Raw genomic sequence first — 57,671 nt, 5'->3', positions numbered from 1 at the left:
CACGGTCACCGGGCTCGACTGCAGCAGAAACTGGTCTGGAAAGCTCGACACAAGCTTACAAACCTGGCTCAGGAAGGTTCGGAATGGCGACTGCATTTTGATAACGACTCAAGCTATGTCGTCAAACAAGTCGTCTTGTCTATGGGTTTCGGCGATGAAAAGAAGACCGGGGATGCCGATGTCTATGACTATTGGAAGCAGCGGGGCGTTGGCACAGCGGCGATAGAGCCAAATGCACCTGCCACCTATCTCGTGAGTGGCAATGGCGATGGAGCACTGACGGACATCCTCAATCTGATGATAAGTGGGTTCGAGCATGTGCCATTCACCGAGACTTTCCTCAGCTATTTTGGTCAGGACGTGTTGAGAACGACCGTTTTGGCAGCCCATGAGGGTAGGAATACGGAAGCTGACCTTGAGCCCGTGTTCGAAGGAGACCTTCATAAGGTGTTGCTTGAGCGTGGTATTCTCGACAGTCTGACCCCTCTCCTTCGCAAGGACCGATTGCTGACTATCAACACGAGCGGACCACTCCTCTCTCTCGGCCGTGCCGCGCAACTCAATCAATGCATGGTTTACGCAGTACTGGCGGCTGCTCGACAGGCGGGTATCGGCGTGCGCCGTAGCAACGGAATGATTTCCGATGTCAAGAAGCATGCGGACGGGTTGGAGGCGTTTGGGATATCGCTTGGAGGCGTACCTCTTTCAGAGCGTTTCAATCATGTCATCCTGCGCCATGGCCCGGAGAAGAAGGTTCGGTATTTTCCAGTGGCGAATTTCTTCGAAGCCTTCAGGGTGGCGTCGTTGGAGCGGCTCAACGCGCATCCTAAACTCTTCGCCCCTCCGTCGCTAGACGCCGAGACTTACACGTTCTTCTACGAGAGACGGCTGGACAAGCTGGCAGATGCTGCACTCAAGCTGCAGCTTGCGGGCCAGACCGCCCGTGAGGCGTGCACCATCATTATCGGCTGGGACAAGGCGACACAGAGCTTGGTGGAGCGTGGGAAGGTGGAGCTTCGGGAGCTTGCCCAGCAGTGCGAAACCGCTCCGGCAACGTTCACGATCCAGATGGACGCGCCGATGAACCGGGTCACCGCCGATGACTTTGTCAGATTGGCCAATGCGAGCGGCGGAAAGATCCTGTTGAGCGTCGCTTCAGCCGTGCAAAAGTCCTGGCAGACAACGCTGCCAAACGCGTCAGTCGCGAATTCCAGCTCATCACGATATCCGTATCGGGCGATCGGAGACCTTTCCATTGACGAGTACGTTGATGCATCGCTCGTCCGGCAATTGGACGCCATGCTTTCGAAAATCGAGGTAAGCGGAAAATGTTTCGGGCTTGGGCACATCGCTCGGGATATCCTGGAAGCAACGCTCGCCACGTGGGACGACTGGCGCGCAACTCTTCACGCTTCGCCATCTCTTCGCCGCGACTTTTTGGCCTGGCTGGGCAGCATCGGTATCATCAAAGCCGATCCTTGGGACGGTGACAATAAAGCCGTGGAGCGAATGACAAGCGCTTTACTGCTCATCCTTGCCACACATCTTGGCGAGCCTCTCAAGCCAGCGGAAGTCCCAAGAGGAAACCTGACATTTGACGTCCATGGACTCGCGCTCGGATCGGCAGCCGAAGAAATCCACGGCGGAGATCTGCTGACGGATTGGAGCCGACCCGAGCACTGGGACGTCGACGCGCTGATTTTGTCGGGAAGCGCCGAGGTGCAGGTCAACGGGCCGGATGATACGGTGCTCACTGCAGGTGAACCCGGCATGAGCCTTAGCGTTGCCCGCCGGACCAAGCCGGCCATTGTGCGCAACGATTCTACTTGGCGATCTGCATTGAAGACAGATCTCGCTACCTGGCGAAAAGCTGTCGAGGAAGAGTTCGGCCAATGGCGCAAGCGCCAGGACGACGACCGCGAAAGGGTGCTTGCATGACACCTGAGACAATGAAATCATTTCTGGTAGAGGCTGCCGAAAAGCTTCACTGGCCTGCCGACGAGGTCGCGGAGTTCACCTCACCGAACTTCCGCAGCCGTCCAGCTCAGCCCGACATTAAGCAGCTTGATGGACTGTTCGGACTTCGGCTCGGTGATTATCCTGTCGTAATCGCACCGATAGTGCTCGAGTCTGCTGAGCAGGTTAAACTGGCGCTGAAGAAACTCCATGCGCAAATGGTCGTAGCACGCTCCTTCATGCTGGAACGTGAGGTCATCAACGCCCATCTTTTTCTGTGTGCAACATCCCCCACGCCATCAGGCGACTGGAAGCGATTGGCGGATCTTCTCGAACGAGATGAGACTGTCTGCAGAAAGGTCGTCTGGATTCCGCAAAAGACCGATGTTCCGGGATCCTTCGACACCTTCCTCGGCCGAACTTTCCTTGCAATGCCATGGGCGAATGCAGATTCCGTCAGTGGCGCTCCGCTTGATGAAACCTATGAGCTGGCGGAACGCATCCTCGAAAAGCATGGGCTTGACAAGAAGGTTGCTCGACAATGGGTGATCAAGGCGGATCTGTTGAAGGATGACGCCAAAAGCCTAATCACCGAGCTCGTTCAAGCCGGGGAGGCATAGAAATGAGCAACGTCTATCTCAACCGCATTCGGCTTGAACAATATCGGACTTTCAAGACCCTGGATATCGGGCTCCCGGACGGACCTGGCGTGCTCGTCGTCCACGGCAGCAACGGTATCGGAAAGTCGTCCATGTTCGATGGGCTCGAATGGGCATTGACGGACAAGATCGACCATTTCCGGGACGCCGACGGGGTTAAGAAAGTCGGCAGCTACCTTTGCCGCTGGCGCCAGGGAGCTCCAGGTCCCACCAGCGTTACGCTGGACTTCTCGGGCGGCAATAGCGTCAGTCGCACCTTGTCATCGTCCAGAGCAACGAAGTCCACCGTCGCCGGCACTATTCCGAACATCACGGAGTTTCTGCGCGACGACGGTTGGGATCGCGACATTTCCGAGCTGTCGAGTTATCTGCTGCTGACACACTTCCTCGGGCAGTCGACCAAGTCGCGTTTAACCAACCGAGAGCCTGGCGAACGTTTTGACATCCTCAAGGAGGCTGCTCAAAGCAAACAGGTCGAAGAGATCGCAAAGGCGCTGCACGGAAAGGGTAATACGAAAGCCAGCCGCGCCTTTACCGACCGCATCGACGATCTCAACAAGGAAGTTACCGCTCTGCGGAACCTCCTCGAGACGGAATCAAGCCTGTGGTCGGGGCTCACGAGCGTCGGCGCGCTCAATGACGATGCTTCAACCGAGCTCGCACGGGCAATATCAAAGTTGCTCGAGCAAGCTGCTGGAACCGGACAGACGGCACTCATCACGGCATTTGATGAGGGGACGATAGGAAACCTCGAGACCCGCCTTAATGGGCTGCGTGATGAAACGCGGAGTTTGACGACAAGGATAACCTCTGGAAACGAAACGCTGGCAGCCTGGGAAAATGCATCTCGACAGCTTTCGGTATTGGAGGGCGCGCAAACGGCTATCGACGCCCAGATCGCGTCCCTCGCGACCAAGCGCCAGGACCTGGAGGAGGCGTTATCCAGTTTGAAGAACGGCGAGGATGCGAGCCGGCTCGCTGCGAAGAATGCCCGCGACCTGCGTGACCGTTTTAAAGGGCTGAAAGACGCACTTCAGTCGGCCGCTCTCCTTGCACAGAAAAAGGATACGGCCGACGCAGACGTCGCGAATGCACGCTCCAAGCTGGAGGACGAATCCAGACGACTGACCTCGCTTGAACGCCGCTTGCAGATCGTGCGCCGCATCGAGGGTGACGTGGGTCGGCTGGATGAACGGATCAAACTTGCGCAAAGCGAGCGGGAGAATGTTCTCGCCTGGGTGACACGGGACGCCAGGATTGCCGAACTGCGGTCCTCCATCGACGCGCTGGAAGCATCTGCTCCCAATCTCGATGATGATATCGCGCGGGCCATCGAAGAGTTAGTATCGCTCGACGAGCTTGTCGAGGGGCAAGAGAGGATCCTCGCAGAACTGCGATCGACCGTGAGTGCGATGTCGAGTGCCGTTGCGAGCGTAGCGGCGAACCTGACACACGAGTCCTGTGATTGCCCCGTCTGCGCCACTCATTTCGACACCGAAGGAGAATTGCAGCGGCGCGCGGCCGGGGCCGCTGAACGGCTGGCACCACTCGTATTGGCACAGGAAACGCAGTTTACCAGTCTTATACGACAACGCGATGCGTCAAAAAATAGACTGGGCCAGCTTCGCATACTTGAGAAACAGCGCAATGATCTGCACGAGGCGCTTCGCTCGGAAGAGAAGGTAAACAGAGATCTCGGTGCCAGCGTATTTGGCGCAGATGTGACTGCTGACAACGAAAGGGCGAGGCTGCGCCATGCGCAGCTCGAAAAGAGCGCCGCGGATATGACGTGGTTGAGGCAGCGTAAGTGGTATTGGCGAAGCATATTGTCCGGTACGCTCTATGCACCAGGCGGAGAGCACGCGGCTGCCGTTCGGCGCCGCGACCAGGCGCAGATCGAGCTTTCGGCCGCAACGCAAGGACAGGATGTTGCAGCCAGGGAGCTCGCGTCGATCACAGCATCCGTCGCTCAATATGACCAAGCCTTTGAAGCGAGCCCGCCTCGAGGAGATCGGCTTGATGAGGCGCTTGGCTCCGCGGAAGATGATCTTTCAGCAAAGGAAGCGGCCAGCAAGCAAGCGGCATCTGACCGCGAGGCAGTGGAGCAGGACCTGGCTTCTTTGGACATCGCGGCGAGCGCGGCGGTTGTCCGAAAACAGCAAGGCGCCGGGCTGGTCGATGCGGCGATCCAACGAAGAAACGAAGCTGTCAAAGCATGGCACGAGTTGAAAATCGAAGGCTCCGGCGAGCCCGACGCTGACCGACTGAAGGCACTGACGGCACGCTCCACGGAGATGCGGGCGAAATTGAGTGAAGCAGAAGATCTTCTGAGACAATTGCGAGACGGAAGAACAGCCAAAACGCTTGTCGAAAATCACGTTGTAGCTCTGGAAAGCCTCCGTTCAGCGATCAACGGTGCGCCGAATTGCGATCGACTGCAGCTCCGCAGCGAGGCACAGGAGGCACTCGACGCGAAATCGAGGGCTGCAGACGCGACGCAGAAAGCGAAAGACATCGCTCAGGCCGCAAGTTCGGAAATCCTCGATGAAGTCGCCGAGTTCAACGCAAACTACATGAAGCCGCTCGCCTCGCTCATGAAATCGATCAGCCGGGCGATCCTTTGCGACCCGAGGGTCGGCATCGATCAGCATGTCCGAAATCGTCGTGTCGAACAAAGCGCCACAAAGGAAGGAGAGGTTCCTGCCGAAGTCGGACAGATCGACCCGATATTGGTCCACAGCGAGGGACAGATGGCGGCGCTTTCGGTCAGCATGCTTTGCGCAGCGAGCTTGACCTATCCCTGGTCGCGCTGGCGCGGGCTCGTTCTCGACGATCCGCTGCAGCACAATGATGCGATTCATGCCGCAGCATTCACAGATTTCGTCTGCAACCTCGTGGCCGACCGCAAATATCAGATCCTCCTGTCCACCCATGATCGTGCGCAGGCCGAATTCGTGCGCCGCAAGGTTGCGTCGCGAGGCTTGCCCTGCGGCATCCTGAGCCTGCAAGGTGTGGGGCAGGATGGCGTTGAATGGAGCTACAGTCCAGCGGTGGACGCCTCATCTTTGACCGCAGTTCAGGCTAGATAATGCTGATTTCTGTTCGCAACATCACGCCATACCCACGTCACTCGGCACCTGCCTCGCAGGGTGAGGACGGCCGCCGCGTTCGTTCCAAATTAAAGCACGCGGGATGCGAAAATTTCAGGTGATGGTTGCACGCAGTTGCGACAAGAATCCATGTCATGGCAGCGGTGCAGAGCTTGGCTCAGCCAGCCAGGAATCGATCATTTTTAGAGCCATGAGGTGGCGACCGTGGACGTCCGCCTTTCCGCAAGGGCATTGTTCCGGGTGGTGAACCCGGTTCCAGTTGCCAGAGGCATCTGGACGATAATACCAACCGGCATTCAGCCCTGCCCCAAGGAGTTCCAAGCCCTGATGCTCGACGAGTAGTGCGCCCACTTCAATCAGGCCCTCGGACTTCCTAGCAACACTCACACCTTTAGAGTACAGAAAGTGGCCTTGGTGCGGCGCGTGCTGTATCAAATCGTCGATCTCGAAGATGATGCAGTTATACCGCTCCAGAAGCTGGTCGACCGCTGGAAACGTTTTGTCGATCATATCCGAGTATCCAAGCATCGTAGACGATGGAACGCGCATTGACATGGTATTTTCTGGTGTCCCGTCGGGGGACTTTGCAAGATCCTCAATCGATGTCCCGTGAAAGAGCGCCACCTTATTGGGGAGGATTTTTTTCCAGCTGCTAGAATATTCTGGAAATTCAACAGCTCTACGAAAAAACTTCAGGCCGTTGAGGGAATGTTTGGTTGCTCCTATCTCGGCCCATGGGAGATCCATCAAAGCCGACAGAATTGGGTCCTGATCGTGCCCGGGAAACAGATCTGTCTGATCTTTGAATCCATGCTCCAGAGAATATTGCTGCAGGATCGCCCTGTCGACGGTCAGATGTGAATGGTAGCACTCACGCGGCAATTTGCGGGCCTGGAGAGGTCCAACAAGAACGGCCTTCTGAGCTGTAAACCGAGGAAGGTAAGTTTCGAGCGAAATGGTTTTGAGATCGATTGCTCCGACGGTTGCTTTGACGATATTGTGGTCAAGAATGTAAAGGTGCCCAACACCTGGCTCGAACTCGTACTTGGCGTAGCGCTTGCGCAGCATTACTCCGCGTTCGAAGCAATCCTCGCAAAGTTCAAGTGCAGTGCTCTCACTGAACCTCTGAGATGCGAACCATGCGGCGACACCGGCGTCCGTGGAAGCGTCCAGGAAAGACGACCGCCAACCATAATGCTGTAGAAGCGCCTGGACGAACGGAAAGCTTTGCCCGTTTTGACCGATGAATGACGAGAGAATGTCGGAGGTATAGTTCCACCATTTGAACATTTCCGGGGGTATACATCCGTGTCGATCGAATGAGGTCGTTGTGGATGGGAAATCTGAAGTGCCATAATGGCTGGTCTGGCCGCGGTAAAGAGGTCGTATGGAAAGCGAGCTCAGATAATCCTCCAGCTCGCCTTTCGATCCTATAGTTAGGGAGTTCATAAGTATACCTCCTAGATCCGAATATGCTTCACACCGACGAGTTCTAGCCAAGGACTAGTTCTCATAAACGGATCTTGCGGTGCGGCGTTCACAACATCGCCTTGGCCTGCAAAGAGAACGTAGTTTGTCCCCTTTTCGCCGGTCGCACTTCGATAACGAAGTCCGTCGACCTTGCCGCCTTCGAATTCAAAGTCGCGGATAAACTCCGTGAAGACCTGGGTCGGGATATAGTCGACGTTGACACGATCGTTCCGATCGACTGGTTGAATAATAATGTCCGCAAAGTCCGAGAGGAAGGCGAGGATCAGGCGATCGATTCGGTAGGCTGTCGAAAAGAAACCGGGTATGGCTGGGGTCGGAACAAGAGCAGTCCGAAATCGTACGCTAAGGTCGAACGAAACCGGAACGATGTTGTAGATCGGATGTGCAGCATCCGGATCTCTGTGGATTGCCGTCGACATGCGCCAATTTTGATTTCTCTGTCCGGCCCGACTCGACAACGCTTCACACAGGTTGGTCGTTAATGGAGTCGGGCGATGGCAAAGCGCAAACTTCTCAAAGATCAAGATCGCCGGAAGCTTTTCGATATCCCAGTCGACGAGGACAGCTTCATCCGCCACTATTTGTTGTCATCGGCGGATCGCCTGGAGATTGAACTGCGGAGACGTAATCACAATCGTCTCGGCTTTGCCATCCAGCTATGTCTGATGCGATACCCGGGTCGAGTGCTTGGAGCAGAAGAAACTCCGCCTCGCGCCATGCTGAAGTATGTTGCTGATCAGATCGGCGCCGCTCCAGGCGAATTTGCCCTCTATGCACGTCGTGAAGAAACCCGTCGGGATCATATGGCGCGGCTAATGGTCTATCTGAATACGAGAAGCGCGACTCTGCAAGATCGCCGCGTCGCGCTATTGGCGGCAGTTCAAGCGGCGACCATGTCCGACGACGGTGCTGCGATAGCCAGTTCGGCTGTCGCCGCGCTTCGCGAACGCGGAGCTCTTCTGCCGGCGATCGATACGATCGAACGCATCGGCCTTGCCGGCCGTGCCATTGCTCGCCGCCGGGCAGAAAAAACTCTGATTGAAAACATCCCGCTCGATAGGCTTCAATCACTGGATAGGCTGTTAGAGGTTGACCCGTCGATCGGCCAGACGCGCTTTCATTGGCTGCGCTCGGCGCCAGAAGCGCCGGCTGCGTCGAACCTCGTCGGGCTGACCGAGCGGATAACTTTTCTACGGCGGCTGGAGATCGATTCGGAACTGCAGGCGTGCGGATCATCTGGACGGTGGGACCAGATGATCCGGGAGGGCAACGCAACGCCGGCCTGGCTTGCCAACGACTTCAACACCAGCCGTCGCCACGCTCTGATCGTGGCTCAAGTCATCAAGCTTGGCCAGAAGCTCACGGACGATGCTGTGACGATGTTCATCAAACTGATGGGCAAGTTGTTCTCGCAAGCCAACAATCGGAAGAAGCAGCGGCAGATGGACTGCAGAGCGAACACCGCCAAAGCGCTGCGCATGTTTCTGGATACGATCACCGCCCTGCAGTCTGCCAACGACCATGGTCGGAATGCGTTAGATGTTCTCGACCAAAGGGTCGGCTGGGACCGGCTGCTTCGGATGAAGCCTGAGCTCGAGTCGATGGTCGACGACAACGAGGCACCGCCGTTGACCGTGGCAGCAGAACAATACGCGACCGTCCACAAATATGCTGGTGCGTTCCTTCTAGCCTTCACGTTTCGCTCGGCGCATCGCCACGACCCGCTTCTGGCGGCAGTTGCGCTGCTGAAACGGCTTTGTCCGCCATCAACGCCTATGAGACAGAACTGGTTTAATTGAGAAGAGAGGATTTTCGGCTCATCGTAGCTCATTCAAAGGAAGCGAAGATGAGACAGAAAACCGGGCCGCAGACATCGTCGGCCGAGAAGACGATCAAGGATATTCGCCGCGCGACGCGCAAGCTGCATTCGTCGGAGGAGAAAATTCGCATTGTGCTGGAAGGTCTGCGCGGTGAAGACAGTATTGCCGCGATCTGCCGCCGCGAAGGGATCGCCGAGAGCCTGTATTATAGCTGGTCGAAGGAATTCCTCGAAGCTGGCAAGAAGCGGCTTGCTGGTGACACCGCCCGTTCGGCCACCAGTGACGAGGTCAAGGCGCTGCGCCGTGAAAGCCGCGACCTGAAAGAGGCGCTGGCCGACCTCACCCTGGAAAACCGCCTGCTTAAAAAAAGCATGATCGCGGATGGGGGCGACGAAGAATGAGATATCCCGCCACCGAAAAGCTCGAGATCATCCGGCTTGTCGAGGGGTCTCATCTGCCAGCCAGGCAAACCCTCGACAAGCTCGGCATTCCAAGACCAACCTTCTATCGCTGGTATGATCGCTTCCAGACCCACGGTGTTGAGGGGTTGGAAGACCGGACATCCGCGCCGTCACGGGTGTGGAACCGTATCCCCGACGATATCAGGGATCGCATCATCACACTCGCGCTCGATCATGCCGATCTGTCGCCACGCGAGCTGGCGGTGAAGTTCACCGACATGGAAAGCTATTTCGTCTCAGAGGCTTCGGTCTACCGCCTACTCAAGGCCCATGACCTGGTCACCTCGCCAGCCTATATCGTCATCAAGGCCAACAACGAGTTCAAGGACAAGACCACGCGGCCGAACGAGATGTGGCAAACCGACTTCACCTACCTGAAGGTCATCGGCTGGGGCTGGTTTTACCTGTCGACCATCCTCGACGATTATTCCCGCTACATCATTGCGTGGAAGCTGTGCACCAGCATGAAAGTCGATGATGTCACCGACACGCTCGACCTGGCACTGGCCGCCTCAGGCTGCGACAAGGTCAAGGTCGAACATAGGCCGCGCCTGCTGTCCGACAACGGTCCGTGTTACGTCGCTTCCGATCTCGGTGAATGGCTTGAGAAATACAAGATTGACCAGGTCCATGGCGCTCCCGGCCATCCGCAAACACAGGGCAAGATCGAACGCTGGCATCAGACGCTGAAGAACCGCATCCTATTGGAAAACTACTTCTTCCGGGAAGACCTCGAAGCTGAGATCGCGGCTTTCGTCGAGCATTACAACCATCGCCGATACCACGAGAGCCTCGACAATCTCACGCCCGCCGACGTCTACTTCGGACGCGGCCAAACAATCCTGCTCGAACGTGAAAGGATCAAACGAGAAACCATCAGACAGCGCCGCTTGAACCACCAGGCCAAAGCGGCTTAAATTAACCAGCTAACCGAGCCCGAAACTCCATTCTTCCAAAGCCCAAAAAGTCTCAAATCATTCGACGACGGACACGTAAGGTGAACCTGATCCCGGCGATGACAGATATGGAGAGGTATGGTGTCGAAGAATACTGGACCTATCCGGTCGACGCAGCCGACTGCGAAGACTTCGTTCTTCAGAAGCGGAAGCTCCTGATGGAACGTGGGTTCTCGCCCTCCAACCTGCTGATCACAGTAGTGCTTCAACCGGACGGATCGGGTCACGCTGTGTTGGCGGTCCGGTCAGGACTGGGTGACTTCGTGCTCGACAATCTGCGTGCGGAGATCAGGAAATGGTCGGAAACCGAGTACACCTATCTGAAGCGTCAGGACTCGCGTGATCCCGGCAAGTGGGTGAAAATCAATGACGGTCGTGATACGATTGCCGTGGGCGGCATTCGGTGATCAGCGGCATGTTGTACTCTGACCGTCGTTGTTGACGATCACAATACTGCAAGCATGAACGTCGCCAGCACCAGCCCCCCAAGAAAGGCCGCAACCATCGTGGTCGTCCGCGCGTTCGGGCGTTCCGGTATCGTTGTCCGCGATGAGTTCTCGTCGGGTGACTGACCAGCGTTGGTAGTCCCGGCTAACGGCTCCTGATGCAGTGCCTGGCCTTCTGGAGATGATGAATCCATCTCCTCCAGTGCTCTGTCCAGCATTACGCAGGTGATCGTCGTTTCATCGAATTTCACTTCGAACTCGAGTTTCCGACTGCTTTCAATTTTATCGAGAGCTTTGACAGCAGCGGCCTGCTCGCTATCAGCTTCAACGAGTGATCGATGGGTGACAAGAAAAAATGGCATTCGCTCGCCAACAACTCTCGAGGTGAAAGAGAGCCGGAGACAGTCAGATCGCGCCCGGAGGCTTCCCCATGACTGCATCCAGACTTGTGATTTGGTCCGTGTGTTCGGTATGGACCAACGGTTTACCGAACACACGAATGAGCAATTAGCTTGATAAACTGGATGAAGTCAGCGCTCTTACGGCATATTTTTCATCATCTCCGGTGACATGGGCATCATGTTGGTGTTGAGGTGATACATAACCCAGATTGATCCGACGAGCACGATGACAAGGATCACGATCGTAAAAATCAGTGCCATCATGGTCCACCCTCCTTCAGAGCGGCTGTTCATGTGCAGGAAGTAGGTCATGTGGACAAGCATCTGGATGCCGCCAAGGATCATGATCGCCGCGATCGTTATCATCTTGCTCTCGATGACGTCGCCCATCACAAGCCAGAACGGGATGGCCGTCAGAATAAGCGACAGGATGAATCCCGTCATGTAGCTCTTGAGAGAACTACGCCCCGAGCGGTGACCGGAATGCCCTCCGTGTGCTCCATTATGAGAAGAATTCGACGTCATGCGACAACTCCCATAAGATAGACCACTGAGAAGACACCGATCCAGATGAGGTCGAGGAAGTGCCAGAACATTGACAGGCACATCAGTCGTCGATGGTTCTCCGGAGTGAGGCCAAACTTCGACACCTGTATCATAAGCACCACAAGCCAGATGACCCCAAACATGACATGGAGGCCATGCGTGCCGACGAGGGCGAAGAATGACGACAGGAAGGCGGACCGCTGGGGACCAGCACCCTCCGCGATCAGATGATAGAATTCGTATGCCTCCAGCCCCAGGAATGCGAGGCCGAGCAGGCCTGTGACACCAAGCCAGAAGATCGTCGCACCCTTTGCATTGCTCTCGGCACGGATCATCGCAACACCATAGGTAATCGATGACACCAGCAGGATTACCGTCGCAACCCCGATCAACCTGAGATCGAAAAGATCGCCAGGTGCAGGACCGGCCGCGTAATTACGACCGAGCACCGCATAGGTGGCGAAGAGAGCCGCGAAAATAAGCAGGTCACTCATCAGATAGAGCCAGAAGCCCAGGTTCGTGCTTCCTTCAGGATGATGTTCCTCATCGAGATGGAATTTCTTGTCAGCCCGGGGGGCGTGAATCGGGTTTGCCATGTCAGTTCCCCTGGGCGAGCAGCTTCGAACGTGCGTCTTCGACCTCGGCAACTGTTGCTGCCGGGATATAAAAGTCGCGGTTGTAGTTGAAGGTGTGGGCGATCGAGATGATAATGATCGCTGCGAATGATACGATGGCGAGCCACCAGATGTACCAGATGAGCGCAAAGGCGAGCGCGATGCTGATACCGGAAAGGATGACACCGGCACCAGTATTTCTGGGCATGTGAATCGCCTTGTATCCGGCCAGTGGTCTCGCGTATCCACATTCCTTCATGTCGTGCCATGCGTCCATCTCATGGACCACTGGAGTGAAAGCGAAGTTGTATTCTGGCGGCGGCGAGGAAGTAGCCCATTCCAGGGTTCGGCCACCCCATGGATCGCCCGTCGTGCAGCGGAGCTGGTCGCGTCTCCTCACGCTGACGACCATCTGGATAATGAAGAACAGGATACCGAGTGCAATCAGGCCCGCCCCGAATGCGGCGATGATGAACCAGATCTGTAACGAGGGATCATCAAACTGCGAAACTCTGCGCGTCACGCCCATTAGTCCGAGCACATAGAGCGGCATGAAGGCGACGAAGAAACCGATCTGCCAGAACCAGAAGCTCATCTTGCCCCAGAACGGATCGAGCTTGAAACCGAAGGCCTTCGGCCACCAATAGGTTACTCCTGCCATCAGGCCGAACAGCACGCCGCCGATGATGACGTTGTGGAAGTGGGCAATCAGGAAGAGCGAATTGTGCAGCACAAAGTCAGCAGGAGGTATAGCCAGCATGACGCCTGTCATACCGCCGATGACGAATGTCACCATAAAGCCGATCAACCAGTACATCGGCAGTTCGTAACGGATCCTTCCCTTGTACATCGTGAACAGCCAGTTGAACATCTTCGCACCCGTCGGGATCGAAATGATCATCGTTGCTATTCCAAAGAAGGCGTTGACGGACGCACCTGCTCCCATCGTGAAGAAATGATGCAGCCAGACCACATAAGAAAGAAGCATGATCGTACATGTCGCGTAGACCATCGACGCGTAGCCGAACAGCCGCTTGCCCGAGAACGTAGATGCAACTTCCGAAAAGATGCCAAAAGCCGGGAGGATCAGGATGTAAACTTCCGGATGACCCCACATCCAGATCAGGTTCACGTACATCATCGGGTTACCGCCGAGATCGTTCGTGAAGAAGTTGGTGTCCAGATAGCGGTCTGCGGTCAGCAGCGCAAGCGTTGCCGTCAATATCGGGAATGTCGCCACGATCAGGATGTTGGTGCAAAGCGAGGTCCAGGTGAAAACAGGCATTTTCATCAGAGACATCCCCGGTGCGCGCATCTTGACGATGGTCGCAACGAGGTTGATGCCCGACAGCGTTGTTCCGATGCCGGCTACCTGCAAACCCCAGATGTAGTAGTCCACACCGACGCCAGGGCTGTAATCGGCACCCGACAACGGCGGATAGGCCAACCAGCCGGTCTTTGCGAATTCTCCTACGAATAGCGAGATCATGATGATGATGATCGCACCCGCCGTCGTCATCCAGAATGAGAAATTGTTCAGGAACGGAAATGACACATCGCGAGCACCGATCTGGAGCGGCACAATGTAGTTCATGAACCCTGTTATGAACGGCATGGCGACAAAAAAGATCATGATCACGCCGTGGGCGGTGAATATCTGATCATAGTGGTCGGCGTTCAGGTATCCCTCGTTGCCGTTGAAGGCGATGGCCTGCTGAATACGCATCATGATCGCGTCGGCGAAGCCGCGCAGAAGCATGACGAGCGCCAGAACGATGTACATGATGCCGATCTTTTTGTGATCGACAGATGTGAACCATTCCCTCCAGAGATAACCCCACAGTTTGTATTTCGTAATCAATCCCACGATGGCCAGGCCACCGATAACCACGGCAACAAACGTGCTGCGGATGATTGGATCGTAAGGGATCGCTTCCCAGGTGAGCCGCCCGAAGACGAGTTGAGCGAGTGTTAGATTTTCGAACATCTTATCTGTCGAATCCTTCAGGGTTTTGCGGGCACTTCAGCGTCGAGCCGGTCGGGTGCCTGCCCGCTCTCATCGCTTTCGGGTGTGGTGGGATGCTGCATGTTCTTCATGCTATGGTTCATCGGCATCGACGGCTGGCTCACCTTGCTATCGATGACGTTCGCGGGGCTCTCGCCGCGGGTCGGGGTGCCTGTGACAGGGGCGGGTGCGACATCGTTGTCTTCGGCTGCGCCGGTCGTCCGGCGGTTGTCGTATTCCAGGCGCGCCCGGTTTTCCCGGCTCTCCACACCTGCCCCGCCCATCTTGTCGATGTGCATCATCTCATCCATGCACATCTGGCCTTCACGGGCGCACATGTTGAGCACCGAGCGGTAGAGACCTTCCTGCACCGTGGAGTAATAACGTACAGGTTCGGCCGTGCTCGGTTTCTCAAGCTTCAAGTAACTGTCCCGGTTGAGTGCCGTGCCGGTCCGTTTGACACGCGCGACCCATTGATCGAAATCACCCTGGTTCAATCCAAGGAACTTGAACCGCATCTGAGAGAAGCCGTCTCCACTATAGTTGGCAGAAAGACCATCGTAGGTGCCGGTCTCGTTGATGACGGCATGGAGTTTCGTCTGCATTCCGGGCATGGCATAGATCATCCCGGCGAGCGCCGGCACATAGAATGCATTCATGACCGATGATGCAGTTAGCTTGAAGTTGATCGGTACATCTACGGGCGCAGCAAGCTCATTAACCGTAGCAATTCCGTACTCCGGATAGAAGAACAGCCATTTCCAATCGAGTGCGACCACTTCTACGGTGATCGGCCTGATGTCGGGTGTAACAGGACGATTTGCATCGATCCTGTCGAGTGGGCGATATGGGTCAAGTCTGTGAGTGCTGATCCACGTGATAGTTCCCAGCGCAATGATGATGGCAAGCGGCGCTGACCAGATCACCATCTCGAGTTTTACGGAGTGATGCCACTCCGGGTCATATTTCGCCTTCTTGTTGGAATGGCGGTAATGCCAGGCAAAATAGAAGGTGAGAAACAGGACCGGTACGATGATGAGGAGCATCAGCACGGTTGCGATGACGATGAGATCCGCCTGCTGACGTGCAATATCGCCGGATGGCGACATTACGACCATCTTGCATCCACCGAGCGGGAGCAAAAAGGTGCCAACAGCGAGGAGAAAGAGCTTTTTTGACAAAGACACCTTCGACTCCCGATGTAAGGGATTATGAGTTCAGGATGGAATCCGGCTGCTCTTGAGAAGTCCCGATACGTAGCTCACACGCTCCGCCAGATATCGGCGAAGAATGGCTTGGGCGTAAGAGATCCATGGTCGAACTGATTCAGTAAGACGTACGTGCGCAGTGCCGAACAGATTGCCTTAGCTCAGGTATTTTGGCGGGCGCGAGATCAGATAGATCTGGCTTTCACGAAGGAGGTCCGCGGATACGGAATATCGCAGTCCTTCCGAGAATCTAAAATCATACAGCTCTGCTTGTAGAGACCGCTGCTCGCAGCGGACGTGATGGTCGGCCTCAGACAAGAGGAGTTTCCTGTTATCCACCGGTGAACCTCGTTCCTGCACGAAGGTAGCGACACCGGGCGGAACAAATGTGCGATTTTCCAACGGAGTCGAGCAGAGGCTTCCGGAGATGATCTGAATGAAGATCATCGTCAGGACAGCCACGGTCTTCCAACTGGTTAAAACGCTGCGGATCATTCGTTCCAGACAAGCAAAATGACATAAATCAACAGATGACTAGCAAAGGTCGAACTGAAACAAAAGCTGCGAATCTGGGACTGCGCCAATTTGTCCCTGATGATAAGGCGCACTCCATCACGAGCCTTACACAATTAGTTGAGACCCGACCTTAGCTGTCAGCAAGCGCTTGAACCTCAAGCTACTAGAGATCGTAGAATTGTACGGAATCAGTAATGTGGAGGATTCAAACGTGTCCTTCAAATGGGGATATGCATGCTCAAACCGCGTCTGATGAAACGTCGGTCACTCGTCGCTCTATCTGGTGGTGCATTGGCATCAGCCGTCTTTGGAAGCCCGGTTTCTACAGCGGCGGCTGTCGTCAGGCCCGCCAGTCAAATGGAACCGAGCGAACGTGAGCTTGAGGCCCGCTACGCTGCAAGGAGCGACGGCGGCTACCGGTTACCTAGAGTTCCCTTTCGAAAGATCGACCCGAGATACTATCGGCAGCGCGTTGAAAACCTCACCGGCGAGCCTGCGGGCGTTGTTTTCGTCGATGTTCGCAGCAGGTTCCTCTATCTCACTGAAGATGCTGGCACGGCAATGAGATACGGTATCGGTATCGGGCGCGTGGGCTTCACCTGGTCGGGTGAAGGAATAATCCAGTGGCGGCAGAAATGGCCCCGGTGGACACCGCCTCCGGAGATGATAGCGAGACAACCAGAGCTACAGAAATATTCATATGCGAACGGCGGCCAGGCACCCGGCCCCAATAATCCGCTTGGTGCTTGTGCTCTTTACATCTTCCAGCATGGCAAGGACACGCTTTACCGGCTTCACGGCACCACGGACTGGCGTTCAATCGGCCACGCCGTTTCGTCAGGCTGCGTTCGCCTCATCAATCAGGATGTGATGGAGCTTTATGAAACCGTCCCGTCAAAGGCCCGGATTGTCGTCATGCAACAGGGAATCCGATGAAGGCATCATTAAACAAGATCACAGCCAGAGCCGCTCTCGTCCTTCTCTGGGTTGCCGCGCTATGCTTGATCGATCTTACCACGAAGTATCTGGTTGTAACCGAATTGATGGATCCACCGAGAGTAATCCCGGTAACCCCATTCTTCAACCTGGTGCTTGCCTATAACCCGGGTGTCAGCTTCGGCCTTTTCTCCGACACGATGGGATCGGCTCCACGACTGTTCGCGCTGCTTCAGGGCGTAATCGTGATCGCGCTGGTGATCTGGGCGGTAATGGCAAAGACTGCTGCAGAGAGGGTTTCGATCACGGCGATTGCAGGAGGCGCGAGCGGCAATGTCATCGATCGCTTCTGGAACCTGAGCGTCACGGACTATCTGGATTTCCACGCCTTCGGTTGGTCATGGCCAGCCTTCAATCTGGCAGACGTATTCATCGTCTGTGGGGCCTTCCTTCTTGTCGCGATCTCGTTGCGTCCGGACCGACATGCGATTTCGTTGGCGAAGACATGATTGTCAGGCGTAGCGACACGATCGCAGTGGAACTTGATCTCAACAACTCAATCCTCATATCAAAATTCTGTGCTGGATACCCCCATCACGTCTCGATGGCGTCAGTTTCTTTTCAAACTCGAACAAACCGCAGTGGTTCGACGCTGCATGTCATGACTGGAGTATTCATATGCTGACAATCGGTGATCTATCGAAGACGACTGGGGTAAAGGTTCCGACGATCAGATATTACGAGCAGATGGGGCTTCTCTCGCATACGGAACGCTCGGAAGGAAATCAGCGACGCTATTCGAAGACGGAAGGTGAGCGGCTGTCCTTCATAAAGCACGCACGCGAGCTTGGACTGACGATCGAGGCCATCCGCGAACTCATCGATCTTAGTCAGCATCCGGAGAAACCTTGCGAGGAAGCTGACGGTATTGCCGCCAAGCAACTCGTAACCGTCCGTGAGAAGATCCAGCGCCTAAAAAAATTGGAAGCAGAACTGGAGCGGATCTCAACGCACTGCAATTCCAACCAGGTACGCGACTGCTACGTAATTCGGGCTCTTGCCAACCACTGTCTTTGCTCGACGGAACACGACTGACAGGTTGCTCGTTTCGCGCTACGTTTCGTTCATCTCGTCTGCAATCTGGGTAACTCATGACCCTTTCAACCACCGCCTACATTAGGGCTTTCCGTTGAGATGAGGCCGCTGCCGCCGGAAAGCGCTCCTATTTTCAGTATAGGAAATGAAGATAGCAGAAGGGTCTGAAGCCTTCTCGCCAGTCTCAGGAAGCTCAGGGTTTTTTCGCCCATGAGAATATACTTGGCGGCCCATCATAAATCATAATCATCTTCGCATCCTTCCGTGTCAGAGGGCGAATTTCGTTACGTTAGGACGCGACGAAATCCACAAGAAGCTTGATGTTCAGGAGGGCGATCACGATTGCAATCAGCCAAGCGAAAGCAGTCAGCCAGTAAGGAGCCGTCAGTTCCCCCATCTTCGCCCGGTCGGATGTGAACATCACAAGCGGGAACACTGCGAACGAGAGTTGAAGACTGAGCACCACCTGTGTCAAGATTAAGAGTTGCGCTGTTCCACCGTCTCCAAACAATATCGTAACCCCGGCAGCCGGAATAATGGCGATACCGCGTGTGATCAATCGTCGTAGCCAGGGCGCGAGCCTGATGTTCAAAAAGCCTTCCATGACAATCTGTCCAGCCAGTGTCGCCGTAACCGTCGAATTGATACCGCAGCATAGGAGCGCGATACCGAACAACGTTGGGGCGATTGCAAGACCGAGCAGCGGTGCAAGAAGGCTATGCGCTTCACCGAGTTCGGCCACCGTCGTCTGGCCTGTCTTGTGGAATGTGGCCGCTGCGAGGATCAGAATTGAGGCATTCACGAGCAACGCAAACATCAGGGCGATTGTCGAGTCGAGGGTGGCGAACTTGAGTGCCTCCCGCTTCTGGGGGACTGTTGTGCCGTAAGCGCGTGTCTGCACGATCCCTGAGTGGAGATACAGATTGTGCGGCATGACGGTTGCACCAAGAATCCCTAGCGCGAGGTAGAGCATATCCGGGTTGGTGACGATCTCTGTGGTCGGGGCAAATCCGAGGATGACTTGTCCCCAGTCGGGATCCGCAAGCGCGATCTGGATGGTGAAGCAGACGGTAATCACACCCAGCAACGTGATTACGAGCGCTTCGACCCAACGGAAGCCTAACTTCTGGAGATACAGGATGAGGAAGACGTCCAGTGCCGTGATGACGACTCCCAGTTCCAGTGGGATGCCGAAGATCAGGTTGAGCCCGATCGCAGTGCCGATCACCTCCGCTATGTCGGTAGCGATGATCGCTATTTCTGCCAGGATCCAGAGGACGATGCCGACCGGTCGAGGGAAGGCATCGCGGCAAGCCTGCGCAAGGTCTCGCCCGGAGCCGATCGCCAGACGGGCGCAGAGCGACTGGAGCACGATCGCCATGATGTTCGACACAAGTGCTACCGTCAAAAGCGCATAGCCGAAGCGGGATCCGCCGGCGAGAGAGGTCGCCCAGTTTCCAGGATCCATATACCCGACCGCCACCAGGTAGCCTGGACCAAAGAAAGCCATGGCCCGGCGAAATGTGCCCTGCCCGGTCGCCACCGCGATGGATCGATGCACGTCAGACAGCGACGCTTCCCCTCCGGCCCGCCGCCAGCCCTTTACCGGACTGTCCATAGATTCACCTACGATTCTTGGTTTTTGCTTAGTTGCTATTGCAAATCATTCGCATGAAGTTTGAGAATTGACAAGTGCATTTTCCAAGGCGGGCGATGAACCGGGATCTGCTCGGGTCGCACCTGCTCTGATGCCGTTCAGCATCGAAATACAAGAGGAACCCAGCAAGTATCATCGCACTCAACCATATTAGCAGTCGCCTGAGGCTTCACCAGACAACTGCGGAGGGATTGTCGACCCTGAGGTTGATAGAGGTCCTGTGAAAACGCTCTAGGCCACTAATCATGGATCTTGATGGCCGGAATGATCCTCGCCCGACTCTCGTTTCGGCCTCTGCACAACGAACTCGACCTCCACTGCTCCTGCTTTCTCGAACAGGAGCGTCGCCTTGAACTTCTCACCTTCGACGGGCCGATTTATGGGCTTGACCAGCATTATGTGGGTTCCACCCGGTTGAAGCGCCAAGGTAGCACCGGGGGCAATTTCGAGGCCTTGCTTCGCCGGACGCATTTTCGCTACCCCTTCCACCAGGGAGGACTCGTGGATTTCCAGTCTCTCGGCGATGTTAGTCGTGCCACCCACAAGACGGTCAGACTCCTGTCCGGTATTGACGATCGTCACATAGCCACCCAGCACCGGAGCGACCGGAGGAGCCAGTGCCGACCAAGGATGCCTAAGTTCCAGCTTTCCTGCCTTGAAGTCATGTGCAAACGCCGTTCCAGCCAGCAGACATGCAAAGATTGTCGCGGCGACGCGGATTGTCGAATTCGATCTCTTGTTCATTGCTTCCTCCTTCTTACTGCGACACCGTCTGACCGTCTTGGTACTGGAAAAGCTCCTTTGGATTCCAGACAGCGAGGACCCCGACCAGACTGAATACGACCGAGGTCGCTACCATCAGCAGGATCCCTCCAAATACAATTTTCCTGATCATTTTACTGCCTTCAACGTATGGGGCGCAGGAGGCGCAATGCGTTTATCGTAACAAGCACAGTTGCACCCGTATCTGCCAGGATGGCGGGCCAGAGGCCAGTGATTCCTATAATGGTGGTGACGAGAAACACAGCCTTGAGGCCGAGCGCGATGGTGATGTTCTGAAAAATGTTTCGCATCGTACGCTTCGAAAGATCGACCATGAGAGCGACATCCCCGACTCTGCCGTGGAGTACCGCGGCATCGGCGGTCTCCAGCGCGACGTCCGTGCCGCCACCCATGGCGATGCCTATATCTGCCGCAGCGAGAGCGGGAGCATCGTTGATGCCATCCCCGATCTTGCCGACCACGTAACCTTCCTGTTTGAGTTCGCCAACAATACGCTGCTTGTCCTCAGGCATCAGTTCTGCACGAACTTCAATGCCAAGCTGAGCGCCAATGGCTGATGCCGTGCGAGCGTTGTCGCCCGTAAGCATGATTGCTTTGATCCCGAGATCGGTCAGTGCCTTAAGGCCCTCGATCGCGTCCGCTCGGGGTTCGTCGCGCATGGCGATGGCACCTGCAAGTACATCGCCGATTACCAAAACGGATACAGTCTTGCCATCCTCGTTCAGAGAGGTAATCTGCAGCGAATGCGCCATCGGAATCGTCACACGCTCGGCAGCAGCCTTCGGAGATCCGAGGAAGACTTCCACGCCGTCGATGACCGCGGTAACGCCTTTGCCGCCGAGTGCCTTGGCATCGGTCGAAGCTGGAGCATCGAGCCCATCTTCATCCGCCCTGGCGAGGATCGCGACCGCCAGCGGATGGCTTGATCCGGTTTCAAGTGCCGCAGCATAACGGAGTACCTCGGGACTACTGCGGCCGAAAGGAATAACGTCCGTCACCTTGGGCTTTCCTTCGGTCAACGTCCCCGTCTTGTCGAACGCGACTGCAGTCACCCTGCCGACCCCTTCGAGAACTGCGCCGCCCTTCATGAGAAGGCCGCGCCGTGCGCCCGCCGACAGTGAAGCGGCAATGGCAGCAGGTGTCGAAATGACGAGGGCGCAAGGGCAGCCGATCAAAAGGATCGCAAGCCCCTTGTAAATCCATTCACTCCATTCGCCGCCAACAAGTAAAGGTGGGATGATGGAAACCAACGCGGCAACGACAACCACGCCCGGTGTATAGTATCTCGAAAAGCGATCGATGAACCGCTCTGTCGGAGCCTTCGATTCCTGGGCTTCCTCGACCAGGCGGACGACGCGAGCAATGGTGTTGTCTTCGGCTGCAGCGGTGACACGAACGCGCAGTGCCGCGTCGCCGTTGACGGTACCTGCGAATACGTTATCACCGATCACCTTGCGGACCGGTACGCTTTCACCCGTCACGGGTGCCTCATCGACAGAACTTTCACCTGACATTATCACGCCATCGGCCGAAATCCTGTCACCGGGGCGAACAAGTATAATTGAACCGACAGCAAGCACCTCTGCCGGAACCTCGCGGGTCTTCCCACCCTCTTCCAGCAAAGCCGTCTTGGGCACGAGGTTTGTCAGAGACTTGATACTGTCGCGAGCCTTGCCAGCCGCAACGCCCTCGAGGAGCTCACCAACAAGGAATAGAAAGACAACGGCCGCCGCCTCTTCGGTAGCGTTAATAATCAATGCGCCGACAGCGGCGATCGTCATCAGCATCTCAATGGAGAAGGGAGTGCCTGCCCTCGCAGCCATAAAAGCACGACGGGCGATGGGTATCAGGCCAACCAACATGGCGATGATGAAGGCGTAAGTATCTATGGCCGGAACCAGATTGCCGATAGCATATGCGGCAGTCAGAGATCCGCCTGCGATTATCGTCAGGCGCCCCTTGCGGCTACTCCACCACGGCCCTTCGCTTGGCCTATGATCATGACCGTGAAGACCCTCCAACTCAACGTCCGCTGACGCCTGTCCGTTGGTATGGCCAGCATCGTCTTGCGATCCTGAATAAGTAGCGGGGGACCGCTTCGCGGTAGGAATGATCGGTGCGACCGAGTATCCAAGGCCAGAAACCTGCTTCTCAATAGCTTTGAGATCAGCGAACGCGTGCTTGACCGTCATCGTCCCCGAGGTCACCGAGACACTAACATCTTCAACACCCGGAATGCGACGGACGGCAGTGTCGATCTTGCTTGCACATGAAGCACAATCCATTCCACCAACGTGGAAACGGGCCTGACCATCCGGGATCGGCCTCTGGCTTGATTGAGAGGTTGCAGAGTGATCGTGCCCACCGTTGTTCTCATGGGTATGGTCGTGGGAGTGCGTCTCGTTGCCATGCTTGTTCATGCAAGCAAAGCCATGCTCGTGGGGAGTCGTACCATGATCGTGCGCCTGCGCGTGCTCATCAGGTGAATGATCATGATCGTGGGAACAGCCTGGCCCATGGACGTGTTCTATAGCAGATGGCACCGCTTTAGACTTGGCGGGAATAAGCTTCGTCGGATATCCAAGGCCGGTGACCTTTTTTCCCATATCCTCGACATCGATTGTGTCGTCATGCTCGACTGTCATGGTCCCGGCGGAGACGGAAATCGAAACATCTTGAACGCCAGGCATGCGCCTGATCGCCGTATCGATTTTGGTTGCACACGAAGCGCAGTCCATGCCCTCGATCCGGAATCTCGTCTGAAGTGGCTCAACCATATCATGTATCCCCATATTGATACGGCAAGCTTTACGACCTCTAGCCACTAGAGACGCAATGGGAAATTTTTGCTCTTTTGCATTTCGGTGAAAACTGCTGGATTTCACGATATCCGTGACGAGTTCTCGGAAGCGAACAGATTATTGCATACTCGCTTTGATATATTATTAAAGCTAATATGTTAAACTTACCGTCTCGGCTCTTTATGCTCAATGTGGTGAAATGAATGACTTCTGTCCGCAACGGTAAGCTTGGAAAAAGTCTGCTTTTTATTTCGATTTGCAGTTTGAGCGGCGTTCTTTCTGCATTGATATTCGGAAGTAGCCTCTGGCTATTCGATATTGTTTTCCTGTTCTGGCCCTACGTCACTCTATCCGCTTTTTGCCTGCTGCTCGCGACGTTCCTTCTTGGGGAGCGACCGGCGCGGCTTTTGTGTTCCCTTGCATTTCTGGCAAGTCTGATGCCGTTCTTTATGCAGCCTCAGGCACCGCAGGGGGCTGCGGACAGGAATTTACGCGTTATCTCAGCCAACCTGCTGATGCACAATGATGCGGAACCTGGGGGTTTTCTGCGGTTTCTGACGGAGCAACAGCCAGATGTCCTCTTTCTTCAAGAGACTGAAGACCGCTGGCAGAAAGCAATCGCGGCTAGCGGCCTGTTTGGCTATCAAAGCAGTTCTAACCTGCCAGCGCGCGACGATATGAAAGTCTTTTCGCGTCTTCCTATTCTCTCGGAGGTCAGGCTTTCGTCCGCGCAGGCGTATGAGCGATATCCGATGCGCCTCGTTCTGGGGACGGAAAATGATCCGCTGATTCTTTATGCACTACATCCCGATACACCGCGTTCGCCAGCCCGCTGGAAAGGCCGAAACGCTTATCTCGACGGATTGGCGGATGCTGTCCTGTCTGAAAAAGAGGGCGCGAAGCTTATTGTTGCCGGTGACTGGAACACACCGCCGTGGTCACCCTACTTTGCGAGATTTTTTGAGAAAAGCGGATTATTCTTCGCACGTGCAAGCAATGTTCCTGTGATGACACGATTCAGCCGTCGGCTACCGTTCAGATTCGGTTCCATGATTGACCATATCGCGGTTTCGGGTGCTTTAAGACTGGCAAGTTGGCGGGTCGGCCCCGATTTTGGATCCAATCACATTCCGGTTGTTGCGGATCTGTCATTTAATTAAACTCAGGCTGGCGGTTTGTGGTTTTTGCATCGGTTCAACACGCCGGGCATATATATGCCCGGTAGAAGCCATAAAATCTGCTGTTAGCTGTCTATTGTTTGACGACGATCCGAGCCTTGTAGGGAACCCTCTCATAGAGGTCGATGACATCCTGATTGATCAGACGGACGCAGCCGGAGGAAACCGATTTGCCGATGGATGACCATTCCTTCGTGCCATGTAGACGATAGAGCGTATCCTGACTGTTCTGGAAGATATAAAGCGCGCGTGCGCCGAGCGGATTGCTTGGTCCCGGTTCCTGTCCACCGTTCTCGACCGAGTATTTTTCCAGTTCGGGTTGCCGTGCAATCATTTCTGCCGGTGGTTTCCAGCGCGGCCATTTCTGCCGCCACTGGATGATGCCTTCGCCTTGCCAGGCGAAACCGGCGCGGCCGAGACCAACACCATAACGCATGGCCGTGCCACCTGGTTCGACGACATAAAGGAACTTCGATGGCGTATCTACGACGACCGTTCCCGCAGGTTCGCCTGTCGGATCTTCGACGCGCTGACGGTAAAACTTGGGATCGATCTGCTGAAACGGTACGGCTGGCAGCTTGTGGCCGCCATCTTCGAGGCCCGCGTAGCGTGTGATCATTTCGGCTTCGCCTGGCGGGCCGATCGGCCTGCGGGCAATGGCCGGTGTCGGAGCAGGCTGATTTACCGTCGCACATCCCGCCAGCATCGTGGTCAGGGAAGCGGCTCCCAGCAGGAAGCCCCGGCGTTTAAGCTGTTTATCATCGAATAGCATTCAAGTCCCCGTGATTTGCAATTTCAGTTATTGAGAGAGGGTTGGTGTTGGCCGCCACGGCAGGCCGCAAACATGTCCAGATCACGCTCGTAAACGCTGGTGGATACATTCATCATGCCGAGAAGACTGGAAAACAGGTTGTCGTGCGAAAATGTGTTTTCGCGTCTTTGTTGCTGGCAGCGGATATCAAGCCCCATCGAGGCTGCGAACTCCGGGCTGAACCAGGTTAGCAGTGGAATGCGTGTCTGTTCGTCGGGCGCTATAAAATAGGGCGTGCCGTGCAAATAGAGGCCATTTTCCCCCAGCGATTCCCCGTGGTCGGAGACGTAGAGCATACCTGTCGCCAGCGTATCGGTCCGGGCTTTCAGGCGGTCGATGATGCCGGACAGGACGAAATCGGTGTAAAGGATGGCATTGTCATAGGCATTAACGATTTCTTGGTCCTTGCATTTCGCCAGCTCGGTGGTCGTGCACTCGGGCACGAATTTACGGAACGCCTCAGGATACCGCTTGTAATAGGCCGGGCCATGATTGCCCATTTGATGGAAGACGAGGACGCTGTCCTGCTTCACGTTTGAGAGCCACTCATCAATCTTTTCGAGAACGATCTCGTCGTCGCAGGTGCCATCGGCACAGAAGCGTGGATCGTTGGAATTGTAAATATTGACGACGCGAACCCGGTCCGCAACGCCCTTGCTGCCGGTGTTGTTTTCGATCCACGTCATGTCGATGCCTGCCCGTCTGAGAACATCGACCGCCGTTTCATTCTCTAATCCTCCAGCATGGGTGTAGCCCGAACGTTTCAGATTGGAGAACATGCACGGCAGGGAGACGTCGGTTGCCGTGCCGCAGCTGGCGAAATTGGAGTAATAGGTGACGTCCTGTTTTTTCAGAAGCGGATTGGTTTCGCGTTCATAGAAACCGAGAGAGAAATTAGCACCGCGCGCCGTTTCCCCAACGACGATGACAGCAACGCGTAGCTTGCTTAAGCCGTCCACCGGAGTGGTCACGGTTGCATCCTCACCCAGCGGCTTGACGACAACGTTTCTTTCATTTCCTGTCGCCAGAGCCACTTTGGCGATAGAGACGAGAGGTGTAACCGGATTGAGGGTTTTCGCCAGTTCACGCTTGGTCCGTATAACGGCTGAATAAGGCTTGTAGTAAAGCGCTCCGCTACCGGCGATGATTGCAATGCAGGAAGCCGTGATGCCAACATTCCACAACACGACGCGTGCGGCGGATGGAAATCTGACCCGAACCCACAAGATGAGGAGAGAGGGAATAACGGCAACGAGAAGCATGTGCCGGAAGTAACCGGCAGTCAGCAGGTCCCCGGCCTCTGCAGAGGTCGTTTCAAAAACGTTGCGCACCATATCCGTATCGATCAACACGCCGAGATTGTCGATGAACCAGGACGCGCCTCCAGCCAGCAAGACAAGCAACACAAGCACTGGCTTGAAGAGATATTTGACAGCTGAAAGAATCGTCAGGACAAAAAACAACGCAACTATGACGAGATTGAGCGCCAAGAATGCGCCCATCTCGTCCGCCAGATAACGCCCGGCCTTTTCCCAGAATGTCGCGTTTGAAAACGCCCAGAAACATAAGGCTGCCAAAAGTGCGAGCAGACGGTAGTCTAGCGACGGGCGATAAGTTTTAAAGAACCTCAATCTGGCTCCCTTGCCGCAACGTCACGAGATGAGGTGCGTTGCCTTGAATTTAAGAGTTAAGATTTAATTTCCCGCGGACTGTACAGGTCTCCAAGACCTCGAGGTCTCATGGGGATCGGCAAGCGCCGCATCCGGCCGGCTGACGGGATACTTGATGCCCGATACCGCCTCCGCCATCTTTGTCGCTCCCTGTTTCTTCAACAGTGAGCGGAAGCTCGGATGCATACCGCCATCGACATAGGCGAGGGACGCGACGGAGGAAGAGGCCGACAAGGCCGTTTCGGCTTTCTGGCGCTCGGTATCGAGTTGCGCAACGAGACTTGCTGCATTCTGCGACACGCCTGCCGGGCAGGCGGCGAGAGGATCTCTGGGTTCCCCGCCCGTGAACTCGGTGTTGAACACGTAACGCCGGTCGCAGACGGAAACTTTCGGCTGACGGCGCGTCACCGCGAATATGTCGTACCCTTCCTTCAAGGTCCGCCAGAAGGGCATATTCGGATCGTCGCGGTGACGCGCCATGTTCTCGGCCGTCATTCGAAATGGATAGGCCTGAACCTGAAAGCGGTCCTGTCCGCTTCGCAAAGCCTCCTGCACGATCGCATAGATCTCTCCAACGCCCTGATCCGTCATGGCGTAGCAGCCGGAAGACGAGCACGCGCCATGCACCATCAGCGCATCGCCGGTATAGCCAAGCGCCGATTCCAGACGGTTCGGATAGCCGAGATTGAAAGAGACATAATATTGCGACTTAGGATTCAGCATTCCAGCGGAGACATGGTAGAAACCTTCCGGCGCCTGCCGGTCTCCGTCGCTTTTCTTGGGGCCGAGTTTGCCGGACCAGCGGCACATCGGGTAGGTCTTCAGGAGCGCATAATTGCCTGTGCGGTCGATCTTCCAGACCTCCAGCTCACTTTCCTTCTTGAAAATGCGAACCAGCACAGGGCTTGCGGGCGTCATGCCCTTTTTCGACATGTCCGCGATGACCGCGCCTGACAATTTCGGCGGCTCTGAGGAAAGCTCGGAGAGGCCCATGTCCATCGCAACACAACCCGACATGAGCATGCCGGCGAGAGCGAGCGCCGCCAGCCGCGGAAGGCGGCAGACAGCGTCGTAGCGGCGAAGACAGACACGGCTGAATTTCGATGTAGGCATGAGTGTGGCTTATTCCGCGTTCTGGCCGTCGTGATTATGACCGTCGTCACTTGCCGCCGGCAATGCGACGTCTGGTACCAGCTTTTCCACCTTGGCGCTGGACCGCAAGCCCGTGACGATCCGGCGAATTTCTGCCGTCTCTAGAGATTGACGGATTTGCGGCGCAACGGTTTCGAACGAAGGGGGAGGTGTGTTTCTCATTTCGTCCAGCCGCACAACATGGAAGCCGAACGCTGTCTCGACCGGCGTTTTTGCGAAATCGCCCGGCTTAAGCCCATCAAGTGCTGTGTTGATTTCCGCTGGCAGTGCCTGGCGGGGACGAAAACCCAGATCGCCACCCTTGCTGCCGGTGACCGTATCGGTTGAGCGGCTGGCGGCCAATGTTTTGAAGCTTTCGCCTGCGGTCAGCGCCGCGATGACTGCGGTCGCGTCCTCGCGGCTTTTCAGCAGGATATGGCTGAGTTTGATTTCCTCTGAGGGCGGAATTGCCGCGACCTGCTGATCGTAGATCTTGCGTATCGCTGCATCGGAGACGGCCTTGTCGAGCTGCTGCGATAGATAGGTCGAACGCAGTGCCTGTTCGGACAGAAAGTTCAGCTGCCGTTGATATTCCGGGTCTTTATCTATCCCTGCTTTGCGCGCGGCCTCAGCAAGCAGCTTGATGTCGACCAGCGCATCGACCACGGCAGAGGTGCGGGCTTCGGGGGATATGTTGGGAGCCGGGTCACCGAAGAGGGGTGCGGCGAAGGCGACGTCCGATTGGGTGATTTCGGCGCCATTTACACGCGCCGCCACATCTTTTGCCGTATCCTGTGAAAAAGCGGTGGTGGCACAAAGAAGCGCAATGGTGGTGATGATGAATGCGTGACGCGGATGGTGGATCATTTCCCGGCTTCCTTGAGAAGAGGCTCAACGATCGAGCGGAATTCATCGACCGGAATGACGCCTTCATACTTATTCCCGTTGATGAAGAACGTGGGTGTGGAAGTGACGCCAAGCTCCCGGCCCGTCGCTGCGATCTTGTTAACGTTGTCCAGCAAGGCCTGATCGGCAAGACAGGCCTCAAGCTGCTTTTCGTCCAGGCCGGTCATGGAAAGTGCGGACAGGAAACCCTGCTTGCCGTCGGATGCACGCGCCCATGTCGACTGGCTGCGAAACATCAGGTCGACCGTCGCGTACCATTTGTCATCCCCCACGCATCGGGCCAGCATGAAGGCTGCCGTCGAGCGCGGGTCAAACGGAAACTCGCGGATGATGAAGCGCACCTTGCCTGTATCGACGAACTCTTTTTTGAGCGTGGGCCAGATGTTGATGTGAAAATTCGCACAGTGCCCACAGGTCATCGAGGCATATTCGATGACCGTCACCGGCGCATCCGCTGCTCCGAATATGCGTTCGGGAAGCGGGCCGGGATCCATCAGTCCAACCGGTGCGCTCTGCGCCTCAGCCTTGCGGTTGTAAAACAAAGGCGCTGTGATTGCCGTAACCGTTGCCCCGATCATTATCTGTCTGCGCTGCATGTGCTCTCCCGACTGCAAATCGCGCGCAAGATAAAACCTCTAGTAGCTTGAGCTGCAAGAGGCGCAATGCAGATTTTGAGCGACAGCGGCATCACATTCCGCTGATCGCCATAGTCATGGCCTGAATTTTAGGTATTTGATCCCTCTGCTTTCACGAGCGAGCCAGGTGGATCGACCTGAACCGTGACGTGATCGATCGCGTAGCGCTCTTTCAGCCAGCCTGCCACCAGCTGGGGAAGCGATAGCGGATCGGTATTTTCAGCCGGAGTGACGTGGATCGTCGCCACGATGGTATCGTCCGTCAGCGTCCAGGCGTGAAAATGTCCAGCTTCGGATATCTCGGTCAGCGCAGCCAGACCCGTTTCGACACTTCGGGCCTTGATGCCGCGGGGAACAGCTTGCATCAGAACAGTGATCGAATCCGTCACCAGACCCCATGCCGAGCGGACGACGAGAACGGCAACGAGAACTGAGAGCAAGGGATCGAGGATGGTCCAGCCGGTCAGCATGATGCCGACCGCTGCTGCAATTGCACCTACAGATCCAAGCAGGTCGCCGATGACGTGGAGGAATGCGCCGCGCAGATTTGCGTCGCCCTTGTTGCCGGACCATAGCACCCAAGCGCCTGCAAGATTGACGAGCAGCCCAATGACGGCAACGATCAGCATCGGTCCTGCCATGACGTCGACCGGCTGGTTGATGCGGTTTATGGCCTCCCAGGCTATCCAAAGGACCAGAAGCAGAAGGGTCGCACCGTTCGCTAGCGCGGCCAGCACGCGCACGCGGTGATAGCCATAAGTGCGCGTGGCATCGGCTGGCCGTCGCGCCATGCGGTATGCGATCAAGGCCAGCAGCAGGGCTGCAGCGTCAGACAGCATGTGCCCGGAATCGGCGATCAGCGCGAGTGAACCAGACAGCCAGCCTCCCGCTGCCTGAATGGCTGCGTAACAGATAGTGAAGATGAAGACAAAGCGGATACGCCGTTCGTTGTCATTTGTCACGACCTGTGCGTGGTCATGCTCATGATCGTCACCCGGCTCGTGCCGGTGTTCGTTGGCTACGCTCATGGTTGTTCCATCCGTTGTGTTCAGTAGCTCGGAACGTAGGGTGCTGCTCCCCTGTTCGCAATGGCGGCTCGGCAACAGTTACGACAACCAGGCCTGTCGCAAATTTTTATGGTTGACCGGCTGTTGAACAGGAATGGAGAAATTCCGCTCCCAGTTTAGCTGAGCATATAAATGCCGTTGCCGAGAAGCTGAAGGGCCAATCTTAGGACGATTTCAAAGGACGGCATTTCGAGGTGTGACTCATTGTTCAGGCCACTGCCTGGCACCTGCGCTTTCCGCTCTTCCGCGAGCGCGGCTTCGATGTCGACCAAAGTACAACTAAGCGCTGGGTGCTCGCTTACGCCAACCAAGTAGTGAAGTTCTTCGCTGGTCCCGTGCCATTCGTCGTGGAAGAAGGCCTGCCGCTAAACTATGGCGTGGTTGTCGAATGCGCCGATCTCGAAGCCGCCAAGAGCTGGTATTATTCGGAAGACTATCAGCGGGTTGCCGCGTTTCGACATAAGGCATCGGATGGTTTCGCCTTCATCCTCGAATCCTGGACGGGTCCAGTTCACTGATCCGGTCGCTAACGATTTGAGTATACCACAAGACCCGCAAGGGACTGGGCGGTTCAAATGATCAAGAGTTATTTCGACGCAGAACGATCAAGTGGCCTGACATTCATAATCATCGGCGCGCTGGCCATGACTGTGGCTGTTTGGCGATGGCAGCATGGCCCTTTCTGGTGGGGCGCGGCATGGCTCTTGGTGGCTGGTGCGCTGATACAGATCAGCGTCGGTGTCGTCTATTTGTGGCGCAGTCCCGGCAACCTTCAACGCGTAGAACATCTCGCTGCCCAAAAGCCTGAACGCATCGGCCAAGAGGAAGTGCCACGGGTGCGGGCCGTGTTGAAGAGCTATGCAATCAGCCTGCGGATCGAGATCGCCGTGCTCGCTGCCGGACTGGCCCTTCTCTTCTTCTCGCCGCATGGCGGTGCTTGGCAAGGCGCCGGGATGGGCTTGGCGGTGCAGGTCGGCTTGGTGCTTCTCATGGACGCTTCGGCCGAGCGGAGAGCGCAGACGTACCTCAGATGGCTACTGGGGTTTATGGCCAATTACGCAGAACGACTTTCCAAACCATCATCACACTAACTGTTTAGACCCCACACATGAGGGAGGTGGGACAGTACTCGAATTAAAAAACGGCAGATCACCTCCCGACGATCCGCGAACCGCTTCTTGTAACCTCAGCGACTACAGTGCCGGTTCGATATCGATCGACTGCCATGGGCAGCTCAGCCCTTGGCGGCAATCGCACTCATCTCTTCCAAATCAAGGTCGCGTTCAAGGTCATGAAGCATCTCGTCGTCGATCTGTCGGGAGCGGTGAAGGCGAACGAGTTCTGCCCGCCCCGCTGCTACGGCGACGAGAATGACGTCGAAATGCGCTGTCACCTGATCATGGCTGCTCGTTGTGATGTCAGCAGCTAGTCACCTGAATCTGAAGTTCGGCTCATTGTTTTCTGGCAGAATCGCTTGACCGAGGCGAGGATTTGGTCGGCGGACTTGACCCACTTGTATGGGGTGGGGTTCTCGTTGTGGGTTTCGATGAAGGCGTGGATGTCGGCTTCCAGTTCTGCGGTGGAACGATGTACGCCGCGCTGCAACTGCTTTCGCGTTAGCTCTGCAAACCACCGCTCGACCTGGTTGATCCAGGATGCTGAAGTTGGTGTGAAGTGAACATGCCAGTGTGGACGGCGAGCAAGCCAGGCCTTGATCCTCGGCGTCTTGTGGGTCGCATAGTTGTCCATCACTAGATGCACATCCGGTCCATTGGGCATTTCGGCGTCAATCCGCTTCAGGAAGTCGAGGAATTCGGTGGCCCGGTGACGCTTGTAGCAATGACCGATCACCGCACCAGTGGCAATGTCGAGCGCGGCGAACAGCGACGTTGTGCCATTGCGGACGTAGGTATGGGTGCGCCGTTCGGCGACACCCGGCGCCATGGGCAGAACGGGCTGCTCGCGATCCAATGCCTGGATTTGCGATTTCTCATCCACGCAAAGCACGACTGCCCGATCCGGCGGTGACATGTAAAGACCGACGATGTCTTGCACCTTGTCAACGAAGAGGGGATCGGAAGAAAGCTTGAATGTCTCGGCACGATGCGGCTGCAGACCAAATGCCGTCCATATCCGGCGGATGGTGGTGTGTGACAGCCCGCTGTCGGCAGCCATCGAACGAATGGACCAGTGCGTGGCATCCTTTGGAGTGGCATTCAATGTACGCTCGACGACCTCGGCAACCTGAGCATCAGAGACAGTTCGTGGCCGACCTGTCCGGTATTCGTCCGTCAGTCCTTCGATACCATCGTGTACGAACCGGCGGCGCCACTTGCCTACCGTGTGCTCGTGGACCCCGAGCCGCTCGGCTACATCCTTGCTCCGCAGACCCTGCGCGCACAGCAAGACCATTCGGCACCGATCCGACAAGGAGCGTGGCGCTTTATGCCGGCGCACCTGAGATTCGAGGAAATTTCTATCCTCGTCGCTCAGAACGACGAGGTCCGCCTGCCTGCCAACCATAAAACAAACTCCTGCTCTTGTGACAGAAGCTGAACAAAATGAGGCTTACTTTGGTTCCAGGTGACTAGTTTCTCCGAGTTTGTCGCGCGGTTCTGATATCTCTCGAGCAGTTGAGGATGGAGAATTTCACCATCGGCAGACACTGCTTGTCGCTCGACTGCCGTTAACTGGGCGCGTAGCATAGCTGCCTCGGCGGCAAACAGGTCGAGAGGAGGCTTGTCACGATCGTCCTCGCGCATCTCCGCCCATCGGATGATCAGACCGAGGGTCGTGCCTTGCACAAGAACCGTCACGAGGATCACCGCGAACGCGGTCACCAGCATCAGGTCGCGGCCGGGCATTGCTTCGGGAAGGCTAAGTGCCACGGCGAGTGTGACAACCCCGCGCATTCCGGCCCAACTCATCACCGTTGCGGCGGGAGCACCAAGTCGCTCGAAACCTTGTAGACCCGCTCGGGTCAAGAGACCTGCGATCGCATCGGCGGCGAACACCCAGGCGAAACGGGCAAGCGTCATCGCAACGATGATCGCGGCAATGGGGCCGGCCATGTCCTGAAGCACGACACCTAGGCCGCCCACGCGCTCGATCACCTCCCGTAGCGAGAGACCGATGAGGATGAACACCATCGCCTCAAGGATAAAAATCAGGACCTGCCAGAAAGCGACACCCCGCAGACGTACGCTCGCCGTGAACACAACGTGCTGGTTCCAGCCGCAGACCAGGCCTGCGGTAACCGTCGCGATCACGCCAGATACGTGCAGAGCTTCTCCTGCAAGATAGCTCGACCAGCAGACGAGTACGGAGGCTGTGATCATCAAATGGTCATTGCCCAGCCGTCGGACGAGCAGCGTCCACACGGCTCCCATCGCCCCGCCGACGAGAATCCCGCCTCCGACGAGCACCCCGAACGTGCCGACCGCGCCGCCCAGACTGAATGTCCCCGCGACCGCGGCGGCCACTGCAAAACGGAAGAGAACAAGGCCCGTCGCGTCGTTGAGGAGGCTCTCTCCTTCGAGAAGCGTCATAAGCCGACGTGGCAGTGTCACCCGCTGCAGAACGGCTCGCGCCGACACGGCATCTGGCGGCGAGACGATGGCGCCGAGCGCAGCGCATGCCGCCCATGGCAGGTCTGGAACAACGAGCTTCGTGACGAAGGCGACAACCGCGGTGGTAAACAGCACCGCGCCGACCGCGAGGGAAACGATGCCACCAAGATGGCGCCGAAACGGCGCGAACGCCGTGAACCAGGCTCCATCCATCAGGAGGGGTGGAAGGAAGATGACCAGCACCAGTTCAGGATCAAGCTGGATGGTGGGTATGCCCGGTACGAACGCCAACGCGCCACCACCGATCAGAAGTGCTACGGCCGGAGGAAGCCGAAGCCGAAGCGCTACGTACTGTAAGACAAGCACGGCCAGCAACATGCCGATGATGAGTTCGAATGTATGAACCGGTGTCACGATCTAGCGATCTCCTGAAAGCGACGTGCAGCTTGTGTGCGAATGCAAATTGGCGTTCGACCTTCGCGAACGATCAGAGAACGCCCACCACTGACTTGGTTTCGAGATACTCCTCCAGCCCGGCAAGACCCCAGATGCGGCCATTGCCTGACTGCTTGTAGCCGCCGAAAGGCGCATGGAAATCGGGTCCGGCACCATTGATCATCACATGCCCCGCTCGCAGCCTGCCCGCAACGTCTTGGACCACTTTCTGGTCACTACCATCGACATAGCCACCCAGGCCATATGGGGTGTCGTTGGCGATGGCTACGGCTTCGTCGATCGTATCATAAGCGATCAGCGACATGACAGGGCCGAAAATCTCTTCGCGCGCAATGGTCATGTCATTGCGCACATCGGTAAAGACGGTTGGACGTTCAAACCAGCCATCGTCCAGCCCTTCGGGACGCCCTGTGCCGCCCGTCACCAGTGTCGCGCCTTCGTCGATGCCCTTCTGGATGTATTTTTGGACCATATGCCACTGCGCTTCATTGGCGGCAGGCCCCATGAAGACGTCGCTCAGCGGATCGCCGACGCGAAGCTCTTCGACGGCGGCGCGGATCAACGATTCCAGTTCGGCCTTGTGGGCGCGCGGGATCAGCGTGCGCGTTGGCGCCATACACGTCTGGCCGCTGTTGCGCATGATCTTCTCGACCGCGTTGTTCGCCGCTTTCTGGAGATCGGCGTCGGGCAGAATGATGTGTGGAGACTTGCCGCCCAACTCGAGGCTCACTCGCTTGACGGTATCGGCAGCATTCTTCTGCACATCGATGCCAACCCCGGTTGATCCGGTAAAGGCGATCATGTCGACATCACGGTGACGACTGAGCGCTGTACCGATGACCGAACCGCGGCCATTGACCAAGTTGAACACGCCCCTGGGCACCCCGGCTTCATGCAGGATCTCGGCCAGAACCTGATTGGTGTAGGGAGTGCCAGGTTTTAGTATCATGGTGCAACCCGCGGCGAGCGCCGGCGCGATCTTCTCGGATGATTGGAAGCCGGGATAATTCCATGGCGGAATCATACCGACAACGCCGATGGGCTCCTTCAGGATGCGCGTGCTGCCACAATCCTCGGAGAAGGGATAATATTCGATCGCGTCCGCGAGAAACCGGAACTGCTCGGCGCTGGCCTGCACGATAACGCTGGCATAGGCGACCGGCATGCCGATATCAGCCGTGATGGACTGCGCCATGTCTTTCGCGCGCGCCGCATGGCCATCGGCGATACGGCTTAGCAGTGCTGCGCGTTCCTGGAGGCTTGTTTGTGAATAGCTTGCGAACGCTCGCCGTGCTGCAGATACCGCGAAATCCACGTCCTCCGCGGTGCTGAGCACCAACCTGCCCGACACCGATCCTGTCGCGGGATTGACGATGTCCTGCTCGTCGTCAGTGGAGGGATCAACCCAAGCACCATCGATATAGTTCTTCGATATGTCTCGCATGACGGTTCCTTTCTGGTGCGGCTCACTCCTCGCCGGAAAGCTGTCGGTTGCCTGCCCGATGAGGCCGTGAAGGGCACGCGAACAGAAGATGACGAGGCGAGGCCACCCGCCGATTACTTAAGGAGATGATCGGTCTTATGGGCCGCCGACCTCAATCGGCTTCCGCAACATGGAACAGCCGGCTCTCGTTGGTTTGGATCGGCTCGCAACCGACGTCTCCGATTGAAGTGGTTCCGGCAACCGCCAAGTCGTCGGAACCATCTTGAACGTAAGATTTAGCCGTGAGGCAGAAACACGCCGCGGAACCGCATCTTGCCGGAAGATAGTCGGTCATAGGCTTCGGTGGCCTGATCGAGCGAAAAGGTCTCGACGATTGGTTTGACCTTGCCTTTGGCAGCGAGATCGAGGATTTCCGCCAGATAGTGCTGTCCGCCATGCGTGGAGCCGACAACACGTTGGCGCATCATGTGGAACGGCTTGCCGTCGGACGGGATCGAGAACGGCTTGCTGAAGTCGAGCCCGCAAAGGACGATGCGCCCGTCAGGCCTTACGCCCGCCATCGCCTTTTCAGCGGTGTCGAAGTCGTTGGTCGTGACCAGCAGAATGTCCGCGCCGCCAGCCTCTAGCAACTCCTTGCCATCAGCGACGACGATGTCAGCGCCGAGATCGGTGGCCAGCTTGTGCTTGTCGGGGGAATGCGTGATCGCGATGGTTTCGTATCCCAACGCCTTGGAGAACTGCAGGGCGACGTGGCCTAACCCGCCGATGCCCAGTACGGCAATCCTGTCACCGGGCTCGGGCTCCGCATCGCGCAGACCACTCCAGGTGGTGTAACCCGCGCACATCATTGGAGCGGCGTAGGTGTAGTCGAGCCCGTCGGGCAACAAAACAGTGCCTTCGGCAGAGATCGCGATGTATTCTGCGTGGCCGCCCTGGGTCGCAAATCCGGTCGTCCTGGGTGAATCACAGTTCATGGCCGTCTGACCGGTTAATGGACGGTTCTGTCGGCAGTACGAGCATCGGCCACAAGAAGACTGCACCCAGGTGGTACCAACCCGGTCTCCCACCTTGCGCGTATGAACGCCCGCGCCGACCTCGACAATCTCGCCAACCACCTCATGACCGGGGGTCTGCGGATAGATGTCGCCACCGGCACCCTGCGTAGCCCAGACATCCGTAAAGCACATGCCAGAGGCGTGAATTTTTACGAGGACAAGGCCCGGCTCCGCCTTCGGAATGGGAACCTCTTGAACCTCCCAAGGCTTGTTCGCCCCGGTCATAACAACAGCTTTCATCTTCATCATTGTTTCCTCTCTTACGCGCGCCGCTGATGGGGTTGGCGGTCTGGGGCCTCATAATGATCAGGAGGTCGCCTGGACCCCGAGATGCTGCCCTGCCCTGATTTTATGGCTGGTTGACTATCGAAACAATCTGATCAATTCTTGATGTCATGATGAAAGTAATTCACCAATCCAAGGGCAACGATCTCGCAGCCTTCGCCGCGTTTCTAGCTGTCGCGACCCATCGCAGTTTTCGCATCGCCGCGAACGAGCTCAACATGACACCCTCGGCGATCAGCCATTCGATCAAGGTTCTCGAAGAGCGTTTGAACGTTCGCCTGTTTAATCGAACGACCCGCAGCGTCTCGCTGACGGAGGCGGGAGAACGACTTGCCTCAAAACTGAGGCCGGCAATGGCCTCAATCGAAGAAGCCGTGCAGGAGTTGGAGGGGAGCGGTCCCGTCCCTAGCGGCACGGTGCGGATCAATGCCAGCGAAGGGGCTATCCGATTGGTATTGCGACCCGTGCTTGCGCGCTTCTTTCGGGAGTATCCTCAGGTCCATCTCGACGTAGTCAGTGATGGAAGGCTCAGCGATATCGTTGCCGAGGGTTTCGATGTTGGTATCCGGTTAGCGGAGGCCGTACCAAAAGATATGGTGGCGATCCCGGTCATGGGCGATGTGCGCTTCGCCGCTATTGCGTCTCCCGAGTACTTCGAGCGCCGCGGATATCCAATCGTCCCGCAGGATTTACACAGCCACGATTGCATCCGCTTTCGGTTTGACAGTGGAGCAATCTATCGATGGGAATTCGAGCGCCAAGGCGTTGTGGAAAGGATCAACGTATCCGGACCTCTGACTCTGAGCGAACAGCCTATGATGGTCGAGGCTGCAATTGATGGGATCGGCATCGCCTTCGTGCCAGACCATCTTGCGAAAGATGCACTGGAAGACGGTCGTCTCAAGCGAGTGCTGGAAGACTGGTGTCCTGCGATGCCAGGACTGTGCCTATATTACTCCGGCCGTCGTCACGTCTCATCAGGCCTGAGAGCGTTAATCAAAGTACTTTCTGAAAGTCGTCCGGACAACTGAGGATAGGTTCTTCAAGAAAGTGTAGTTGCCAGAGGTATCATTTTGGCAGGGGGTCACAGCGACAGGTCGGAGTTACGATCGCCGACAACGCGTCCATTTGCTCTTGAAAGGAATCGAACCATCGTCCCTCAATTGCGGTCATGGAAGCTCTTGATTCAACATGTTTGCGAGTCAGATGCCCACATATCTACTCTTCATCGTTCAGATCTGTGAATGCCTGTATCATCATCGCATTCGTGACTTCCTCCCGGATAATCTCCATCTCAGAGGAGGGACCTGAGCTGAAATACGCGCGCATCGACGTGCACGCCTCAAATGTTTCGACCCGGGAAGCAGAGGTCGTCATTTGCCTCAGAGCTGCCTGGTGACGATCGTAGTCGCCCGCCCGCACCATCTGCGGAAGCATGTCTACTATCGGAAGTAGGATGCCGTCACCTTCCGAAGCTCTATGGCCTACTATCTGTCCTAGCACACCGCAAAGAAAACCGAGATCTGGTGCTATGCGTATGGCGAAACGGCGGGCATGTTGCGCTTTAGCTGATTGGTTTGTCTGCTGTTTAACCTGTCCCTCGTGCTTTCGAATGAAGGCGAGAAGCCACGCCTCGATTTCCACGAGCGTCTTTCCTCCGCACCACATTGAGACCAGCGTTTGAAGAGCGCACAATATCCGTTTGGCCGTGGCCTTGGGCGTTGTCGTATTTGTGTAAGATCGGCCAAATACGGACTCAAGAGCTGTTTCCCTTACAAATATTGTTAGATCCAATGGGTCATCAGCCACGACGTCCAACAACCAGTTAATCCAGTCTTCGGTTGCCGTCTTCTCAATGGGCGCCTCATCAAGCGCCTCCACAAGGCGCTCAATGAATTTCGGAGGAATGCCGTTGCGGATAGCGATTTCCCGTTGCCAGTCAAGAACGGGCGGATCTGCCAATTGTTCCTCGGCAGCGCTTAGTGCGATGCGGCGGCGCTCGAGCCACCTGTCCGCCCCTTGCGCATCTGCTTCTTTTCGGCGGAAGAACCCTAAGGAGCGACGGACGATATCATCGAAACCGCGTTCCCCCGATGTCGTGACAGCCGACAAGCGCCGGATGATTGACTGCACCTTCGGATCGGGATCGGCGGATACCTCGATCCGATCAAGTAGCAACTCGATCGGATCATAGATCTCCTCACAGGCATCCTGTTCGGAAAAGACGGTCTTCAAGATTCCTTCGGATAGGAGGGCAAGGCTCTCCTTATCTATACCGATCGGCTTTGCGGGAACGACGATCGCCAGGCCAGTGGCGGCGTAGGACGCGCGCCCGGCCCTTCCCAATGCGTTGAGGATCTCGTGAGGACGCAAGTCCGTGCGGGGATTGCCGCTTGGGTCATCAACCGCGCTCCTATCGGTCCCGGCAAGGATCACGACATCGCACGGCAGATTCAATCCTTGCGCAATCGTAGATGTCGCAGCGACTACATCTAGGCCCACACCGTCACTGTCCGCATCGCGACGAACTCGGAAAACACTTTCCGTCAGCCTACGCTCGATGGGGAGCAGATCGCCATGGTGCACTGCTGCCCTACATCCCGCAGGATCAAATGCGGCCTCGGCCGATCCCACGTCCTTGAGGACCGACTTCCGCATCTCCTTTTGCGTCTCATCCAATTCGATCGTGGCCGATGCCAAGAGGTCATTGATCTGACTTGCAACGCTTCCACATGATTTTGTATCGTTGCAGAATACGATCACGCGCTTTCCGACGGACGCGTAATCCGCCGCAATTTGCGCTGCGACTTCGTTCCTGTTCGATGTCAATCGACCCGTGGCATTCCGCACAAGCGAAGGCCGTCGGCCCGTGAGTGCTTGTACTACGAGCTTTTCTGGCCTCTTGGGATGCCAACCGGAAATCAACGAAAAGAGTCCTAGAGGCTGCGCGGGAATCCTGTTCTGTGCCGCCTTACTTTTCTCCCCCAATGCTGCTTGCGCAGCCTGAGCGACGTCAGACCAATCATAGATGACGCAGGAGCGGAGTTGACGAGTCGGCTTCCAAGGGTCATCGAAGGCCTCGACCTCCCTCCCTGTCACCACGCGCAGCCATCGCGCAATTTCTGCGCCGTTAGCAACCATGGCAGATAGCAGCAGTAAGTCTGCCTCCTTTCGATAACGAAGAAACGTCAACAGCGCCAACATTGCGTCGATCGCCCGCGCGCTGACCTTCGATGAGTTCGCCGGATCATCTGCACTGATGAGATGGAATTCATCGAAAACGAGAAGCCCCACCTTATCGAACAGCTCTGGTGCGAACCCCAGAAGTGCGAGGCAACGTTCAGGTGTCATTACGGAAAACGGTGGCAGCCTCTCCCCGAGTTCTTCCAGCGCAACGTCTTCAACGACGCTGACCGCTTCCAGTCCCCCAATTTGCGCCGACAAGTCTGTTTCGACCTGATCGACCAGAGCATGGGTAGGTGCCAGATAGACTACGCTCTCTCCCGCACATAAGGTCGCGGCAATCTTCAGGACGGACAGAGTTGTCTTTCCCGAACCGGTCGGAGATGTCATCACCATCGACCTTCCGCGGTTCAGATATCCCGTCTTGACCGCCTTCAGGTGATTGATCCACAAAAACGGACGCGTTTGCGTTTGCGACAAGATCCAATCCGACCATGCCTTCGCCTGTGCACCTGATGGCGTGGGAAGTCGAACCAACATCGCGGCCTGCATACCATCGACAAGACGGCTTAGAAGTGTCGCCAGATGATGAGGTCCCGCAAACTGGTGATGCACCGCGCCATCGAAACCCGGCTTGACCTCAACCGCTGCGGCCTCAGACAACCTGATAACTCGATCAAGCCGCGATCCGGCATCCAGTTCTAGTGCTCCGCCACCACGCGCCTCGCGTCCGAGGCCCTGGACGAAATACGCACACTCCCGAAAGAGAAGGTCCGTAGCCACCTCACTGCTGTCACCCTGTGGAACGGGGTCTGCGCCAAGATCACGCTCGATCAGCGCGGTAAGATTTCCTGTTGCCAGTTCACGAAGGCTAAGTATCAGAGAGCGCCTGACTGCCCGTGCCTCGCCTCGAGCCCTCAATTGGCCCGCAACTTCCGCTGCATCGGCCGCTCGGTCGGCGATCAGAAACAGCAGCGTCGCCGAGATTGTAGATCCGATCGCATAGCTTGAGACGACCGTTGGCCGGTCAGATACAACTGTGCGCACACGCGAAAGTATCTGATGAGCACTTGCCGCCACAAAGGCGGCCGCTCGGGTCTGTTCTGGCCGAAGATTAAGGGCGACATATGCCTCGAAAGTCGAGGCAAGGCGCCGAACACGATCGATCACCTCGCTTGCGGCGTCACCCTCTCCCTCCTGTGACAAAATGCGAACGGTGGCCAGCTCAATGTGGGCGGCTGTAAGAAGCTCGTCCAGTGTTTCGGGGTCCAGCCCAGGCAGATCCGGGGCTTCTCGCAGCAGGGCACGCGAACTTGGATCAAACACGGGCGATCTCCTTAACTTTCGCGGCGACCTCTTCTGCGAGGAGGGCAAGTCCCTTACGCACGTCCTGGAAGGGCAATACACCAGCGGTGCGGGTTTTTAGAGATCCACCGGCCGCGACCTCAAATCCGGCAACAATATGGAGGAAGCTTCCAGCTTTTCGCCGGTTTTCTCCTGTTGCGACAGCGACCCGATATTCGCGAACTTCTTCCCAAAACACCTCGTCAACTGCGGCTTCGGCATCGATGTCGGGGACGCTCTTGAGCAACGTAACAAGATCGGCAAGGATTTCGTCGTCGCGGTCACCACGTCGAATCGCCTTGATCTCGGGCCATACACTGGAACTGATGAGCTTGCGCGGCGTGATCGACGCCTTGTCTTCGCAGAGCAAGATGCGCTTTATCTCGCCTTTGGCCTCATCAAGTTCAATAATGAAACCGTCAAATCCCTTGTCCGCCTGCCTGACATGGGGAGAGGTCATGTAACCATTGGGGATCGCTATCCTCGCAACCACCCACGAGATGTGTTGAAACAAGAGGCCGTCACGGTGGATTATTGAAGTCTCGATCCGTTTCTTCGCCGCTTCTTTTTCCAATCCGGAGCCGGTTTGCGCAAGATCGATATCTTTTTGATGCGGAGCAGTCAGTTTTCTCACAACGTTGTCGGCGACTCGGCCCTTTGGTGCGCGCAGGTTCGGCTCAAGAGATCTTATGACGCGCTGTGCATTCTCTTCCTGCCGTAGATAGAGGTACGCAATTATCTCCACCAGCACGCCCCGCTGCTTCTCGTTAATCGACCACTCCGCAAAAATGCACTCCGGAGTAGAATCGGGGTTGAGCAAAAGAGGCATGTGCAGATTCTTTTGTTGACGGGAAACCCCCGCAGATTATTGGTACTTGTGCGAATATTAGGGCTTGCGCCTAAGCGACCCGTTTGATCCGATCAGCTTAGCAAATACCATACCGCAACCATGAGTCACAGGTCTCCAACTTCAAAAGCGGGCGTTTTATTCTGTAGTGGAATGTAAAGTGGTGAGCAAACGCGCGACCTCGCGCACTCTCGACGAGACGAGTGCCAGAATTGAAGAATCCTGTTAGGGTGCACACTGAAGAGTGCAGCACGGCGCGACCTGACACGCCGTGATATGGCTGGGTAAGAACAAATGTATATTCGAAATTTGAACGTCAAACACTTGCGCGCAGTAACTGCGGGCCATCTTGACTTGATCTATCCCGGTCGCGCGCAAGACAAACCGTTTGTTGACTCGACTAGCTGGCCACCCAGGCTTCCAAACGTAAATCTGCTTCTCGGTGTAAATGGTGCCGGAAAAAGCACCATGCTGGACGCGATCGCACTCGCTGTGCTTTCACCCCTCATTTCGCAGTCAGGGTATAGACCGTATGCCCTGATCAAACGCCGGAAGGATGGAACCCGTATCGCCAAAGCGCAGATCAATGCTGAACTAACAATACATCCGCAAGACGCGGCAGCACTTAAGAAGAACGAAAAGCTTGTGCATCGTGTCGAGACTGTCGTCGAGCGACGGGGAGATGTAGAGATCGTCCGTGGCACAGATGAGAACAATCCCATCTGGGAGGGCATGTTTAGCGACAATTCCCCAGCGTTTCTTCTCGTGGGTTACGGCGCAACACGTCGTGTAGAGACCGATGCCGCCACAGACAGCGCAGCAAGGTACAAGAGCCGGCAACTTCGTTATGAGCGCGTCGCGTCACTCTTCGAAGAACACTTCACGTTGAGACCTCTCGCAAGTTGGCTGCCGGAATGGAAGATGAAGAATCCCGGTCGCTACAGGCAGGTTATCACACTGATCAACAAGCTATCCACCGAAGCCATTCAATTCACCGGCGAAATCGAGGCGGGCGAATACCTTTTTCAGTCACGAGCAGCGAAGGTGCCGTTCAGCGCACTATCGGATGGCTACAAGGCCTACATTGGATGGGTTGGGGACCTCTTGTATCATGTCTGCATGGGGTGCCCGAACGGGAAGAGGCTCGTGGACAACAAAGGCGTGGTTCTTGTCGATGAAATAGATCTTCACATCCATCCCGAATGGCAACGGACGATGATCCCGACACTGGCGAAGGCACTACCCAATCTGCAGTTCATCTTTACTTCACACAGCCCATTAGTGGTCGGGACGTTGGAGCGAGATAATATAATACATGTCGAAACCAATCGCCTTGGCAACGCGGTTGTCCGTCGGCCGAAGGAGGAGATGTACGGGCTGTCAGCGGACCAGATTCTACGATCGGATATGTTCGGGCTCGATTCAACCCGGGATCCTGAATTTAAGAAGCATCTCGACAAGCTCTCGCAACAGGCCCTTTCAGGCAATCCAGACGCGGCTATGAAATTCATGCGCCAAGCCGCCCGCGGGAGCGGCGCTATCGTGGAAACGCTCAGTGAGGCGAGTCCGCCCGACTGGGTCAAGCGGTTAACTGCGTCAAAGGACCGCTAAGCTGCCATGATTAGATACGCCGATGTCGATCTCGCCGCTCTCGAAGCACTTGTTGATGCAGAGGTGCCGGCCTGGCGGGCCCAAGCCTCGGCGCGCACCGACCAACTGACGGCGCTGGGACGCTATGAAGATGGTGCTCCATCGTGGAGCGATATCAAACCAATCTACATGCGTCTCCAAGCCCACAAATGCATATTTTGCGAACGCCCACTCGGTGGAGAAGTGGCAGGCAAGATTGAACAAGACGTTGAACACTTCAGACCCAAAAACCAAGTCAAGCCTTGGCCTAAAAAGAAGCGAAAGAAAGATCCGGACCCCTATCCATTTCCAACTGGGCCTACCGGCGCGGGCTACTATTGGCTTGCATACGAGCTGCAGAACTACGCCGCCGCTTGCAAGCCATGTAATTCAACGCGAAAATCAAACGCCTTTCCTATTGCAGCTGCTGCTCGCGGAGCTGGCGCGGTCGACGTGGCGACGCTAAATGAAAGTGAGCATCCCCTTCTAATCTTCCCACTAGGGACGATAGACGACGATCCCGAAAACCTAATTGAGTTCGACGGCATATTAGCGCGCCCTAAACAAACAGAAGGGCACGCCTATAAGCGCGCGCTCGTAACTATCGATTTCTTTGGCCTAAATGTTCGAGAGGAACTTTGGGAGGACCGATTCCGAGTAATACGTTCCGTCTGGCACGCGTACCAAACATTGCAGCTGTCTAACGATCCTGACCAAAAAGCGGCAGCGAAACGGAGTATACAAAGAGACACTGCTGACAGCGGCCCACAAGCCTCCTGTGCAAGAAGTTTCTTGAAATTAATCAACACTAACCCGGAGCGAGCTTGGGAGGCTTACCTGTTGGCTGAGGAGTTTCACAAAGCTCCGCAGACTAAGAAGGCCAGACGAAAACGCGGAGAATGAGTCTGGAGCATTGCTACACCCGAAATCGCCTTAACAAGGCGACAGCCTACGTTGGAAACGTCTGCATCGATCGCTTTGTCGGCATCGACACCTGAAACCTCATTTAGGGCCTGAAGCGCGTACAGTTGGACCCCTCCGCGAATGCCAACGATGACCTAATCGAGCATTCCTATCGAGTGGGATATGTCTCCGACGAGAAAGAAACACCGGTTTCTTAAGCAGACAAAACTCAAACGGAAGCTCTCACCGGCCCAGATGAACTGGAAGCAGAAAATCAACCGTCGGATTTTGAACCGAACGATTGTGCAGCGCCTCGGAGCACATCAGTCTCGTTGACGCACCCGACGAAGCTGCTGCGACGTCGCAGCAAGGCCTACATCGCAGAAATATCTTGCGCTTTCGGACGAATTGCTTGTGAATATTACCCAATTAGAGATTCGCTTGTGCCTTGCGGCTTATCTTGTTCGAGGAGCAGTACCGAAATGACGGTGAAACTGACTGATCTACGTGATGACATCGACGCAATAGTTCTAGATCTTCGCCGCGAACGAAACGATGGCGAGGTTCCAATCGACGACGCGATCGCCCGTGTTCGTTCGAATCTGGGTGACAAGATCTTCGAGGCTGCGGATCAGTTGATCGACCTGACGCTTAGAAAACTGATCCACGATGTCAGTGGGCGGAAGCGCCTTAGCCTAGCGCTGGTAGGTCAAACGAGTTTATTCGGTCACTACACCGGCATACCCGCAATGATCACCACCGGACGAGGCAAAAAGCGAGACACCACGAAAGCCACCTTTCAGGAAGCGGATAATTGGTTGTCGGCACGCGAAAAGGAAGATACCGAAATTCGGTCGAAGAACGAAAAATTCAAGCACATGGTTGAGGAACTGCGTCAGTATATGCAGGCGCCTACCGATACTCTGGAGGACGCCGCACGCCGCAAGTTCGAATCGGAAAACGCCGCTAGAAGAGATTTGATCGCGGGGAGATAGGAAACAGACGGATGTTTGCGAAGTGTTCAAGATCGCCACTGGGCGTCAACCGATCTTTTGCAACTGATAGCCTTTGAAACCACTCCGCTGCAGTCGATCGAGCGCGTGATCTGCAGCAAACTATCCAGATCCTCGCTCGTAGAAGAAATGACTTGCTGACGGGCTCACAAGCAACCTAGCGAATTGATCTATGCACTCGCCACCCGTGCTAAGCCTCACACGCTAATTTCCTGATAGTGCGTTTTCAAAAACCGATCGCTTTTTGTGAATGATGCCACGACGCTCTGCTCAAGCTCACCATACCAGGCTTCTTCCCGGCAGTGTTCCAGACGATCAACGTTCAACGTTAGAATGTATTGCTCGTCGTCTTCGAAGGGCGCCCGAGTCAAGAGATATTCAAGGCTCTTCTCAAGTGTGTCGTTGTCCACATCGAAAACGTTGTCATGTATCAACAGACCTGGATGGCGTGATCTTGAATAATCATTCAGCAAAAGGGCGATGTCGTAGATAAAGACTTTCTCTCTCTCGACACTGTGGCTCCCGTCATCGTCGATTCTGAGGACAATTTCGACGATATGCTTCTTGGCCGTCGTCCGGACCTCGAAAGAGGCTTTTCGGTTTCCTTGTATGAATTGGTGAATATCCAGGATCGTTTTCTCAAAAGATCGAACGCGCTCCGCGGCGACAGATATACTCGCTTGAAGCTGGAGCCGTTCACTTTCGATCTCCATTTTTTTCCGCTGGCGATCCATCAGCAGTTGGTCGTAACGATCGAAGAAGCTCTTAAGCTGTCCGTACTCGTCGCTCTTCGCTTGGTATGATGCATAGGTCTGCCGAAGGTTCCGAAGCTGACCTTCTTGATCGAGCACGGCGACCAGTTTGCCGTAGCGTCTGTCGAGGTCCGCGAGCTGCTTGTTTATCGTCCGGATCTCGACATCTACGACGGCCGATTTTTCTGCAAGCAGATGGCGTTGAAACTGCTCGATTTTCGCCTTGAACGAGAGCACCTCGTCCAGATCGCGGACAATACTAGTGCCGAGTCCCGAGCGAAGCTGATTATAGAATTCTTGGATTTCGGCACTGTCGACCGATTGCTCCGTAGCGATAGGAGCCAGACGGGCAGACCGCCGGGAAAGGACTTCCTTTCGACCCCTCAGCTCTCCCATCAAGTCCTCGATTTCAAGGACCTCATCCTTAATTAAGTCGTAGGCGGCGGCATTCTCGAGCGCGTCGATTCCTTCACGTATCTTGTCGACTTCCTCTTCGAGAGCGTTGAGATCGGACCTAGCCTCGTCGAGATCCTTCTGCCTGACGAGCTGCACACTGTCCTTGATACGCCGCTCCTCCGTGCCGATGTCGTCGAGTTCCTTTTGAATGCCTTTGATTGAGCGGTATATGTCGACATCGATACCTAGGAGCATGAGATGCGGAGCGTAATTGTCTGGGATCCGCGACTTCGTGTCGAAGCAGCTCACGATGGATTTGAACTCCGACCGCTCGTCCCGGACCAGCGGTCCAAGGATCTCGCGGAAACCAATCTCTGACCTGTCATCCCCGAACAGTCGAGCCGCGAGAAAGTCAGTTGCGTCTTCCACCTTGGCAAACGTCGTCTCGCGATCCGCCACAGTGATACGCGGGCGCTCCGCCTCGGCGACAGACCTTCTGATAGTGTAAGGGATCCCGTGCATTACGAAATCGATGCAGATAAATGTGGCGGGATCGAAGGCTGCCTTCGGAATTCTTGTCACGCGGCTGTCGGACTTGCGCTTCAGGAGCGCGAAGTTCACGAACTCGATGCAGAGCGATTTGCCCACCCCGTTGTTCTTCGAGCTTGTCGCATCGCTCTCACCCAGGATGATATTGACCCCCTCCCCAAACACGATGGGGTCAATCGCGGGTGGATCTGTGTATAATCGCTTAATCCGCATCGCGCGCGATCAGGTAAGGTTCATCGAAATCAAGCAAACCGACGGCATAGAGAAACGTCAGTCCGTATAGAAAGGAGTTGGATGAGAACCAGGACTCGCGCTTGAACCGGTCCACCACGTCGAAGATGCTGACCCGATGCTTACCTGAATCTTTCAGGTAACGAGCGATCTCGAAGCCGACGATCGCAGGTGATTTGTTCAGGGCCTCGTCTTTCAGAAAGATGCTAGGCACTTTGCGACCTCTTGTTCGGAAAGACGTTGCACATGATTAGCTGATCGATGAGGTAGTACCTGACCGCACCATCATCGAACCCAGCGTCGCTGCTTCCCATCATACCGAGAACTCGCTGAGTCAAGAGCTCAAGTGCCGCTTGAGGATCGCCTCCGCATTCAGTCAGAACGCGGTCGCTCCAGTTCATGAGGTAGATCTGCAGCTTCCGAACCCGGATGTGGCCGAGATCCGTGTGCGCGTTCACTTCGGACAGGACGCGACCATAAAGTTCATGGAGATCGACATACTGCTGCGTCAAGAATGGGGCATGATCTGCGAAGCGATCGTGAATCTTGCCGTCGGGATCAGGATCCTCGCGATTGTCTCCTGACGACAACCCCTCTTCCGCGGAGCTCAAGACCTCGATGAGACGCACGAGAGTGCCGACTTCGTTAGAAAGCTTCGGTTCGCGTACAAGCAACTCGCGAGACAGGAAATCGTGGCATGCCTCCATCTTCGCGGTTGAGAGGTCTCCGATTTTTTTAAGAAGATCAGCGATGTCCCAGACATCGTCGCCAAACGACAATTTAAACCGATCGTCGCCCAGTCCCGTCTCGCGATATTTTTTCTTTTGGCCTACAATGAGCATGACGAGGCGATCGTACTTCGTCTGCAGCCCCTTGCCGGTAAAGCGATCAAAGGTGTGCTTGATCTTAGAGAGGTCGGGCGTCGATGTAACTTGGATCGCGATCCGACTGCTATCGCAGCCGAGATCAATCGCGGTGGCGTTTGGCTCGACGATGTTGATGTTCTGCAGGTCGTAGTCGAAGGCAAGATTGAGAAGGTCACGGAAGAAATTTTCTGCATGGACGTTTATATCTTGCAAGTTTAATTGGTTCGACTGCTCCACGATGACCCGCAGATGCGTCATCCTGTAAATAATACCTTGCAGAAGTTGAGCGCGGTGCATTCCCATGTGACCTTCCATCTTCGCACACCGAAAACTTATCGCTGACTTAGGCTGAATTCTCAATCACGATTGATGGAGAAGATTCCACTTTTGAGCGCAAAAGACTGTCTAGAATCCCCTGAAATAGATTGCGCCTAGCTAGCCTGCTTGAAGGACTGCGATCAGAGAACTCCCCAAGCCCGGAACCTGCCCCTCCCCGTCATCTCCCGGAGGCCGAGTTCCACCACGATCCGCCGCGCCGCCTGCGGCGTAACGTCCAGCGTTTTCGCCACCATCGCGGCCGACACGAGCGGTTTTGCCATGACGAGCTCGACCAGCTCCGGCAATTTCGAAGACGTGCGTCTTCCCGCCAATTTGCGCTCCATCATCTGGCGAGCCAGTACCAGCCGGTCGTGCTCTTTCAAACCGATCTCCGCCGTCGCCAACAAACCGTGGGCGATGGCCAGCAGCCGTGTTTCCCGATCGCGATGCCTTCGCCGATCGACAGGGATGGTTTTGAGGCCGTGGTTGATCGCAGCCAGATGGGCACCCGTGGTAATGCCGGCCTGCCGCAGCATGGCGGCAGCAAACAGCCTCCCGAGCCAGGGTGCGTGCTGTAGAACCTCGAGCGCGTTCCAGGCATCGAGGGCGATGATGGCCTGCAGCGCCTCCGGCAGATTTTCGGCCTGGCGCAATACCTCGCGCCACTCGTCGATCCTTGCATCCTCGTCCCAGTCGAGATCATAGACGAGCGTGTCTCGCTCGCGGCTGTCGACCGCAGGACGGTCGCGGCGTTTTGCGTGTTCGATCGCAGCATCCGATCGTGCTAGCAGCGCATCGATGGCTGCGAGGTCGACGCCGGGAAGCCCTTCGGCTTCATCGATTTCTTTCCCCTCCCCTTCCGGATTTCTTCCCTCAGCCGCGGACCGCATGATGCCGGCCTGCTCCGCAGCGTCGGCGCCAGCCGACGTAATGTCCGATGCTTGTCGCAACGTGCGGATACCCTCTGCGGACAGTGCCCAGCCGGGGAGTTGGGCGGCGATGCGCCGGCGAGTGCGCAGCACGTCGCGGGCGATGGTCAGTTCGTGGGTCGGTGTACGGATGTCACGGGTGGCGTCATGGAGGACGAGGTCCTCGAGATGCACCAATTCGCCGTCGATCCACAGCGAGGCACACGCGTCGCCATATTGCGACCGCTCGAGGAAGCCGGCGCCAACCGGCGAACGGGCGATGCGCTCGTCGAGACGCGTAAGCGCGATACCGGCGTCGAAAGCCGGCCGCATCAAGGCATTCATGCTGATTTTGGAAACATCGTAAGCCATTGATATTATGGTAAACGATTTCCTAAACGAACTCTATAGCAATATTTCGGTTCGCCACATTGTATGATTGGCAGTTGAGATTATAACCATCGATAACTCACCATTATCGATGGTAGATCGACAGCGCCCGCAAATCATTCTATCGTCGCGCAATCCACCATCCGCAAAGGCTCAATCCCATGGAAGATCGCGTCCGTTTCGCCCTCGAAAAGCTGCTCAACATCGCCCACCAGGATACCGGCCAGGGCCGGCGTGTCGCCAATTTTCTGCTCGCCTGGTGGAACGCCGACGCGCATGGCGGTTTTGATCTCACCGATCTGGCCAATGTCGACCGCGAGGTTTCCGAGGACATGGCCACCGTGTTCACCTGGCTCGCCCGCGAAGAAGATGTGGAATACCCCTACGATTATCGCAGTGAGATCGAGCAGATCATCGCACGCTGGCGGCCGAAGGCCGAAACAGCCTGATGGCTGCTTCGAAAAAGTTAGCCAGTCCTACCGGCGTTGAACGCCGGGCCGTCGAGCTCGACACGATTGCGTCGGTGCTGCCGATCGACCGGCGCGATGAACTCGCCGAGCTCTTGACCGACAGCGACATCGAAACGCTGCGCCATCTCGTCAACGAGGGCATGGGCGCCAACACGCTGCGGGCCATCACCTCCGATCTTGCCTATATCGAAGCCTGGGCACTGGCGGCGACAAAGCGGTCGCTGCCCTGGCCGGCACCCGAGGCACTGTTGCTGAAATTTGTCGCGCAGCATCTGTGGGATCCGCAAAGGCGTGCCACCGATGCTGACCACGGCATGCCGGCCGATGTTGACGCCAATCTTCGAAGCCAGGGTTTTCTGAAATCCATGGGCCCGCATGCGCCGGCCACGGTACGCCGGCGCCTGGCGAACTGGTCGACGCTGACCAAATGGCGCGGTCTTAACGGGGCCTTCGCGTCCCCTGCCCTCAAATCAGCCATTCGGCTGGCCATCCGAGCCGCGCCAAGACAACGTCTTCGCAAGAGCGCCAAGGCGGTCACCGGTGACGTGCTGGCAAAGCTGCTGGCGACCTGCGCCACCGACAGTCTGCGTGATCTTCGCGACCGGGCAATCCTGATGGTCGCCTTTGCCTCAGGCGGCCGCCGACGCAGCGAAATTGCCGGATTGCGGTGCGAACAGCTGACCCAGGATGCGCCGATCGAGGTGCCAGACGGCCCTCCCCTCCCCTCGCTTGCCATCCATCTCGGCCGGACGAAGACGACTAACGGCGAGCAGGATGATGTGGTCTATCTCACCGGCCGGCCGGTCGACGCGCTGAATGCCTGGATCGCGGCAGCCAAGATTAAGAGCGGCAGTGTGTTTCGGGGGATCGGGCGTTGGGGCACGGTGTCCAAGCGTCCGCTCGATCCGCAGTCGATCAATGCGCTCGTCAAGCAGCGGGCGGAGATGGCCGGGTTGGAGCCGGGGGACTTTTCCGCGCATGGGTTGAGGTCGGGCTATCTGACGGAAGCCGCCAATCGCGGCATTCCACTACTCGAAGCCATGGATCAATCACGCCACCGGTCTGTGCAACAGGCATCCAGTTACTACAATAGTGCAACACGGCGAAATGGACGTGCTGCTCGTATACTTTGATGGAGTTAGCGCGACCACCGTCGCCCAATGTCCGGCTTGCTGCTTCACGGCCAACGGATCGAAGATTTTTGCCATACTGATATTCTCTTCGCTCAGAATCGCATCTTCATTGTCTGGGCCACGCTGAACGGCGGGAAATTCGGCTGCCGGAGCGATCCCTGCATCAGTTCGAAGAACTGAGCCCAGGCGAACTTGTTGACGATCTCGTCTGGCCGCTCGAACGTGAACATCTCCAATCCGTCGACATTCCCTGTCACTCTGTATCGTTCCGCCGCCACCGGCGTGATGTAGAGCCGGATCGCATAACGGATGTTGTTCAAAAACTCCGCGATCGTGCTGGCGTGGTAAGCGAGCAAGTGGGTGTGAAACCAGTCCCAGCAATCTGGCAGCGCCAGGTAGGCGTCGCTCTCATCGATCTCGACTTTGTTCTCTGCCAGGATCCTGCGGAGAGTATTGGCTTGCCCGCCGAGCCGCAGAAAGTTGTGCTTTCCGATGTCACCGCTCATACGGATGAAGTCGATCCGTTTGATCCGACGATCCACCTTTTGCTCGATGTTGCCGAACCAGACTTCCTCTACGAACGCATAGGCCTCAAGCCAGTCAGTGAACGCCTGCACGATCCGACTGAGGTGGTCTATTTTTGTTCCGATCAGCGGGTTCTCGCAGATGCGCTTCAGATAATAGAGTGTCGTGTGATCGACTTTGCTGCCATCTTTTGGCGGCTTGGGCAGGCCGAATGGTAGGGGCGAGCCACCCTTACCCGTCACCGGTGACAGAAAGTCCCGAAGAAAGGTTCCGAACTGCCGTAGGCTTCCGGCGGTCTGCGGCAGGAGGTTGGTATCAGTACGCTTCTCGCCAAGAGGACAGAAGATTGCGTGATTGACCATGTCGTCGACCATGCTGATAACAGCACTGAGGACAATTGCTTCTTGTTCGATTTCAGAAAATGTGACCGCTCCGATGGCCATTGACCCGCCGAAATTGCTTGAGAAATCAGATGGTGCGAATGTGCCGACCACAAGACCACACCGTAGGAAGGAAATCGAGATATGGCACGCCGAAAGACCCCCATGTCGATGGATCAGCGCGCCGCATTACCGATCGCCGAGGAGAACCCCGGCATCGAATACCTTCGACTGAACAGGCAAGAGATCTGCGAGCGGGAGATCAACTCAGCGATCAGGCTGTTCCTGATCGACGAGGACCCGATCTCGGCTCACGTGCTCGCAAGCGCCGCGACCGCCATCATGGAAATCCTCGGTAGAGGTCGCGCCGGCGTCGGATTGAATAGCGTGCGAGAGATGTTAAAGGCGGCGGAGGTCCCACCTGATCTCGAAAACGAGGCGTTTGCCGGGCTGCAGCATCCCTACAATTTTCTCAAGCACTCATCCTCCGATCTCGCGGTGGGGAACGACTTTTCTGTCGATTACATCGTGATGACGATCTATGGCGCCGCCCATAGCTACAAGCTGCTTTTCGAAACTACGACGACAGAGATGCGGGTGTTCAATGCCATCGTCCAGGCATGGCGCCCGCAATGGTGGTCGGACGATCCGAACCTTGACAGCAAGATCGCAGTCGCTCGGCAAATGGGGCTGTGGGGAGCCACACGGCACGAGTTCTGCGAGATTGGTCGGAGATATCTTCAGCGCGAGTGGGACCAGGAAGGCCTCTGAACGAAAACAGGCGACCTGAAGGCCGCCCGTTTCGCTTGAGATCACATGGCTCCTCGAAAGGTTTGGCAGAGATCGTCGAGTGGAACCGGAAACTCGTTGCGGAGAGCATCATCCTGTAGGGTGATGGCCGGTATCTGTCCGGCGAGCCCAAAACCGAAGGCCAGACGCTAGCTTTCGACAATGGCAATCAGGTGGTGGCCGTAGAAGGCGCAGCCTAGCAACCGTCTTCACCGGCTCCGCAATCCGGCTTATCCAAGGGGCCTCCTCGATATTGATGAGGCCTTCTCCTTCCAGCGTCGCCATGGCAAGGTATAACATCTTCTCCTCGTACTTAGACGCTCCGTCTAGGCCGATGGCATCGTGGATCTCGCTGGTCAGCCTGCCGATCATGACGATGTAGCAGACATGCACCGAATACAGGTTCCGGGCGAAGTCGCGATGATAGATGGGGAACCCGATGGCCCACGAAGTTCACCCTGCTCCATCTCGACGATATCGTGAAGAAGTGCGGACCGGGAAACGTTGGCTGCACCGCTGAGATCGCCGTTGACTTTTCCCATATTCTTCAACACGCCGATCGTGGCGTGCGGCGACTTCCCGTCTTTCTGCTTATCGATTCCAAGCTCCTGAACAGCTGAGACGATCTCGTGCTCCTGCCGCAGAAGGGTCGCGGCTCTGGAGAGCCTCTTCCGTAACGGATTGCCTCCCTACGATAGGCACGTGATTATCGCGTATCATCCTTTTGTTTTCATTTAAGAAAACGTCCGTCTGTACGGCTGGCAATAGGATGTCATAGCAGCGAGTTTCGCAATACTGGGTGACGTAGGTCTCAAACCAATGTTTCATGCAGACTTTCGCCCCTCGGGCTCTTGCGTCCGGAGCAATGCCATCAGCATCGGTCCAAGCGAAAACTCGCCTCGCTCCGCCCGCCTCGTCAGGTCACGCAGATATCCACCGGGTGAATTGATGTGCCCTGCCCGCTCCAATACGCAGGCCATCGCCACCGCAGCGTTCTCCGGCCCCATCGCCTCGCAGGCTTCCTGATAGGCCGATGGGCTGACCCCGAGCATGGTCCGCACGACCACGGCGGCGGTCATTAGGTCACGCCAATGCGAGATTACACCTCCCGTTGCGTAATCTGAAATCTGCGGGCAAGCCCGAAGCACCATACCCAACGGGAATGCTTTAATCGGCTCGGCACGCACTCTGGGCTTTTGCAACTCCCCCTCGCGCTGCTCCTTTCCAGAGCTAAGTTCAAGTTCATTTAAGGAATCGGTATTTGAATTCTGTATGTGGTGACGGTTTTCGCTATCATTGGCGTCGGATTTTTGAGAAATGAGCTGAACTTCCAGCATGTTGACGGCTTCTTCGCGCAGCAGCGTCAGCTCGTCGAGGCAAGCCCCCAGAGAGGCGGCCGTCTTTGCGGTCTTAAGACGTGCTATGGCGGACACAAGGGCATCTTCGACTGACTGCCAGTTGCCTTCCGCACCCTCCTCCATTGCTGCTGAGATGAGTTTGCGGATGTCACGGCGCGTGATTGTGATGCGCTCTTTGATGACGCGTAACCGCCGGCTCTCCTCGGCAACCTGGTGAGCCATGACCGCGAGTTCTTCTGCGCGGGCGAGGAGCGGTGCAAGGCTGAACCCGTAGGCGGTTTCTATTCCGCCATCGTTGCCTTTGCGAGCGTAACGCTTCCCGTTCGGACTGTCGTTTCGCTGGATAAGTCCAGCCTGGACGAGGAGAGCCAGGTTTTCACGCAGGGTCGTGCCCGCGATACCATTCGCGCGGATCGCCAGCTGCGCATTCGAAGGAAAGACAATTAGATTGTTCTCCTCGCTCAGTTCCTGTTCGGGGTAGAAAGTCAGCAAGGCGTTCAGGACAGCAAGCGCACGATCACGTAGACCGAGCATCGCTCTCGCCTCGCAAGCGCTCCGATAAACCTTCCATTTGTCGATGGATTTGCCTGCCTTGATGTTGGGCGTCGCCAGCTGACCCTTCACTAAGGCAAGCGTCATCGGCCGCCGCCCGAACGGCGTCGTCACATTTCCTGTTTGCATGTCTCTCTCACCTTTCTAAAGGCAAAAGAAATCCGCTCACCAAACTGGCGCCAAAGACTCTTGACTGCGATTCATGGAAATGCGATTCTCAAGCTGCTTAGGAATGAGGAAGGCTTCCACGACGGTGACGTTTGGGGGCCTTTTTCTTTGCCGCTATTTTCCTTCTGTTTCAGCTGCTTTCAGAAACTCCTGATGCAAACGATCGAGGTTTTCGGCGATGAACCGACCAAACCTTCCGGCATCGTTTGCCTTCAGCGCGATAGAGTAGCTTTTCCCGCTACCCTTAAACTCTGCCCGCACGCTCGAATCATCTGCCCGCCATTCGCTCGCGTTGCTTGGGCGCTTTGCGGGCTTGGCTGCCTTCTTGATCGCTTTGGCAAGAAATTCGAATCTTTCGTCTGACGCGAGCGACGAGAATGCTGGATCGTCAACAAGGTTTCGCGCCAGTTCAAGCGTTGCCGGCCTTTCGACCTGCTGAGCAAATTCCGTCCAACGATCGCGACCCACAGACTTGGCTGCTCCAATCGCATTCGCGATTTCCGCCGGAACGCGTCCCGATACCGACAGCATACGGGTCAACATGGGCGCGTCAACGGACAGCGCCGTTTGGATCGTCGATCGGTCGTACGACATTTCGACCAGGCGCTGGGCAAACATCGCGCGCTCGATGAAGGACAGGTTTTCACGCGCCGAGTTTTCCTGACCCTGGGCGATGACGTGGTCCGCGTCCGATATTGCTTTGACAACGGCGCGGATCGGGCGCCCGAGATCCTTGGCCGCGCGCGCACGACGATGCCCAAAGACGATTTGATAGCGGCCGTCGACCGTCGGGTGAGGGCGAACCTGTATCGGTGAATCTTGGCCGCGCTCCCGGATCGCTTCGAGCAATTCGGCGTAAGCGATGTCATCAACACCCATTCTGTCTGAGACGAACGAAGACTCGAGCAGCTCAGGATCGAGCTCGATGATCGTCTCGCCGGGTACATGTTGTTCCGCCTGCGCAACCTTATCCCGGAGTTCGCTTAGCGAACTGATCATGGATCGCGAAGCACCATGGGTGGCATAGCCTGGTGTTGCCTTGCGCTCGGTCACTTCGTTTGAAGGAGAGGTAATGTTCGCAAATACATTTTTACGCGCCATGGGAGCACACTCCGTGTTCGGTAACACAGCTGTTTTCGTTGAGAAATCTCGCCATCTGTACGGCTGACAATTGATTAGCCAATGCGCCGCCCCCAAGCTTTCTGAAGCTGCTCGATAACTTCGTTGTTAACAGCATCCATCGACTCGCGGGCTCGATCATATGTCGTAGCCGTGAACTGAGCGCGCTCGACTTCGTAC

The 57,671-nt window shown here is 56.3% G+C and carries 49 protein-coding genes and 3 pseudogenes (2 of these 52 cut by a window edge); 20 read left to right on the top strand and 32 right to left on the bottom strand.

From position 1 onward, the window contains the following. The 3 genes in view from BTN45_RS25060 to BTN45_RS25050 are tightly spaced (at most 2 nt apart) and all read left to right on the top strand, a layout consistent with a single transcriptional unit that may run on beyond the window. A protein-coding gene (locus BTN45_RS25060; RefSeq protein WP_207591898.1) for an ABC-three component system protein crosses the window boundary here: on the top strand, positions 1-1,938 show its 3' portion. The gene continues 432 nt to the left of window position 1, outside the view; the window shows 1,938 of its 2,370 coding nt (coding positions 433-2,370); the start codon falls outside the window, past its left edge; it ends in the stop codon at positions 1,936-1,938. After that, positions 1,935-2,576, top strand: a complete 642-nt coding sequence (locus BTN45_RS25055; RefSeq protein WP_207591897.1) for an ABC-three component system middle component 1 — start codon at positions 1,935-1,937, stop codon at positions 2,574-2,576. The genes BTN45_RS25060 and BTN45_RS25055 overlap by 4 nt, the downstream gene beginning before the upstream one ends. 2 nt (positions 2,577-2,578) lie before the next feature. Then, positions 2,579-5,704 carry an AAA family ATPase gene (locus tag BTN45_RS25050; RefSeq protein ID WP_207591896.1) on the top strand — a complete coding sequence of 1,042 codons (3,126 nt, stop codon included), beginning with the start codon at positions 2,579-2,581 and terminating at the stop codon, positions 5,702-5,704. 153 nt (positions 5,705-5,857) lie between these two features. Here the strand turns inward: BTN45_RS25050 and BTN45_RS25045 are convergent, their stop codons facing one another. Both BTN45_RS25045 and BTN45_RS25040 read right to left on the bottom strand, forming a co-directional pair. Next, the gene (locus BTN45_RS25045) at positions 5,858-7,174 is read right to left on the bottom strand and encodes a hypothetical protein (protein ID WP_207591895.1); all 1,317 of its coding nucleotides are present in this window, start codon (positions 7,172-7,174) and stop codon (positions 5,858-5,860) included. A gap of 11 nt (positions 7,175-7,185) precedes the next feature. Further along, positions 7,186-7,635 (bottom strand): RES family NAD+ phosphorylase, encoded by a 450-nt coding sequence (locus tag BTN45_RS25040; RefSeq protein WP_207591894.1) that lies wholly within the window; start codon positions 7,633-7,635, stop codon positions 7,186-7,188. Between the two features lie 75 nt (positions 7,636-7,710). On the opposite strand from BTN45_RS25040, the pseudogene BTN45_RS25035 reads away from it, so the two are divergent. The 3 genes and pseudogenes from BTN45_RS25035 to BTN45_RS25025 all read left to right on the top strand — a co-directional run. Beyond that, positions 7,711-8,973 (top strand): annotated as a pseudogene (locus BTN45_RS25035) (DUF4158 domain-containing protein); the annotation flags it as partial. Between the two features lie 89 nt (positions 8,974-9,062). After that, a protein-coding gene (locus tag BTN45_RS25030) for an IS3 family transposase (protein ID WP_111794956.1) occupies positions 9,063-10,414 on the top strand; the annotation gives its coding sequence in 2 pieces (ribosomal slippage) (positions 9,063-9,399 and positions 9,399-10,414; 1,353 coding nt in all). 86 nt (positions 10,415-10,500) lie between these two features. Continuing rightward, positions 10,501-10,860 (top strand): annotated as a pseudogene (locus BTN45_RS25025) (transglutaminase-like cysteine peptidase); the annotation flags it as partial. Between the two features lie 38 nt (positions 10,861-10,898). Here the strand turns inward: BTN45_RS25025 and BTN45_RS25020 are convergent. From BTN45_RS25020 to BTN45_RS24995, 6 genes are all read right to left on the bottom strand, one after another. Next, on the bottom strand, positions 10,899-11,261 hold the full coding sequence (locus tag BTN45_RS25020; protein ID WP_003501174.1) for a hypothetical protein: 363 nt from the start codon (positions 11,259-11,261) through the stop codon (positions 10,899-10,901). A 177-nt stretch (positions 11,262-11,438) separates the two neighbouring features. Next, positions 11,439-11,825, bottom strand: a complete 387-nt coding sequence (gene cyoD / locus BTN45_RS25015) for a cytochrome o ubiquinol oxidase subunit IV (protein ID WP_035243662.1) — start codon at positions 11,823-11,825, stop codon at positions 11,439-11,441. Continuing rightward, a complete protein-coding gene (gene cyoC / locus BTN45_RS25010; RefSeq protein ID WP_003501178.1) occupies positions 11,822-12,442 on the bottom strand; it encodes a cytochrome o ubiquinol oxidase subunit III in 621 nt (206 codons plus the stop codon). The genes cyoD and cyoC overlap by 4 nt, the downstream gene beginning before the upstream one ends. Position 12,443: 1 nt before the next feature. Continuing rightward, positions 12,444-14,447, bottom strand: coding sequence for a cytochrome o ubiquinol oxidase subunit I (cyoB, locus tag BTN45_RS25005; protein WP_207591892.1), 2,004 nt, complete (start codon positions 14,445-14,447; stop codon positions 12,444-12,446). A gap of 17 nt (positions 14,448-14,464) precedes the next feature. Further along, positions 14,465-15,583 carry a ubiquinol oxidase subunit II gene (cyoA, locus tag BTN45_RS25000; RefSeq protein ID WP_107341912.1) on the bottom strand — a complete coding sequence of 373 codons (1,119 nt, stop codon included), beginning with the start codon at positions 15,581-15,583 and terminating at the stop codon, positions 14,465-14,467. A gap of 246 nt (positions 15,584-15,829) precedes the next feature. Further along, positions 15,830-16,168, bottom strand: coding sequence for a hypothetical protein (locus BTN45_RS24995; RefSeq protein WP_003501184.1), 339 nt, complete (start codon positions 16,166-16,168; stop codon positions 15,830-15,832). A gap of 255 nt (positions 16,169-16,423) precedes the next feature. Between BTN45_RS24995 and BTN45_RS24990 the strand changes: the two genes are divergently transcribed. From BTN45_RS24990 to BTN45_RS24980, 3 genes are all read left to right on the top strand, one after another. Further along, positions 16,424-17,125 carry a L,D-transpeptidase gene (locus BTN45_RS24990; RefSeq protein WP_003501186.1) on the top strand — a complete coding sequence of 234 codons (702 nt, stop codon included), beginning with the start codon at positions 16,424-16,426 and terminating at the stop codon, positions 17,123-17,125. Next, positions 17,122-17,634 carry a signal peptidase II gene (lspA, locus tag BTN45_RS24985; RefSeq protein WP_003501188.1) on the top strand — a complete coding sequence of 171 codons (513 nt, stop codon included), beginning with the start codon at positions 17,122-17,124 and terminating at the stop codon, positions 17,632-17,634. The genes BTN45_RS24990 and lspA overlap by 4 nt, the downstream gene beginning before the upstream one ends. A 169-nt stretch (positions 17,635-17,803) precedes the next feature. Then, complete coding sequence (locus tag BTN45_RS24980) at positions 17,804-18,220, top strand: helix-turn-helix domain-containing protein (protein ID WP_003501190.1); 417 nt, start codon at positions 17,804-17,806, stop codon at positions 18,218-18,220. A 289-nt stretch (positions 18,221-18,509) separates the two neighbouring features. On the opposite strand, the gene BTN45_RS24975 is transcribed toward BTN45_RS24980, so the two are convergent. From BTN45_RS24975 to BTN45_RS24965, 3 genes are all read right to left on the bottom strand, one after another. Further along, entirely contained in the window at positions 18,510-19,838 is a 1,329-nt protein-coding gene (locus BTN45_RS24975) for an Nramp family divalent metal transporter (RefSeq protein ID WP_003501192.1), read from the bottom strand. 282 nt (positions 19,839-20,120) lie between these two features. Further along, on the bottom strand, positions 20,121-20,621 hold the full coding sequence (locus BTN45_RS24970; RefSeq protein WP_003501194.1) for a copper chaperone PCu(A)C: 501 nt from the start codon (positions 20,619-20,621) through the stop codon (positions 20,121-20,123). A gap of 161 nt (positions 20,622-20,782) precedes the next feature. Further along, entirely contained in the window at positions 20,783-23,437 is a 2,655-nt protein-coding gene (locus tag BTN45_RS24965; RefSeq protein ID WP_080723265.1) for a heavy metal translocating P-type ATPase, read from the bottom strand. A gap of 227 nt (positions 23,438-23,664) precedes the next feature. On the opposite strand from BTN45_RS24965, the gene BTN45_RS24960 reads away from it, so the two are divergent. Beyond that, entirely contained in the window at positions 23,665-24,621 is a 957-nt protein-coding gene (locus BTN45_RS24960) for an endonuclease/exonuclease/phosphatase family protein (RefSeq protein ID WP_003501205.1), read from the top strand. 91 nt (positions 24,622-24,712) lie between these two features. On the opposite strand, the gene BTN45_RS24955 is transcribed toward BTN45_RS24960, so the two are convergent. The 6 genes from BTN45_RS24955 to BTN45_RS24930 all read right to left on the bottom strand — a co-directional run bounded on the left by BTN45_RS24955 (position 24,713) and on the right by BTN45_RS24930 (position 30,820). After that, a complete protein-coding gene (locus tag BTN45_RS24955) occupies positions 24,713-25,411 on the bottom strand; it encodes a L,D-transpeptidase (RefSeq protein WP_003501207.1) in 699 nt (232 codons plus the stop codon). A gap of 23 nt (positions 25,412-25,434) precedes the next feature. Further along, entirely contained in the window at positions 25,435-27,081 is a 1,647-nt protein-coding gene (locus tag BTN45_RS24950) for a phosphoethanolamine--lipid A transferase (RefSeq protein WP_207591890.1), read from the bottom strand. A gap of 63 nt (positions 27,082-27,144) precedes the next feature. After that, positions 27,145-28,233, bottom strand: a complete 1,089-nt coding sequence (locus tag BTN45_RS24945; protein ID WP_246751771.1) for a murein L,D-transpeptidase family protein — start codon at positions 28,231-28,233, stop codon at positions 27,145-27,147. 9 nt (positions 28,234-28,242) lie between these two features. Beyond that, positions 28,243-29,118, bottom strand: a complete 876-nt coding sequence (locus BTN45_RS24940) for a peptidylprolyl isomerase (RefSeq protein WP_003501213.1) — start codon at positions 29,116-29,118, stop codon at positions 28,243-28,245. Then, a complete protein-coding gene (locus BTN45_RS24935; RefSeq protein WP_237348140.1) occupies positions 29,115-29,600 on the bottom strand; it encodes a DsbA family protein in 486 nt (161 codons plus the stop codon). Before BTN45_RS24935 ends, BTN45_RS24940 begins: the two co-directional genes overlap by 4 nt. A 281-nt stretch (positions 29,601-29,881) precedes the next feature. Further along, the gene (locus BTN45_RS24930) at positions 29,882-30,820 is read right to left on the bottom strand and encodes a cation diffusion facilitator family transporter (RefSeq protein WP_003501216.1); all 939 of its coding nucleotides are present in this window, start codon (positions 30,818-30,820) and stop codon (positions 29,882-29,884) included. A gap of 167 nt (positions 30,821-30,987) precedes the next feature. On the opposite strand from BTN45_RS24930, the pseudogene BTN45_RS24925 reads away from it, so the two are divergent. From BTN45_RS24925 to BTN45_RS24915, 3 genes and pseudogenes are all read left to right on the top strand, one after another. Then, positions 30,988-31,164 (top strand): annotated as a pseudogene (locus BTN45_RS24925) (IS6 family transposase); the annotation flags it as partial. Between the two features lie 9 nt (positions 31,165-31,173). Next, on the top strand, positions 31,174-31,377 hold the full coding sequence (locus tag BTN45_RS24920) for a DUF1330 domain-containing protein (protein ID WP_003501219.1): 204 nt from the start codon (positions 31,174-31,176) through the stop codon (positions 31,375-31,377). 57 nt (positions 31,378-31,434) lie between these two features. Next, positions 31,435-31,950 carry a hypothetical protein gene (locus tag BTN45_RS24915; RefSeq protein WP_003501230.1) on the top strand — a complete coding sequence of 172 codons (516 nt, stop codon included), beginning with the start codon at positions 31,435-31,437 and terminating at the stop codon, positions 31,948-31,950. A gap of 143 nt (positions 31,951-32,093) precedes the next feature. Here the strand turns inward: BTN45_RS24915 and BTN45_RS24910 are convergent, their stop codons facing one another. The 5 genes from BTN45_RS24910 to BTN45_RS24890 form a co-directional block, all read right to left on the bottom strand. Further along, positions 32,094-32,252: a hypothetical protein gene (locus tag BTN45_RS24910; RefSeq protein WP_207591933.1), complete on the bottom strand. Its 159-nt coding sequence runs from the start codon at positions 32,250-32,252 to the stop codon at positions 32,094-32,096. 32 nt (positions 32,253-32,284) lie between these two features. Beyond that, complete coding sequence (locus BTN45_RS24905; protein ID WP_125269925.1) at positions 32,285-33,382, bottom strand: IS630 family transposase; 1,098 nt, start codon at positions 33,380-33,382, stop codon at positions 32,285-32,287. Continuing rightward, entirely contained in the window at positions 33,349-34,842 is a 1,494-nt protein-coding gene (locus tag BTN45_RS24900) for a Na+/H+ antiporter (RefSeq protein WP_207591888.1), read from the bottom strand. Before BTN45_RS24900 ends, BTN45_RS24905 begins: the two co-directional genes overlap by 34 nt. Before the next feature lie 73 nt (positions 34,843-34,915). Then, positions 34,916-36,328, bottom strand: a complete 1,413-nt coding sequence (locus BTN45_RS24895) for an aldehyde dehydrogenase family protein (protein WP_003501234.1) — start codon at positions 36,326-36,328, stop codon at positions 34,916-34,918. 275 nt (positions 36,329-36,603) lie between these two features. Beyond that, positions 36,604-37,623 (bottom strand): alcohol dehydrogenase catalytic domain-containing protein, encoded by a 1,020-nt coding sequence (locus BTN45_RS24890; RefSeq protein ID WP_035243792.1) that lies wholly within the window; start codon positions 37,621-37,623, stop codon positions 36,604-36,606. A 155-nt stretch (positions 37,624-37,778) separates the two neighbouring features. On the opposite strand from BTN45_RS24890, the gene BTN45_RS24885 reads away from it, so the two are divergent. Continuing rightward, entirely contained in the window at positions 37,779-38,699 is a 921-nt protein-coding gene (locus tag BTN45_RS24885; RefSeq protein WP_003501240.1) for a LysR family transcriptional regulator, read from the top strand. 187 nt (positions 38,700-38,886) lie between these two features. Here BTN45_RS24885 and BTN45_RS24880 read toward each other — a convergent pair whose 3' ends face one another. Then, positions 38,887-42,177: a DEAD/DEAH box helicase gene (locus BTN45_RS24880; protein ID WP_207591887.1), complete on the bottom strand. Its 3,291-nt coding sequence runs from the start codon at positions 42,175-42,177 to the stop codon at positions 38,887-38,889. Then, the gene (locus tag BTN45_RS24875; RefSeq protein WP_174034906.1) at positions 42,170-43,024 is read right to left on the bottom strand and encodes a hypothetical protein; all 855 of its coding nucleotides are present in this window, start codon (positions 43,022-43,024) and stop codon (positions 42,170-42,172) included. Before BTN45_RS24875 ends, BTN45_RS24880 begins: the two co-directional genes overlap by 8 nt. Before the next feature lie 486 nt (positions 43,025-43,510). Between BTN45_RS24875 and BTN45_RS24870 the strand changes: the two genes are divergently transcribed. The 3 genes from BTN45_RS24870 to BTN45_RS24860 all read left to right on the top strand — a co-directional run bounded on the left by BTN45_RS24870 (position 43,511) and on the right by BTN45_RS24860 (position 46,569). Continuing rightward, complete coding sequence (locus BTN45_RS24870; protein ID WP_246751770.1) at positions 43,511-44,653, top strand: AAA family ATPase; 1,143 nt, start codon at positions 43,511-43,513, stop codon at positions 44,651-44,653. Positions 44,654-44,659: 6 nt separating this feature from the next. Next, entirely contained in the window at positions 44,660-45,574 is a 915-nt protein-coding gene (locus BTN45_RS24865) for a hypothetical protein (RefSeq protein ID WP_207591886.1), read from the top strand. Positions 45,575-46,056: 482 nt separating this feature from the next. Then, complete coding sequence (locus BTN45_RS24860; protein WP_111793701.1) at positions 46,057-46,569, top strand: hypothetical protein; 513 nt, start codon at positions 46,057-46,059, stop codon at positions 46,567-46,569. Between the two features lie 215 nt (positions 46,570-46,784). Here the strand turns inward: BTN45_RS24860 and BTN45_RS24855 are convergent, their stop codons facing one another. The 4 genes from BTN45_RS24855 to BTN45_RS24840 form a co-directional block, all read right to left on the bottom strand. Next, on the bottom strand, positions 46,785-48,497 hold the full coding sequence (locus BTN45_RS24855) for a DUF2326 domain-containing protein (protein ID WP_111793702.1): 1,713 nt from the start codon (positions 48,495-48,497) through the stop codon (positions 46,785-46,787). Then, on the bottom strand, positions 48,487-48,729 hold the full coding sequence (locus BTN45_RS24850) for a hypothetical protein (RefSeq protein WP_035226358.1): 243 nt from the start codon (positions 48,727-48,729) through the stop codon (positions 48,487-48,489). Before BTN45_RS24850 ends, BTN45_RS24855 begins: the two co-directional genes overlap by 11 nt. Beyond that, entirely contained in the window at positions 48,722-49,684 is a 963-nt protein-coding gene (locus tag BTN45_RS24845) for an SMEK domain-containing protein (protein WP_225337950.1), read from the bottom strand. The genes BTN45_RS24850 and BTN45_RS24845 overlap by 8 nt, the downstream gene beginning before the upstream one ends. Positions 49,685-49,839: 155 nt before the next feature. Continuing rightward, on the bottom strand, positions 49,840-50,988 hold the full coding sequence (locus BTN45_RS24840; RefSeq protein WP_082186260.1) for an RHE_PE00001 family protein: 1,149 nt from the start codon (positions 50,986-50,988) through the stop codon (positions 49,840-49,842). Positions 50,989-51,158: 170 nt separating this feature from the next. On the opposite strand from BTN45_RS24840, the gene BTN45_RS24835 reads away from it, so the two are divergent. Together BTN45_RS24835 and BTN45_RS24830 are read left to right on the top strand one after the other, a co-directional pair. Then, positions 51,159-51,446 carry a hypothetical protein gene (locus tag BTN45_RS24835; RefSeq protein WP_207591885.1) on the top strand — a complete coding sequence of 96 codons (288 nt, stop codon included), beginning with the start codon at positions 51,159-51,161 and terminating at the stop codon, positions 51,444-51,446. Beyond that, on the top strand, positions 51,446-52,600 hold the full coding sequence (locus BTN45_RS24830) for a site-specific integrase (protein ID WP_207591884.1): 1,155 nt from the start codon (positions 51,446-51,448) through the stop codon (positions 52,598-52,600). Before BTN45_RS24835 ends, BTN45_RS24830 begins: the two co-directional genes overlap by 1 nt. A 92-nt stretch (positions 52,601-52,692) precedes the next feature. Here the strand turns inward: BTN45_RS24830 and BTN45_RS24825 are convergent, their stop codons facing one another. Next, the gene (locus BTN45_RS24825; RefSeq protein ID WP_207591883.1) at positions 52,693-53,619 is read right to left on the bottom strand and encodes a hypothetical protein; all 927 of its coding nucleotides are present in this window, start codon (positions 53,617-53,619) and stop codon (positions 52,693-52,695) included. 30 nt (positions 53,620-53,649) lie between these two features. Between BTN45_RS24825 and BTN45_RS24820 the strand changes: the two genes are divergently transcribed. After that, positions 53,650-54,276, top strand: coding sequence for a hypothetical protein (locus BTN45_RS24820; RefSeq protein ID WP_207591882.1), 627 nt, complete (start codon positions 53,650-53,652; stop codon positions 54,274-54,276). Between the two features lie 842 nt (positions 54,277-55,118). On the opposite strand, the gene repC is transcribed toward BTN45_RS24820, so the two are convergent. The 3 genes from repC to repA all read right to left on the bottom strand — a co-directional run. Beyond that, entirely contained in the window at positions 55,119-56,333 is a 1,215-nt protein-coding gene (gene repC / locus BTN45_RS24815; RefSeq protein ID WP_207591881.1) for a plasmid replication protein RepC, read from the bottom strand. Between the two features lie 153 nt (positions 56,334-56,486). After that, complete coding sequence (gene repB / locus BTN45_RS24810) at positions 56,487-57,473, bottom strand: plasmid partitioning protein RepB (RefSeq protein ID WP_207591880.1); 987 nt, start codon at positions 57,471-57,473, stop codon at positions 56,487-56,489. 74 nt (positions 57,474-57,547) lie between these two features. Beyond that, positions 57,548-57,671 carry the 3' portion of a plasmid partitioning protein RepA gene (gene repA, locus BTN45_RS24805; protein ID WP_207591878.1) on the bottom strand. It continues 1,064 nt past the right edge of the window, so the window shows 124 of its 1,188 coding nt (coding positions 1,065-1,188); its start codon lies beyond the right edge, outside the window; its stop codon occupies positions 57,548-57,550.

Origin of the sequence: Rhizobium sp. ZX09 (assembly GCF_017357485.1) — a bacterium.
In the GTDB taxonomy this organism is placed as follows: Bacteria; Pseudomonadota; Alphaproteobacteria; order Rhizobiales; family Rhizobiaceae; genus Agrobacterium; species Agrobacterium pusense.
Note: the sequence above shows the minus strand (reverse complement) of the source record. Positions and strands in the feature narration are given on the sequence as shown.

Coding starts and splice junctions, on each gene's coding strand:
- BTN45_RS24865 (WP_207591886.1), top strand. CDS start 44,660: ATGATTAGATACGCCGATGTCGATCTCGCCGCTCTCGAAGCACTTGTT.
- BTN45_RS24915 (WP_003501230.1), top strand. CDS start 31,435: ATGATCAAGAGTTATTTCGACGCAGAACGATCAAGTGGCCTGACATTC.
- BTN45_RS24970 (WP_003501194.1), bottom strand. CDS start 20,621: ATGAACAAGAGATCGAATTCGACAATCCGCGTCGCCGCGACAATCTTT.
- BTN45_RS25055 (WP_207591897.1), top strand. CDS start 1,935: ATGACACCTGAGACAATGAAATCATTTCTGGTAGAGGCTGCCGAAAAG.
- BTN45_RS24855 (WP_111793702.1), bottom strand. CDS start 48,497: ATGCGGATTAAGCGATTATACACAGATCCACCCGCGATTGACCCCATC.
- BTN45_RS24990 (WP_003501186.1), top strand. CDS start 16,424: ATGCTCAAACCGCGTCTGATGAAACGTCGGTCACTCGTCGCTCTATCT.
- BTN45_RS24830 (WP_207591884.1), top strand. CDS start 51,446: ATGGCTGCTTCGAAAAAGTTAGCCAGTCCTACCGGCGTTGAACGCCGG.
- cyoA (WP_107341912.1), bottom strand. CDS start 15,583: ATGGTCGTAATGTCGCCATCCGGCGATATTGCACGTCAGCAGGCGGAT.
- BTN45_RS24895 (WP_003501234.1), bottom strand. CDS start 36,328: ATGCGAGACATATCGAAGAACTATATCGATGGTGCTTGGGTTGATCCC.
- repB (WP_207591880.1), bottom strand. CDS start 57,473: ATGGCGCGTAAAAATGTATTTGCGAACATTACCTCTCCTTCAAACGAA.
- BTN45_RS25020 (WP_003501174.1), bottom strand. CDS start 11,261: ATGCCATTTTTTCTTGTCACCCATCGATCACTCGTTGAAGCTGATAGC.
- repC (WP_207591881.1), bottom strand. CDS start 56,333: ATGCAAACAGGAAATGTGACGACGCCGTTCGGGCGGCGGCCGATGACG.
- BTN45_RS24860 (WP_111793701.1), top strand. CDS start 46,057: ATGACGGTGAAACTGACTGATCTACGTGATGACATCGACGCAATAGTT.
- BTN45_RS24885 (WP_003501240.1), top strand. CDS start 37,779: ATGATGAAAGTAATTCACCAATCCAAGGGCAACGATCTCGCAGCCTTC.
- BTN45_RS24875 (WP_174034906.1), bottom strand. CDS start 43,024: ATGCCTCTTTTGCTCAACCCCGATTCTACTCCGGAGTGCATTTTTGCG.
- cyoD (WP_035243662.1), bottom strand. CDS start 11,825: ATGACGTCGAATTCTTCTCATAATGGAGCACACGGAGGGCATTCCGGT.
- BTN45_RS25040 (WP_207591894.1), bottom strand. CDS start 7,635: ATGTCGACGGCAATCCACAGAGATCCGGATGCTGCACATCCGATCTAC.
- BTN45_RS24955 (WP_003501207.1), bottom strand. CDS start 25,411: ATGCTATTCGATGATAAACAGCTTAAACGCCGGGGCTTCCTGCTGGGA.
- lspA (WP_003501188.1), top strand. CDS start 17,122: ATGAAGGCATCATTAAACAAGATCACAGCCAGAGCCGCTCTCGTCCTT.
- BTN45_RS24870 (WP_246751770.1), top strand. CDS start 43,511: ATGCTGGACGCGATCGCACTCGCTGTGCTTTCACCCCTCATTTCGCAG.
- BTN45_RS24930 (WP_003501216.1), bottom strand. CDS start 30,820: ATGAGCGTAGCCAACGAACACCGGCACGAGCCGGGTGACGATCATGAG.
- BTN45_RS24960 (WP_003501205.1), top strand. CDS start 23,665: ATGACTTCTGTCCGCAACGGTAAGCTTGGAAAAAGTCTGCTTTTTATT.
- cyoB (WP_207591892.1), bottom strand. CDS start 14,447: ATGTTCGAAAATCTAACACTCGCTCAACTCGTCTTCGGGCGGCTCACC.
- BTN45_RS24940 (WP_003501213.1), bottom strand. CDS start 29,118: ATGATCCACCATCCGCGTCACGCATTCATCATCACCACCATTGCGCTT.
- BTN45_RS24975 (WP_003501192.1), bottom strand. CDS start 19,838: ATGGACAGTCCGGTAAAGGGCTGGCGGCGGGCCGGAGGGGAAGCGTCG.
- BTN45_RS24980 (WP_003501190.1), top strand. CDS start 17,804: ATGCTGACAATCGGTGATCTATCGAAGACGACTGGGGTAAAGGTTCCG.
- BTN45_RS24905 (WP_125269925.1), bottom strand. CDS start 33,382: ATGGTTGGCAGGCAGGCGGACCTCGTCGTTCTGAGCGACGAGGATAGA.
- BTN45_RS24845 (WP_225337950.1), bottom strand. CDS start 49,684: ATGGGAATGCACCGCGCTCAACTTCTGCAAGGTATTATTTACAGGATG.
- BTN45_RS24995 (WP_003501184.1), bottom strand. CDS start 16,168: ATGATCCGCAGCGTTTTAACCAGTTGGAAGACCGTGGCTGTCCTGACG.
- BTN45_RS24820 (WP_207591882.1), top strand. CDS start 53,650: ATGGCACGCCGAAAGACCCCCATGTCGATGGATCAGCGCGCCGCATTA.
- BTN45_RS24835 (WP_207591885.1), top strand. CDS start 51,159: ATGGAAGATCGCGTCCGTTTCGCCCTCGAAAAGCTGCTCAACATCGCC.
- BTN45_RS24890 (WP_035243792.1), bottom strand. CDS start 37,623: ATGAAAGCTGTTGTTATGACCGGGGCGAACAAGCCTTGGGAGGTTCAA.
- BTN45_RS24945 (WP_246751771.1), bottom strand. CDS start 28,233: ATGCCTACATCGAAATTCAGCCGTGTCTGTCTTCGCCGCTACGACGCT.
- BTN45_RS24965 (WP_080723265.1), bottom strand. CDS start 23,437: ATGGTTGAGCCACTTCAGACGAGATTCCGGATCGAGGGCATGGACTGC.
- BTN45_RS25045 (WP_207591895.1), bottom strand. CDS start 7,174: ATGAACTCCCTAACTATAGGATCGAAAGGCGAGCTGGAGGATTATCTG.
- cyoC (WP_003501178.1), bottom strand. CDS start 12,442: ATGGCAAACCCGATTCACGCCCCCCGGGCTGACAAGAAATTCCATCTC.
- BTN45_RS25050 (WP_207591896.1), top strand. CDS start 2,579: ATGAGCAACGTCTATCTCAACCGCATTCGGCTTGAACAATATCGGACT.